This is a genomic window from Marinomonas epiphytica (assembly GCF_054780655.1).
In genome coordinates this window covers 57,297-114,967 of record NZ_BAAGVX010000026.1, presented here as the reverse complement: position 1 = coordinate 114,967, position 57,671 = coordinate 57,297, and the positions used below count along the sequence as shown (strand labels likewise).

At 42.9% G+C, this 57,671-nt stretch carries 51 protein-coding genes and 1 tRNA gene (2 of these 52 cut by a window edge); 27 read left to right on the top strand and 25 right to left on the bottom strand.

What is annotated here, in order from left to right:
* The 3 genes in view from paaH to paaF are tightly spaced (at most 26 nt apart) and all read right to left on the bottom strand, a layout consistent with a single transcriptional unit that may run on beyond the window.
* Positions 1–296 carry the start of a 3-hydroxyacyl-CoA dehydrogenase PaaH gene (paaH, locus tag ACYVGZ_RS05680; RefSeq protein WP_460752438.1) on the bottom strand. Its footprint begins 1,246 nt before the window's first position, so the window shows 296 of its 1,542 coding nt (coding positions 1–296); the start codon lies at positions 294–296; its stop codon lies beyond the left edge, outside the window.
* A gap of 2 nt (positions 297–298) precedes the next feature.
* Positions 299–1,090, bottom strand: a complete 792-nt coding sequence (gene paaG, locus ACYVGZ_RS05675; RefSeq protein WP_460752436.1) for a 2-(1,2-epoxy-1,2-dihydrophenyl)acetyl-CoA isomerase PaaG — start codon at positions 1,088–1,090, stop codon at positions 299–301.
* Between the two features lie 26 nt (positions 1,091–1,116).
* Complete coding sequence (gene paaF / locus ACYVGZ_RS05670; protein WP_460752433.1) at positions 1,117–1,902, bottom strand: 2,3-dehydroadipyl-CoA hydratase PaaF; 786 nt, start codon at positions 1,900–1,902, stop codon at positions 1,117–1,119.
* A gap of 345 nt (positions 1,903–2,247) precedes the next feature.
* Between paaF and ACYVGZ_RS05665 the strand changes: the two genes are divergently transcribed.
* Together ACYVGZ_RS05665 and paaX are read left to right on the top strand one after the other, a co-directional pair.
* On the top strand, positions 2,248–2,835 hold the full coding sequence (locus ACYVGZ_RS05665) for a phenylacetic acid degradation protein PaaY (RefSeq protein ID WP_460752430.1): 588 nt from the start codon (positions 2,248–2,250) through the stop codon (positions 2,833–2,835).
* Between the two features lie 112 nt (positions 2,836–2,947).
* Positions 2,948–3,871 (top strand): phenylacetic acid degradation operon negative regulatory protein PaaX, encoded by a 924-nt coding sequence (gene paaX / locus ACYVGZ_RS05660; protein WP_460752427.1) that lies wholly within the window; start codon positions 2,948–2,950, stop codon positions 3,869–3,871.
* 87 nt (positions 3,872–3,958) lie between these two features.
* Here the strand turns inward: paaX and ACYVGZ_RS05655 are convergent, their stop codons facing one another.
* On the bottom strand, positions 3,959–5,209 hold the full coding sequence (locus tag ACYVGZ_RS05655) for a dihydrolipoamide acetyltransferase family protein (RefSeq protein ID WP_460752424.1): 1,251 nt from the start codon (positions 5,207–5,209) through the stop codon (positions 3,959–3,961).
* 10 nt (positions 5,210–5,219) lie between these two features.
* Positions 5,220–7,322 carry an alpha-ketoacid dehydrogenase subunit alpha/beta gene (locus ACYVGZ_RS05650; RefSeq protein WP_460752421.1) on the bottom strand — a complete coding sequence of 701 codons (2,103 nt, stop codon included), beginning with the start codon at positions 7,320–7,322 and terminating at the stop codon, positions 5,220–5,222.
* Between the two features lie 75 nt (positions 7,323–7,397).
* Between ACYVGZ_RS05650 and ACYVGZ_RS05645 the strand changes: the two genes are divergently transcribed.
* The gene (locus ACYVGZ_RS05645) at positions 7,398–7,958 is read left to right on the top strand and encodes an Lrp/AsnC family transcriptional regulator (RefSeq protein ID WP_460752418.1); all 561 of its coding nucleotides are present in this window, start codon (positions 7,398–7,400) and stop codon (positions 7,956–7,958) included.
* A 38-nt stretch (positions 7,959–7,996) separates the two neighbouring features.
* On the opposite strand, the gene ACYVGZ_RS05640 is transcribed toward ACYVGZ_RS05645, so the two are convergent.
* Positions 7,997–8,073 (bottom strand) — tRNA-Ile (locus ACYVGZ_RS05640).
* A gap of 71 nt (positions 8,074–8,144) precedes the next feature.
* Positions 8,145–9,002 carry a helix-turn-helix domain-containing protein gene (locus ACYVGZ_RS05635; RefSeq protein ID WP_460752416.1) on the bottom strand — a complete coding sequence of 286 codons (858 nt, stop codon included), beginning with the start codon at positions 9,000–9,002 and terminating at the stop codon, positions 8,145–8,147.
* A gap of 99 nt (positions 9,003–9,101) precedes the next feature.
* On the opposite strand from ACYVGZ_RS05635, the gene ACYVGZ_RS05630 reads away from it, so the two are divergent.
* A complete protein-coding gene (locus ACYVGZ_RS05630) occupies positions 9,102–9,632 on the top strand; it encodes a peroxiredoxin-like family protein (RefSeq protein WP_460752413.1) in 531 nt (176 codons plus the stop codon).
* A 2-nt stretch (positions 9,633–9,634) separates the two neighbouring features.
* Here the strand turns inward: ACYVGZ_RS05630 and ACYVGZ_RS05625 are convergent, their stop codons facing one another.
* Positions 9,635–9,961, bottom strand: coding sequence for a DHCW motif cupin fold protein (locus tag ACYVGZ_RS05625; protein WP_460752410.1), 327 nt, complete (start codon positions 9,959–9,961; stop codon positions 9,635–9,637).
* 348 nt (positions 9,962–10,309) lie between these two features.
* Positions 10,310–10,732 carry a MauE/DoxX family redox-associated membrane protein gene (locus tag ACYVGZ_RS05620; protein ID WP_460752407.1) on the bottom strand — a complete coding sequence of 141 codons (423 nt, stop codon included), beginning with the start codon at positions 10,730–10,732 and terminating at the stop codon, positions 10,310–10,312.
* A gap of 295 nt (positions 10,733–11,027) precedes the next feature.
* On the opposite strand from ACYVGZ_RS05620, the gene ACYVGZ_RS05615 reads away from it, so the two are divergent.
* The gene (locus tag ACYVGZ_RS05615; RefSeq protein WP_460752404.1) at positions 11,028–12,119 is read left to right on the top strand and encodes an MBL fold metallo-hydrolase; all 1,092 of its coding nucleotides are present in this window, start codon (positions 11,028–11,030) and stop codon (positions 12,117–12,119) included.
* A gap of 21 nt (positions 12,120–12,140) precedes the next feature.
* Here the strand turns inward: ACYVGZ_RS05615 and ACYVGZ_RS05610 are convergent, their stop codons facing one another.
* The gene (locus ACYVGZ_RS05610; protein ID WP_460752401.1) at positions 12,141–12,857 is read right to left on the bottom strand and encodes a FadR/GntR family transcriptional regulator; all 717 of its coding nucleotides are present in this window, start codon (positions 12,855–12,857) and stop codon (positions 12,141–12,143) included.
* A gap of 368 nt (positions 12,858–13,225) precedes the next feature.
* Here ACYVGZ_RS05610 and ACYVGZ_RS05605 point away from each other — a divergent pair, with 368 nt between their 5' ends.
* The 5 genes from ACYVGZ_RS05605 to ACYVGZ_RS05585 all read left to right on the top strand — a co-directional run bounded on the left by ACYVGZ_RS05605 (position 13,226) and on the right by ACYVGZ_RS05585 (position 18,695).
* Positions 13,226–13,954, top strand: coding sequence for a ribonuclease activity regulator RraA (locus tag ACYVGZ_RS05605; protein ID WP_460752398.1), 729 nt, complete (start codon positions 13,226–13,228; stop codon positions 13,952–13,954).
* An 86-nt stretch (positions 13,955–14,040) separates the two neighbouring features.
* Positions 14,041–15,006 carry a Bug family tripartite tricarboxylate transporter substrate binding protein gene (locus tag ACYVGZ_RS05600; protein ID WP_460752395.1) on the top strand — a complete coding sequence of 322 codons (966 nt, stop codon included), beginning with the start codon at positions 14,041–14,043 and terminating at the stop codon, positions 15,004–15,006.
* A 51-nt stretch (positions 15,007–15,057) separates the two neighbouring features.
* Complete coding sequence (locus tag ACYVGZ_RS05595; RefSeq protein ID WP_460752392.1) at positions 15,058–15,534, top strand: tripartite tricarboxylate transporter TctB family protein; 477 nt, start codon at positions 15,058–15,060, stop codon at positions 15,532–15,534.
* Between the two features lie 6 nt (positions 15,535–15,540).
* The gene (locus ACYVGZ_RS05590) at positions 15,541–17,076 is read left to right on the top strand and encodes a tripartite tricarboxylate transporter permease (RefSeq protein WP_460752389.1); all 1,536 of its coding nucleotides are present in this window, start codon (positions 15,541–15,543) and stop codon (positions 17,074–17,076) included.
* Between the two features lie 44 nt (positions 17,077–17,120).
* Positions 17,121–18,695, top strand: coding sequence for an aldehyde dehydrogenase (NADP(+)) (locus ACYVGZ_RS05585; RefSeq protein WP_460752387.1), 1,575 nt, complete (start codon positions 17,121–17,123; stop codon positions 18,693–18,695).
* Positions 18,696–18,706: 11 nt separating this feature from the next.
* Here the strand turns inward: ACYVGZ_RS05585 and ACYVGZ_RS05580 are convergent, their stop codons facing one another.
* Positions 18,707–19,153: a GyrI-like domain-containing protein gene (locus ACYVGZ_RS05580; protein ID WP_460752384.1), complete on the bottom strand. Its 447-nt coding sequence runs from the start codon at positions 19,151–19,153 to the stop codon at positions 18,707–18,709.
* 45 nt (positions 19,154–19,198) lie between these two features.
* Positions 19,199–20,095, bottom strand: coding sequence for a LysR family transcriptional regulator (locus tag ACYVGZ_RS05575; protein ID WP_460752381.1), 897 nt, complete (start codon positions 20,093–20,095; stop codon positions 19,199–19,201).
* Between the two features lie 170 nt (positions 20,096–20,265).
* Here ACYVGZ_RS05575 and ACYVGZ_RS05570 point away from each other — a divergent pair, with 170 nt between their 5' ends.
* Positions 20,266–22,239 (top strand): ligand-gated channel protein, encoded by a 1,974-nt coding sequence (locus tag ACYVGZ_RS05570; protein WP_460752378.1) that lies wholly within the window; start codon positions 20,266–20,268, stop codon positions 22,237–22,239.
* 87 nt (positions 22,240–22,326) lie between these two features.
* Here ACYVGZ_RS05570 and ACYVGZ_RS05565 read toward each other — a convergent pair whose 3' ends face one another.
* Entirely contained in the window at positions 22,327–23,298 is a 972-nt protein-coding gene (locus ACYVGZ_RS05565) for a transposase (RefSeq protein ID WP_460752375.1), read from the bottom strand.
* A gap of 239 nt (positions 23,299–23,537) precedes the next feature.
* A complete protein-coding gene (locus ACYVGZ_RS05560) occupies positions 23,538–24,914 on the bottom strand; it encodes a glycine--tRNA ligase (RefSeq protein WP_460752371.1) in 1,377 nt (458 codons plus the stop codon).
* 222 nt (positions 24,915–25,136) lie between these two features.
* Between ACYVGZ_RS05560 and ACYVGZ_RS05555 the strand changes: the two genes are divergently transcribed.
* Positions 25,137–25,841, top strand: coding sequence for an SDR family NAD(P)-dependent oxidoreductase (locus ACYVGZ_RS05555; RefSeq protein ID WP_460752368.1), 705 nt, complete (start codon positions 25,137–25,139; stop codon positions 25,839–25,841).
* A 52-nt stretch (positions 25,842–25,893) separates the two neighbouring features.
* Here ACYVGZ_RS05555 and ACYVGZ_RS05550 read toward each other — a convergent pair whose 3' ends face one another.
* Positions 25,894–26,364: a hypothetical protein gene (locus ACYVGZ_RS05550; protein WP_460752365.1), complete on the bottom strand. Its 471-nt coding sequence runs from the start codon at positions 26,362–26,364 to the stop codon at positions 25,894–25,896.
* 23 nt (positions 26,365–26,387) lie between these two features.
* Complete coding sequence (locus ACYVGZ_RS05545; protein WP_460752362.1) at positions 26,388–26,648, bottom strand: DUF5062 family protein; 261 nt, start codon at positions 26,646–26,648, stop codon at positions 26,388–26,390.
* Positions 26,649–26,818: 170 nt separating this feature from the next.
* Between ACYVGZ_RS05545 and ACYVGZ_RS05540 the strand changes: the two genes are divergently transcribed.
* The 4 genes from ACYVGZ_RS05540 to ACYVGZ_RS05525 all read left to right on the top strand — a co-directional run bounded on the left by ACYVGZ_RS05540 (position 26,819) and on the right by ACYVGZ_RS05525 (position 32,707).
* Positions 26,819–29,032, top strand: coding sequence for a tRNA(Met) cytidine acetyltransferase TmcA domain-containing protein (locus ACYVGZ_RS05540; RefSeq protein ID WP_460752360.1), 2,214 nt, complete (start codon positions 26,819–26,821; stop codon positions 29,030–29,032).
* Between the two features lie 239 nt (positions 29,033–29,271).
* Positions 29,272–30,264 carry a TRAP transporter substrate-binding protein gene (locus tag ACYVGZ_RS05535; RefSeq protein WP_460752357.1) on the top strand — a complete coding sequence of 331 codons (993 nt, stop codon included), beginning with the start codon at positions 29,272–29,274 and terminating at the stop codon, positions 30,262–30,264.
* A gap of 133 nt (positions 30,265–30,397) precedes the next feature.
* Positions 30,398–31,078, top strand: coding sequence for a TRAP transporter small permease (locus ACYVGZ_RS05530; protein WP_460752355.1), 681 nt, complete (start codon positions 30,398–30,400; stop codon positions 31,076–31,078).
* 15 nt (positions 31,079–31,093) lie between these two features.
* Positions 31,094–32,707, top strand: a complete 1,614-nt coding sequence (locus ACYVGZ_RS05525; protein ID WP_460752352.1) for a TRAP transporter large permease — start codon at positions 31,094–31,096, stop codon at positions 32,705–32,707.
* A gap of 67 nt (positions 32,708–32,774) precedes the next feature.
* On the opposite strand, the gene kduD is transcribed toward ACYVGZ_RS05525, so the two are convergent.
* The 3 genes from kduD to ACYVGZ_RS05510 all read right to left on the bottom strand — a co-directional run bounded on the left by kduD (position 32,775) and on the right by ACYVGZ_RS05510 (position 35,548).
* On the bottom strand, positions 32,775–33,533 hold the full coding sequence (gene kduD, locus ACYVGZ_RS05520) for a 2-dehydro-3-deoxy-D-gluconate 5-dehydrogenase KduD (RefSeq protein ID WP_460752349.1): 759 nt from the start codon (positions 33,531–33,533) through the stop codon (positions 32,775–32,777).
* A 158-nt stretch (positions 33,534–33,691) separates the two neighbouring features.
* Complete coding sequence (locus ACYVGZ_RS05515) at positions 33,692–34,474, bottom strand: FCD domain-containing protein (protein WP_460752346.1); 783 nt, start codon at positions 34,472–34,474, stop codon at positions 33,692–33,694.
* Positions 34,475–34,561: 87 nt separating this feature from the next.
* Complete coding sequence (locus ACYVGZ_RS05510; protein ID WP_460752344.1) at positions 34,562–35,548, bottom strand: TRAP transporter substrate-binding protein; 987 nt, start codon at positions 35,546–35,548, stop codon at positions 34,562–34,564.
* Between the two features lie 192 nt (positions 35,549–35,740).
* On the opposite strand from ACYVGZ_RS05510, the gene ACYVGZ_RS05505 reads away from it, so the two are divergent.
* Genes ACYVGZ_RS05505 through uxuA form a run of 6 tightly spaced genes read left to right on the top strand, consistent with a single transcriptional unit; the run spans position 35,741 to position 44,105 of the window.
* Positions 35,741–36,214 (top strand): TRAP transporter small permease, encoded by a 474-nt coding sequence (locus ACYVGZ_RS05505; RefSeq protein WP_460752341.1) that lies wholly within the window; start codon positions 35,741–35,743, stop codon positions 36,212–36,214.
* A 48-nt stretch (positions 36,215–36,262) separates the two neighbouring features.
* Positions 36,263–37,567 carry a TRAP transporter large permease gene (locus tag ACYVGZ_RS05500; protein WP_460752338.1) on the top strand — a complete coding sequence of 435 codons (1,305 nt, stop codon included), beginning with the start codon at positions 36,263–36,265 and terminating at the stop codon, positions 37,565–37,567.
* Positions 37,568–37,600: 33 nt separating this feature from the next.
* Positions 37,601–39,985: a glycoside hydrolase family 31 protein gene (locus tag ACYVGZ_RS05495; RefSeq protein ID WP_460752335.1), complete on the top strand. Its 2,385-nt coding sequence runs from the start codon at positions 37,601–37,603 to the stop codon at positions 39,983–39,985.
* Between the two features lie 37 nt (positions 39,986–40,022).
* Positions 40,023–41,435: a glucuronate isomerase gene (gene uxaC / locus ACYVGZ_RS05490; RefSeq protein WP_460752332.1), complete on the top strand. Its 1,413-nt coding sequence runs from the start codon at positions 40,023–40,025 to the stop codon at positions 41,433–41,435.
* A gap of 19 nt (positions 41,436–41,454) precedes the next feature.
* Positions 41,455–42,921, top strand: coding sequence for a mannitol dehydrogenase family protein (locus ACYVGZ_RS05485; RefSeq protein ID WP_460752330.1), 1,467 nt, complete (start codon positions 41,455–41,457; stop codon positions 42,919–42,921).
* Between the two features lie 2 nt (positions 42,922–42,923).
* On the top strand, positions 42,924–44,105 hold the full coding sequence (uxuA, locus tag ACYVGZ_RS05480) for a mannonate dehydratase (RefSeq protein ID WP_460752326.1): 1,182 nt from the start codon (positions 42,924–42,926) through the stop codon (positions 44,103–44,105).
* 127 nt (positions 44,106–44,232) lie between these two features.
* On the opposite strand, the gene ACYVGZ_RS05475 is transcribed toward uxuA, so the two are convergent.
* The 3 genes from ACYVGZ_RS05475 to ACYVGZ_RS05465 form a co-directional block, all read right to left on the bottom strand.
* Positions 44,233–45,039 carry a GGDEF domain-containing protein gene (locus ACYVGZ_RS05475; RefSeq protein ID WP_460752324.1) on the bottom strand — a complete coding sequence of 269 codons (807 nt, stop codon included), beginning with the start codon at positions 45,037–45,039 and terminating at the stop codon, positions 44,233–44,235.
* Between the two features lie 186 nt (positions 45,040–45,225).
* Complete coding sequence (locus ACYVGZ_RS05470) at positions 45,226–46,581, bottom strand: sigma-54-dependent transcriptional regulator (RefSeq protein ID WP_460752321.1); 1,356 nt, start codon at positions 46,579–46,581, stop codon at positions 45,226–45,228.
* Entirely contained in the window at positions 46,582–48,870 is a 2,289-nt protein-coding gene (locus ACYVGZ_RS05465; RefSeq protein WP_460752318.1) for an ATP-binding protein, read from the bottom strand.
* A 126-nt stretch (positions 48,871–48,996) separates the two neighbouring features.
* Here ACYVGZ_RS05465 and ACYVGZ_RS05460 point away from each other — a divergent pair, with 126 nt between their 5' ends.
* Complete coding sequence (locus tag ACYVGZ_RS05460) at positions 48,997–51,528, top strand: bifunctional diguanylate cyclase/phosphodiesterase (RefSeq protein ID WP_460752316.1); 2,532 nt, start codon at positions 48,997–48,999, stop codon at positions 51,526–51,528.
* Here the strand turns inward: ACYVGZ_RS05460 and epmA are convergent.
* Complete coding sequence (gene epmA / locus ACYVGZ_RS05455) at positions 51,525–52,502, bottom strand: EF-P lysine aminoacylase EpmA (protein WP_460752313.1); 978 nt, start codon at positions 52,500–52,502, stop codon at positions 51,525–51,527. The genes ACYVGZ_RS05460 and epmA overlap by 4 nt on opposite strands.
* A 78-nt stretch (positions 52,503–52,580) precedes the next feature.
* Complete coding sequence (locus ACYVGZ_RS05450; RefSeq protein ID WP_460752310.1) at positions 52,581–53,465, bottom strand: EamA family transporter; 885 nt, start codon at positions 53,463–53,465, stop codon at positions 52,581–52,583.
* 124 nt (positions 53,466–53,589) lie between these two features.
* Here ACYVGZ_RS05450 and ACYVGZ_RS05445 point away from each other — a divergent pair, with 124 nt between their 5' ends.
* The 4 genes from ACYVGZ_RS05445 to ACYVGZ_RS05430 all read left to right on the top strand — a co-directional run bounded on the left by ACYVGZ_RS05445 (position 53,590) and on the right by ACYVGZ_RS05430 (position 57,162).
* On the top strand, positions 53,590–55,026 hold the full coding sequence (locus ACYVGZ_RS05445) for an aminotransferase-like domain-containing protein (RefSeq protein ID WP_460752307.1): 1,437 nt from the start codon (positions 53,590–53,592) through the stop codon (positions 55,024–55,026).
* Between the two features lie 81 nt (positions 55,027–55,107).
* Complete coding sequence (locus ACYVGZ_RS05440; protein ID WP_460752305.1) at positions 55,108–56,463, top strand: CobW family GTP-binding protein; 1,356 nt, start codon at positions 55,108–55,110, stop codon at positions 56,461–56,463.
* A gap of 77 nt (positions 56,464–56,540) precedes the next feature.
* Positions 56,541–56,981 carry a hypothetical protein gene (locus ACYVGZ_RS05435; RefSeq protein WP_460752302.1) on the top strand — a complete coding sequence of 147 codons (441 nt, stop codon included), beginning with the start codon at positions 56,541–56,543 and terminating at the stop codon, positions 56,979–56,981.
* A gap of 4 nt (positions 56,982–56,985) precedes the next feature.
* Positions 56,986–57,162, top strand: a complete 177-nt coding sequence (locus ACYVGZ_RS05430; RefSeq protein WP_460752299.1) for a DUF1289 domain-containing protein — start codon at positions 56,986–56,988, stop codon at positions 57,160–57,162.
* Positions 57,163–57,258: 96 nt separating this feature from the next.
* Here ACYVGZ_RS05430 and ACYVGZ_RS05425 read toward each other — a convergent pair whose 3' ends face one another.
* Positions 57,259–57,671, bottom strand: partial view of a TRAP transporter large permease gene (locus tag ACYVGZ_RS05425; RefSeq protein WP_460752296.1) — the 3' end only. It continues 865 nt past the right edge of the window; the window shows 413 of its 1,278 coding nt (coding positions 866–1,278); its start codon lies off the right edge, out of view; its stop codon occupies positions 57,259–57,261.

The window sequence follows — 57,671 nt, the reverse complement described above, 5'->3', positions numbered from 1 at the left end:
TCAACATTCTCAACAACCGCTTCAACGACCAAATCAGCATTCGCTAGGTCTTCTAAATGACTGACGGCCTCCAACCTATCGAGCACAGCTTCTCTCTGTTCGGCTGTAAACTTTTTTCGTTCTACTAGCACACTTAGCTGTTTAGCCATTTTTTCAATAGCAGATTGAGCAGCGCCATCACGATTATCATAAAGCTTAACTAGGTGACCTGCTTGGGCAGCAACTTGAGCAATACCGGCTCCCATGGCGCCGGCACCAACCACACCCACCAGGGCACTTTCTGGTAACGCAGCCATAATCATTCCCCCTTGAACTCAGGTGTACGCTTTTCCATAAAAGCCTTTACGCCTTCACGATAATCCTGTGTTTGTCCTGCTAGGCGCTGCAGGTCTCGCTCTAGCTCTAGCTGATCGTTAAAGCCATAATCAAAACTCTGATTGAGTGCACGCTTAATATACGCCAAGCCTTTAGTGGGTTGCGTTGCTAAATTGCGAGCTAAAGAGAGCGCTTCTTCGCGCACCTTATCATCGTCTACCACACTATAAATTAGCCCCCAATCCAATGCTTTCTCAGCACTTAGAGGCTCACCCAACAGTGCTAACTGCTTTGCTCTCGCCACCCCCACTAGACGAGGCAAGAACCAAGTACCGCCTGAGTCAGGAATAAGGCCAATCTTGCAAAACGCCTGAATAAACTTTGCAGATCGAGCTGCGACGACTAAATCACACGCTAAAGGAATGTTTGCTCCCGCCCCTGCGGCAACGCCATTGACTGCACAAATTACAGGCATAGGGTAGTTTTGAAGTTGCTTAATCAAGGGGTTATAAAATCGTTCAATGGAGAGACCTAGGTCTGGAGATTCCGCATCAGGATCGACATTTCGGTCAGATAAATCTTGCCCAGCACAAAAACCACGCCCTTCTCCAGTTATTACCAGCGCCCTAACGTCAGGATCTTTTAATGCCAGTTTCAACGCCTTTTGTACATCTAGGTGCATCGCTTCATTAAAACTATTAAGTGCTTTAGGGCGGTTTAAACTAAGTAACGCAACACCAGAATCAACCGAATATAAAATATTCTCAAAGCTCATGTCATTTGCCTTTTATTAGATTAAATTTATTGGCCTGTAAATTTTGCTTTACGCTTTTCTTTAAATGCCGCAATTCCCTCTTCACGGTCCGCGGTTCCAGCAAGAATCGTAAATGCTTGGCGCTCGAAGCGAAGACCGGTTGCTAAGTCTGTATCCATTCCTTTCAAAATAGATTCTTTCGCTAGTCGAACCGCAAGCTGCCCTTTACTGGCAATAATTTCGGCTAGAGACAACGCCCTACTAACGGTTAACTCTGGTTGCGTAAGGTCACTTATAAGACCTGCGTTTTTGGCTTGTTGGGCATCAATAGGTAACCCCGTGAGGACCATTTGCATGGTAAGAGATTTGCCGACAGCGCGAAGTAAACGTTGCGTTCCTCCTGCTCCAGGCATAATGCCTAAATTAATTTCAGGCTGTCCAAACTTGGCATCTTTGCCAGCAATCAGAATATCTGCATGCATGGCTAGCTCGCAGCCACCGCCCAGGCAGTAGCCATTTACTGCGGCAATAACAGGTTTACTAAAACGAGTAATGCGTTGCCAATATTGCTGACGCGGATCATTCATAATTCCAACTAGATCACGCTCAGACATTTCATTGATATCCGCCCCTGCGGCAAACGCTTTGTCATTACCCGTTAACACCAACACACAGATGTCATCTGACATTTCGGCTACATCCATGACAGACGACAGCTCAGCCAATAATTCGGTGGTCAATGCATTCAAAGCCTCAGGGCGGTTCAACTGGACCATCTGAACCCCATTTTTAGCTTTATGCACAACTAACGTATTGTAATTTTTATTCGTCATTTTCAGGCACTCAACCATTTATCATTTCTTAGACCGTAACTTTCATGCCAGCGCCATCAACACAATGACACCTTATTTAAGATGAACCATAATTAGATACAAAACAAGTTAATTTTTAGATTTTTCTGTATTGCTTTAATCCAAAACAACTAAAACAACCAATAAACAACAAAAAAGTCCATAAAAATCAATAAACTATAAATGCAAAATGGTTAAAAAAATAAGATCATATGCCTTAAAAAAAGATCAAACAAGCTAATGAAGCCCAACAAAACCTATTTTTAATACAAAATTTATGAAATATTTAAAATTTTATGTAACACTTAAGGAAAAAGGAAAAGCGCCATGCCCTACTACAAAATAGATAACGTTACACCAGTCGTTCACCCTGAGGCCTACGTACATCCAACAGCCATTTTGATAGGCGATGTCATTATTGGAAAAGATTGCTATGTTGGCCCAGGGGCCAGTTTGAGGGGAGACTTTGGCCGCATTACTATGGAAGAAGGCTCAAACCTGCAAGATAACTGTGTAATTCATGGTTTTGCTGATAGCCACACAATTATTCGTAAACATGGCCATGTTGGTCATGGCGCAGTATTACATGGCTGCATCATAGGAGAAGACGCTCTTATTGGAATGAATAGTGTCATTATGGACTATTCTGAGATCGGTAGTGGCTCTATTGTCGCTGCTGCCTCTTTTGTTAAAAATAAGTTTACCTGCCCTGATCGTAGCCTTGTCATGGGATCTCCTGGTAAAGTCGTAAGATCTGTTACTGACGATGAGCTAAAATGGAAGCAAGCAGGCACTCAAGAATACATTGAACTCTCTAAAAGGTGCTTAGCCTCCATGGTTGAATGCATTCCTCTTAATGACATTGAGCCGAATAGAAAAACACTACCAACCAGCCAGCATCAACCTAAAAAATAAAAGCTAGCGGGCTTACATTTTATTCTAGCCCTTCAAGCTATTTCACTTTACTAACACAAGCAGGTCTAAGAAAATAAATGATCAGCTTAATTTACTGGATCACCGGTTACGAATGAACAAAATTAATACCTTAGCTCCATTAATCACTCGGTTTCAGCAACAAAAACCTATTCGTTCTTCATCGCTAGTTATTACATTATACGGTGATTCCATAGAACCTCATGGTGGAACCGTTTGGTTGGGTAGCCTAATTAAATTACTTGCCCCAATGGGCATTAACGAAAGGCTGATGAGAACGACTATCTTTCGTTTAACTCAAGACAGCTGGCTCACTAGTAATAAAGTAGGACGAAAGAGCTACTACAGTTTAACAGGGTCAGGCCGCCGTAAGTTTGAACAAGCATTTCGCCGTGTATATAACAAAAGCTCATTAGCTTGGGACGGCTCATGGTGCTTAATCATGACACAACACTTAACTGCGGATGAGAGGAAGCAACTACTGGATGACTTGAGCTGGCAGGGGTTTGGCACTCTTACAGGGCAATTAATTGGCAGCCCTAAGAGTAATTTAAGTGATGTTAATACCGTCTTAGCGTCATCTGGTTTACAAGACAAAGTCATTGTATTTAAGACTCATAGACAAGAAGAGCTAGCAGGAAAACAAGTCAGAATATTAGTTAGAGAATGCTGGGAGCTAGACAAATTAGGCGAACATTATCAAGAGTTTATCAATGTGTTTCGCCCTGTTTGGCAGGAGCTAGATGACAAAAAGCATCTCGACCCAGAGTCCAGTTTTCTTACCCGAACCTTGCTCATTCATGAATACAGAAAGCTCTTACTACGTGACCCCCAGTTGCCCGAGGAGCTATTACCAGGAGATTGGAAAGGCAGATCAGCAAGACAACTTTGTCGCAATATATACCGCAAGGTAACACCTGCTGCCGAGCAGTGGCTCGCTAGCATTCTGGAATCTGCAGACGGCCCTCTTCCAAGTGCTTCTCAATCATTTTATGAGAGGTTTGGCGGCTTAAAATAAAAGCCCAAAACATTCGATAATATAAACTCATAAAGGGTACCTCCTTTCGAAGACCTCCTTTATGAGTAGGGTTTTATATTAGCCGTTCTACTCTCCCCAATGCTCAATAGCGTGCACAAAGTGACTCAAAAATAGATTTGTCTGGTAAGCATCTAAAGCTCTGTGATCAATACTTAAAGAAACATAACATTTAGGTCGAATCACGACGGTATCTTCACCGTTTACTTCTTCTACCACCGCCCTTTTTTCTAATTTCCCAATCCCCAAAATGGCGACTTGCGGCTGATTAATAATAATTGGTGTCGCAAAAAGGCTACCGCTCACACCATGATTTGAAATAGTAAATGTGCCATCTTTCATATCTGCTGCTGTCAACTTACCTTGCCTCGCTTTTTCAGTTTGTGACTGCAGGGCACTAGCGACATTAAACAGACTCATCTCCTGAACCTGTTTGACAACTGGAACAATGACGCCATCATTACCGAGCGCCGTGCCAATCCCAATATTAACATCTTCGAATATCTCTAAATGGTCATCATAGAAGCGAGAATTAATATCAGGAACTTCCTTCATGGCCTTTGCACTGGCCACTAGAAAATAGGCTGTGAATGTTAATTTAGCGCCGGCTTCTTCAAACCCAATTTTGCACATATTCCTATGTTCAATAATACGGCTCATGTCCATTTCAAAAACACTGGTCACATGAGGAGAAGTATGAAGCAAACTCTCTACCATGTGGCTAGCAATTTTTTTACGCATAGCCGTATGAGGCACCTGTTTACTTCTCAGACCATCGGACGCCTTAGTACACACATCTATATTTTTCGATATTAGATTAGACTCGTTTAGGGGTTGCGATGTGTCTAAGTGAGTTAAAACATCATTTCGTGTTACTCGACCACCTTTTCCTGTACCTGGAATTAGAGTGATATCTAAGTGATGCTCTCTTAACAGCCTTCTGACAGCGGGCCCGACTAGTTCACGTTTAGAACGGCTTTCTTGTACCGCCTTTGCCTGCTCGTTAAATGGCTCCAATTCTGGATCAGCTGATAATGTTTTAGATGTACTTGCAGCACCCAATACACTTGTTTGAGCACCACAATCCAAATACCCAAAAACAGTCTCGGCATTCACGTTGTCACCCGACTGGGCGAGAAGTTTTCCCACCACCCCATCAGTTTCTGCACAAACTTCCATGGTAACTTTATCCGTTTCCAGCTCTAACAAGGGAGCATCTTTTTGTACTTTTTCACCCTCAGCAACCAACCAGGTAGAAAGCGTTGCCGCTGTGCCTTCTAGCGTTCCTTCAGGAAGCAAAATTTCCATTACATTATTCATATCTTCCCCCTTATATCTCTATTAAATCTGTCATAGCTTGAGCAATTCGCTGTTCACTAGGCACAGCTTTATCGAGCAAAATGAAGTTATGAGGATTAGGAATATCCGGCATAGTTAAGCGCTGAACAGGGGCATCCAAACTAAAAAATAGCTCGTCTGCAAGGGTCGCTGCGATCTCAGCCCCAAAGCCCGCTGTTTTATTATCTTCATGTACTATTAAGCAGCGTGATGTTTTTTCAACTGAGGCTAAAACGGCTTCTTTATCCCAAGGCTGAAGGGTTCTTAAGTCGATCACTTCGATACTGAGATCCAAACTATTAGCCGCTTTTTCACAACGCTCGACCATTGCCCCCCAGCAAACTACGGTTAACTTGTTACCTTCAATAAGGTTTTTTGCTTTACCAAAAGGAATGACATAACCATCACCGGGATAGGGCCTTCTCGACCAGCTATTATCCAATAAAGACCGGTGTTCAAAGAAAATAGTTGGGTTGTTATCTCTCAAGGCGTAGCGCAAAAGGCCTACTGCATCTTCAGCATTTGATGGCATCACCACTTGCCAACCCACTTTATGAGCCCACTCCACCTCATCACTCATTGAGTGCCAAGGGTCTCCTCGTTTGGCATAACCTCCGGGAATACGAACTACCATTGGCGCGGCAAATTGATTATTCGTACGCCAACGCATGATTCCTGTATCAGATAATTGCTCAGCGGCAGGCTCAGCGTATTTTCGAAACTGAATCTCAGGAACAGGCATTAAACCATTTAAAGCCATTCCCACTGAACGCCCAATGATCCCTTCTTCCGACAAGCTGGTATCAAATACTCGGGCTTCTCCAAACTTTTCGCTTAACCCTAAGGTTGCACCGTGCACTCCCCCTTTGGGCCCCACGTCTTCACCAAAGACAATCACTTTCTCATTTGTCTCTAGTTCATAATCTAATGTTTTCCGAATAGCCGTTAACATGTTAAGCCGAGCACCTTCAGGAATTGGCTGCTCCGTAGAGGCAGGAAAAACGTGACCATTTGCCGCTAAGCCACCTCGAAGTTGCGGGTTATTTTCTTCAGCAAAAACAAAACGTGTTAGGTTTTCGGGGTCTGGCTCATCTCGTCGCTTCATTTGATCCACCGTTGAACGGATTTCTTGACGACATGCTTCTTCGAGCTCTTGCCATTCACTCTCTGAAAGAAGGTTATTCACTTGTAAATATTCTTTCAATTTAGGTAACGGGTCTCTTGCTTGCTCACTGGCAATAAATTCTGGGCTTTTGTAGGTCTGCGTGTCTTGGAAAGTATGACCACACAAACGTGGAACCTTAAGCCGTAACAAACAAGTCCCCGACCCTGAGCGAACATAATCTACAGCCTCTTTGATCAGTTGAGGTGTCAACTCTGGATCTGTGCCATCACCGTCGATAATTTTTAAATTTTTATAAGAGGCGAGGTTCGCTACTTGATCGCCGCCTGGTGTTTGAACTTCTTGAGGTACCGAAATGCCGTAACCATTGTCTTCGATATAAAAAAGATGAGGTAAATTATTAGTCGTTGAAATATTCAGTGACGCCCAGAAACCGCTGGTAGACATAGAAGAATCGCCCCCCATAGAAACTGCGACCGCGCCTTTATAACTTGGGTCTTTCAACTCTTCTTGATGGTACACAATAGACTGAGCCCAGCCAGCTATCGGCGAATATTGAGCACCTACTCCCCCACACATAGGAAAGAGCATCGCCCCTTTGCGATCTACATTTGGATAGTTACAAACCACCCCAATATCTCGACCGTCACTATACCCGCCCGCTTTTGCCATTGGTGAAGCAACCACCTCATCTAAGCTAATTCCAAGGCTCATAACAAAAGGCCGCGAACGGTAATAACCCGTTGCAGCATCATGTTGATGTGTTAATAGTGAACCTAAAAGAATCTGGGCAAAATCATGCCCTCTTGCAGAAAACTGGTTAAACACCAATTTCTCAGGAACCAGCTCTTGTTCCTCAATATCGTCCAATGCACGAGACAAGAGCATTAACCTAGTGACTTGAAACCAATCAAAGACTGGCGCATTATTCGCTTCACTTGCGATGTTATTTTTTACTGGCAATTGTTTCATAAAAGACACCATCCATTAGTTGCTTTTCAGCTTTATTGTTTTAGGTAGGATGCTTTTAATCTTAATTAAAGCGGTATGAAATTATCTTTCTTAATTGCCGGCATCAAAAGGAATTTAGCAATATCTTTGCTCAAAAAAACAAAAAAAAGAAACATTATTATGATTGATAAATTCGATATAAGTATACTTTCTGCCCTTCAAAAAGACGGGCGTTTAAGCAATAGGGATTTAGCTGAGAAAATTGGCTTATCGACCGCACCATGCTGGAGAAGATTAAAGCGGCTGGAAGAAGAAGGCTTTATTAAAGGCTATACCTCAAATTTAGACGCAGAAAAAATCAACTTAAATGTCATTGCTTTTGCTCAAGTCTTGATGGACAACCACCACCAAGACACCCTAGCTCCCTTTTTAGCAATGATTGAAGACTGTGAAGAGATACAAGAATGTCACTTTGTCAGTGGCGGTTGCGATTTTTTATTAAAAATCACAACAAGAGACCTTAAACGCTACAATGAGCTCTTGAGCCAAACTATCTTGCAGGTCGAGGGAGTAAGATCCGTTAATAGTATGTTTTCTATGAAACAGCCCAAAATGACCAGAGACTTACCTTTGAACGAACTCTCTTTCGGGAATTAAAAAAGCCCTAGCAGGTACCTGCTAGGGCTTTTTTTATATGGTGGGCCTGCCCCGACTTGAACGGGGGACCTGCCGATTATGAGTCGGATGCTCTAACCAACTGAGCTACAGGCCCTAAAAGCGAAACGCATTATATAGGTAAGCTTGCTAATTGCCAAGAATAGCGAGTTATTTTTCTGTATTTATTTATATGGCTACCTGTTTTTGTTGAGCGTGCTTTGCCATTTCACCGGGGGTTACTCCCATTATTTTCTTAAAGCTGCGTCGAAATGCGGCCTCGCTTTGATAGCCAAGCTCTTGGCTGAGTATGGCAAGGTTTCTCTCCCCTTTGATTAATCGTTGGCTGGCGATACGCATGCGCCATATTGCAAGGTAATGCATAGGCGGCATGTTCATCGCCTGCTTAAATCGGGCGCTAAATGCCGCTCGTGACATGCCCGCCTGATCAGCAAGCGATGCTACTTGCCAAGGTGTTTGGGGGTTGTCATGTATTGCTACGAGCGCACGTCCAATTTTCTGATCACTCAGGCCTGCCAATACCCCGACTTCAATACCTTGATGCTGTAAAAAACTGCGAAACAGCTGCACTAAATAGGCTTCAGCCAGTCTTTCTAACATAACTTTTGAGCCACAGCGCGGCTTTAAGCTCTCTTGCAACAGAAGCTGAGTCATAGGTTTTAGCTGGTCGGCTGAGGGGTAATGCTCTGGCAATATAAGCCAGTCTTTATTTAGCTCTAGCAAGGGATTAAGTGTTTTGTTCGCATATACGCTGCCAAATTGATAATCGCACTGTAACAATTGAACAGTACCTTGGTGCGGCTCAAGTGTGATGCACTCTCCCGCACTTAGCCAAAGGCCATCCCCTTGGGCTAAGGTGATTTTCCCTAATGTTGCGCCAATTAGCTGAACTTCGCCAGTAACAATATAAAACCAGTAGCAAGACTCCCCACTTAACATCAATTTTTGCTCGCTTAGGTATTCTAGGCAAGTAATAGAGCTCGCTTGAGCACGAAAATGCTGTAATACGGATGACAGTCTATCCAAAACACACCTATACGATCTGCAATAAATTTAAGATTATTTATCACCAATCGTACAATAAAATCCCCTATTATGGCGACATACTTTTTAAAGGAGCCAAATATGATTGTTTTAAAACCTCGTCAAGCAACACCAGAATTAGCTTTCAATACATTAAACGGTGCTTGGTCCTTAGCAGATCAAAAGCCTGAAAACTTCACCATGATAGTGGTATACCGTGGTTTGCATTGCCCTCTTTGCCGAGTTTACCTTCAAGAGTTAAGTCGTTTGCAAGGCGACTTTAAAGCCTTGGGTGTGAATACTGTCGCAGTAAGTACGGATACGGAAGAAAGAGCGAAACAAGCCTTTGAAGAATGGAGCATTGACAACATTACACTAGGCTATGGTTTAACGGTTGAGCAGTCTCAAGCTTGGGGTCTACACCGCAGTGCTGGCAGAGGAAAAACCAGTATTGGTATTGAAGAGCCCACTGAGTTTACTGAACCAGGTCTGTTTTTTGTGCGTCCAGATGGCACACTTTACTGGAGCAGCATTAGCACAATGCCGTTTGTTAGACCTAGCTTTAAAGAGTTGTTGGGAGCCATTAACAAGGTATTGGAAATGGACTACCCAGCTCGCGGCGAACTCGTATAAAACTAGTCCACCATGAAGAGTGTGGCCCCTTCAACGCTTGAGAAGCGGTAGGGGTCACCATCAGGAAGTTGCTGGCTCATGCCAGATGAGATGGTTATTTCACGGCCATCTTTCAATAATGTTTGAATTTCGCCGTTTACACAGAAAGCAATATGACCGCTAGTGGACCATTGTTCAGAGAAGTAGCCAGCAGAATACGTCACCATATGCACACTCACGTCCCCTAGCTTTTTAGTGCGCCAATAGGCAAAGCCCGACTCCCCTTTCAGTGTTTGTTTTTCCACCCCTTGCCAATCGATTGTACCAAAAGGCATGTTTTTTATTTCCATCTAATTACCTTAAACCGTTTTATCTATTGTTTCACTGCTATTTAATACAGCGCTTCTTTTGTGTCTTAATCATTTCAGTAACGGCATAATCTAGCAAGGAAATAAGTCACTTTTATGACAGCAGACCAACTATGGAAAATTTCTAGAAATGTCAGCAGCGCTCCAGAAGGAGTGCTCTCCTATTTGGAACAAGGTATTTAAAATATTCTCATAAATAAAAAAAAGTGGCACTCCAACGGAACACCACTAAATTGGGGGAAAATTGAGAATGAATCTTTCAACTTACTTGTTAAAGAATCATGAATACCTGAGACAGGCAATTTATCCGCTCAATACAGATAAATACGGTTATTCTGCTTTACCAAGCGACCACTTAGTGTCGTACTCCCGCAACAAATACAAAGCAAGCGTTGCAGCCAACATTGGCCAAGCAGCAAAAAATAGTAAATTTGATCCGCCCCACGGGTCTAAATAACGCCCGAAGGAAACGAGGGTTGAGCTTAAATGCATCGCTAAAATGATCAAAGTAGCCCAACGCTTTTGAAATCCAACCAGAAAGCTAACAATTAATGCCAGCTGTACCGCACCTAGTAGATAAGCCAAGCTATTGCTCAACTCGGGCACGGAATAGAAGACTTTCATTACAACGGCAGCATGTTCGGGGTTAATAAATTTATCCAGCGTCCACATAAAGAAAACGACAAAAACACCCAAACGCAAACCTAATAAACTCCACGCGAGTTTCTCGCGGGAAACAGCAACTGTAGACATAAAACCTCTTTTATCTTAAGCAAATTTTTTTCTGCATAACGACCTGAGTTAACCCTTAACTCGTCCCTATGTTGTATTAATGCTCCAAGGTCTACAGAAACCTTAATAACGAGGCTCATTTTAAAAGAAGAGCGCCTGAAAACAAGCGTTGACGAGGGTTATGCACATTGTTATCTCTATCTCCTATTTGTGAATAAAATAATGATAGGGCAAGGAAATTAAGCATTTAATGGAACTAATCTGTAAACTTACAAAATAGGATTCTCTATCATATTTTATGAACAGGTAGGCCTTCATGATTAAATGGTTTGTTATTGTTACCGCGCTTCTCCTTATTGCTGGATATTTCATCAATGCCAGTGTTCGGGCGAAGCTTCCTCCTTCACAAAGCTTGTCTTCCGATCATTATCGAGGTGGACAGTTTCACAACGCGAAACCTAAAGATCCATTAGGCTTTAGAAAATCCGTTGAGCTTTGGTGGCGTTTCTTCACGGAAAAAAAAGTAGCGCCAGCTCCAGAGCAGCCTCTCCCCATTAAAAGCGTCACTAAACAGGAACTTAACAACCTAGACGATAAAAGCGTTCACTTGGTTAAGCTAGGACACTCCACAATACTGCTTAAAATAATGGGAGAATATTGGCTAATTGACCCTGTATTTGGCGAGCGAGCTTCACCTTTTAGTTTTCTAGGACCAAAGCGCTTCCACCAGCCCCCTATTAATATTACTGACCTTCCAGCTATTAGCCGCGTTCTGATCTCTCACAATCATTACGACCATTTAGATAAGTCCAGTATTAAGCAATTAGCCGACAAGGTCGGTGCGTTCTCTGTACCTCTCGGCGTAGAGGCAGACTTGATGGCATGGGGCGTTGACCCTTCCCGTATTACCAGCTTTGATTGGTGGCAAGAAGAGCAAATCCGCACCACTAAGATTGCTTTCACACCCACTCAGCACTTTTCAGGCAGAGGAATTGGCGATGCTAACAAAACCCTCTGGGGATCTTGGGTGATTGATTCAGAACATGGCAAGGTTTTCTTCAGCGGCGATTCTGGCTATTTCCCTGGCTTTAAGGAGATTGGAGAGAGATACGGGCCATTCGATTTAACTTTAATAGAAACAGGGGCTTACGACAAAGATTGGCCAGACATTCACATGAAGCCTGAACAAAGTGTACAAGCTCACATGGATTTACAAGGTAAGGTAATGGTGCCCATTCATAATGGCACCTTCGACCTCGCTTTTCACACCTGGTTCGACCCATTTGAAAGAGTCAGTGCAGCAGCCCAACAACAATCAGTACAGCTTAGCACCCCCACTTTTGGGCAGTTTTTTACAGCGAAAAGCACTGCAAGTGAAGAAAAGTGGTGGCAGAGACTGATGAACTAGAAACCTAGCCCTGACTCAAAATTAATTTGGCGCCCCTTCAAACATACGGTTTCGGGCGCTGATTAAATGGCTCTTCATTGCATGACGCGCCCTTTCGGAATCACCGTCTTTAATTGCTTCAACTATTTCTAAATGCTCACTTTGCACAAGCTGAAGGCGTGATTCAGGATGTAATAATGAAAGGTTGCGCGTAATATTGATACCTTCTTTGATGCTAGCTCGTAGCAAACTTAGCACTGTACTGTAAAAGTGGTTATTAGCCGCATTTGTTATTGCAAAGTGAAAATCAAAGTCTTCATCCGTCGCTAGCTTATTTGAAGCATTAGCCACGTTCATTTGCTCGTATGCTTTTATGATACTTTCTAACTGTGCGGCAGTTCTTCTCTGTGCTGCAAGTGCCGCTGCATCAGCCTCAAGATTACAGCGAAATTCAAAGCATCGCTGTATATCTGCAATACTTGAAAGGGGTGAAAACTGAAGTACCGAGTTGTCCGGCTTTTTGATAACAAAGCTGCCAGATCCTCTTCTCGAGGTAATAAGTTCATCTTCCCTTAGCCTAGCCAGTGCCTCTCTTAATACTGGTCGGGACACATTAAAGGTTTTACATAATTGCGCTTCTGGAGGAAGTTTTGTATTTAGAGCGTAGCTCCCATCCATAATCAAGGCTAAGATTTGCTCATAGACAATCGCACCTAACGACTGCTGGGACGAGCTTGCGCGAGTAGATTCATTCCCCATACATACCAACTTTATAATTATTCAATTCGCGATTTATTTTTATAAATCAAATAGATATACACCATAGTGGTGTTGCTTTTGACCCTAATACAGGGCTTATCTTAGGTCAACGCATTTTATCACTCAATAACAATATCGATACAAGCTTGCCTAACATAAAAAAACAGTTTAGCAAAAAAGACTAATATTTACATGTATGGAAACTAAAACACCACACCCCCTCTAAATCGCCAAAAAATAAAAGAAAAATCACCTTTCGAATCAACAAATTAAAAAATATTAGTAATAATTAGTAAATATTAGTTTGATTTAATCATTTTTAGAGCGTATCTTTAATCACGCAACCTCACATAACAAAGGTCTATGACATGAACGACTATAAATATAAAAAAATCGAGGACGCTGTAAAAAAGAAGCTTCAACAGGTTTCCACAGCTACACTCCATACCGCACTATACAAAAAAGGTTTCCGTAACACCTATATCCAAGGGGTATCTAGGGTAAACACTGCCAAAGTAAAAATGGTTGGCCAAGCCTTTACCTTAAGATACATCCCAGCAAGAGAAGATTTAGACACTGTTGCTGCTTTTAAAGATCCCCGCCACCCTCAACGCCTAGCGGTAGAATCCGTTCCAGAAGGCATGATCATGGTCTCGGACTGTCGCCAAGATGCAACCGCAGCAAGTGCCGGAAGCATCCTTTTGGCAAGGCTCTCTGTAAGAAACTGTGCAGGCTTTGTATCGGATGCTGGCATTCGAGATTATGACACGGCAGCCGAGATGGATATGCCAATTTTTTGCGCAAAACCGAGCGCTCCAACAAACTTAACCAAGCATCATGGTGTCGATATACAAGTTCCAATCGGCTGCGGTGGCGTGCCTGTTTACCCAGGTGATGTGCTAGTGGGCGATGGCGATGGAATCATCGTGATTCCATTAGAAATGGTAGACGACATTGCCGATGAAGCTATTGCGATGGAAACCTTTGAAGATTACGTAATAAATAAAGTGCGCTCTGGTAGCACTGTCATTGGTCTCTACCCACCAAATGATGAAGCCCAAAAGGAATATCAGGCGTTCGTTTCACAACAAGCCTAACCTAGGAGGTTAAAAAAATAAAAACCGATCTAATTAGTAAAAATTAAAAGCATAACCATCACTAATAATAAAAAGAGAATAAAGCTATGTTGAATAAAAAACTAAAACACTCACTTCTATGCGCAGTAGGTGCCTGTCTTGTTAGCGCTTCGGTTTCCGTTGCGGCCTTCCCTACGAAAGATATTCGTTTAATCGTACCATGGCCTGCTGGTGGTGGTGCCGATGCTATCTCAAGAAAAATTAGCAATATCGCAGAGCAAGAGCTGTCTAAATCTATTTACGTAGAAAACATTAGCGGTGCAGTTACTGCAACGGGGTTAATGCAAATGACTCGCTCTCGACCAGATGGCCACACAGTCGGCGTATTAACTTATGATAGCGTTATCACTCTGCCTAGAGGCAAAATGGTACCTGGTTATTCGCTAGAGAAAATGACGCCTATCGCCAGAATAACCCGCGAAGCCGATGCAATCGTTGTTTCTAAGCACTCAGGATTCAATACTTTCAAAGAGCTCATTGATGCAGCAAAAGAAAATCCTAATACAGTTCGAGTTGGTGTGGCACCAAAGGGATCAGGTCCTTACCTTGCCGTTAGACGGTTGGAGAAACAAACTGGTGTGAAATTTAATGTTATTACTTACCCAGGTTCCTCTAGTGCCGAAGCAGAAGCTCTGCTTTCAGGTGAGTTAGACGCTGCAATATCTAGCCTAGGTGATTTCAGTGGCATTATAGGGTCAGGAGATGCGAAAGGCGTTGTGGAACTATCGTCACAACAAAACCCTTCATTCACTGACGTACCGCCAATTAGCACCTTTGGCTACCAACTAGAAACAGGAAGTTTCATTCTTCTTGCTGCCCCAAAAAACACACCTAAAGACGCTATTGCTACCCTAGAATCCGCTTTCAAAACTGCTTTTGAAAGCAACGAATTTCAATCATGGGTTAATACCATTGGCGTTACACCAAGCTGGTTAGGCTCGTCGGATGTACAAACATGGATTGATGAGCTTCAAGCTAGCACCTTTAAAGTTATGGACGACTTAAACCTGTAGTCTATTAACACTAACGCCCCGTAATACGGGGCGTATATAAGGTATATAACCATGTTTCTAAATAAAAATTTGTTGTTTTATTATTTCCTAATTGCGCTTTCTTTCGGCTACTTAATTACCGCTATCAGACTTGGTGCGCCTGTCGTTGATAATCGACCTGAGCCCTCCTTTTTCCCCATTATAGTGGGTGCTTTAGCCTGTATTTTCAGTTTGATTTTGATTACTAGAAAATTCCAATCAATCAAACAAGAAATGCCTACTGAAAGCCGCTTAGATAAACAAGTGCAAGAATCATCAGAGAACAAAGCACCATTGCTCATTATGGGCGCAATATTTTTGTACATTATTGCTTTCTCATACATTGGTTACTTTATTTCATCTTATCTTTTTGTTCTGTCTGTCATCCTAATTTTCTCTTCGATGACCAAGGTAATACAAAAAGCAATGATCTCACTTATTATTGTCTTTCTTGGATACTTGATTTTCGAACAGGTATTTGGCGTTAGACTTCCAGCACTTTGGGAGTAAATAGTTATGGACTTTATCACCTTAGTGGCGAATAGCTTTACTATGCTGTTAAGCCCTATGATACTTATTTATGTTGTATGTGGTTTCTTGATTGGTACTGTGTTTGCCGCCATTCCAGGACTAACAGCAACCTTAGCGCTAGCCTTATTACTCCCTCTCACCTATAGCCTAGATGTCACAACGGCGTTAATGGCTTGTGCCAGCATTTACATGGCAGGCATGTGTGGAGGTAGTATCACAGCTACAACCATCAACATTCCTGGTGCACCATCTTCTATGATGACTGCTCTTGATGGCTACCCTCTTCAACAGCAAGGTAAAGGTGCACTTGCACTAGGACACGCAGCGGTCGGCTCGATGGTAGGCGGTGCTGTTGGCGCTATCTTACTTATTGCTGTAGCCCCTTTTGTTGCTGAAGCTTCTTTATTAGTCAAAACGACAGGGAAATTTTCACTGCTCGCATTTGCAATAATCGTCATTGTCATAGCGCAAAGAGGCAATATGATTAAAGCGGGTATGGCGGCCTGTGTTGGCATCATGCTGTCTACTATTGGCTTGGATGCAATGGAGCCAGTCACTCGATTCACCTTCGAACTGAGTGAGCTAACTGCTGGTATCGATTTAATGCCGGTTATCATTGGTACTTTTGCAATCAGTGAAATTCTAGTGCAAGCCAATGGCGCTGGATGCACCCAAAAAGCAGCAGAAGCCTTTAGCAAAGTCAAAATCAAGAGACGAGACTTCCTGCCTCCATTTTCAGAAATTCGCAAAATAGGCATCGCCTGCTACATAAAATCTAGCTTTATTGGTTACTTTGTAGGTACCTTGCCGGGTGCCGGTGGCTCTATGGGTAGTTTCTTGGCTTACGCTGAGACAGTAAGAACATCTTCTGAGCCGGAGAGTTTTGGCAAAGGCAACCCAAAAGGTATTGCGGCTTCAGAGAGTGCAAACAATGCAGTCTGCGGCGGTGCGTTAGTCCCTATGCTTACTTTTGGCATTCCAGGTGACCCCATTACTGCCATTATGTTAGGTGTGTTAGTCATTAATGGCATTCAGCCTGGCCCTCAGCTAATGGCTGGTCAGGCGGATCTCATTGCTCCTATGTTAGCAGCCTTACTATTTAGTGCAGTTATCTTAATTCCACTCACACTATTTTTATTAGGCCCTTACTTCATAAAAATCGTCACTATTCGAAAAGACGTGCTGTACGGGGTCATTGCCCTCTTAGCGGTTGTCGGCAGCTATGTGGCTACCTACTCATTCTTTCAAATGATGATGGCTCTATTTATGGGAATTCTGGCTTTCTATCTAAGAAAAAATGGCTTTCCACTTATTACCTTGTTGCTTGGCTTTATTTTAGGTCCGAATTTAGAAGAGTTTTTAAGAAGGTCCCTTGCCCTATCTAATGGGAACCCAATTACCTTCATCACGAATTTAGACAGCTTATTTTTTATTCTATTAACCTTTATCTTTGTATATTTTTTAGCCATCAAAAAACCAATACAAAGCCCAATAAAACCAGCAAAAGCAGCTAACAACTAACAACTAACAAATAACAACACTAAGAACGAACTTTGGAGATCCACATGCAACTAACAGGTCAACAACTGATTGGGCAAAGTAGCTACACCTCCAGCGGCGCCCCCATATGGGCTACTAACCCCGCCGATGGCGAACAATTACAACCGTGTTATTTGGGAGGAGGTTCAGAAGAAGTAAAACTTGCCTGCGACCTAGCAGAGCTAGCAAGCCGCCCCTTTCGAAATACCTCACTTGAGGTAAGAGCATCTTTTTTAGAAACAATCGCTTCTGAAATAGAGTCCCTAGGAGAGTCTTTGGTCATAAGATGTATGGAGGAAACAGGTCTTCCTCAAGCAAGAATTGAAGGTGAAAGAGCCAGAACTTGTGGGCAATTACGTTTGTTTGCTCAAGTGGTTCGCTCTGGCGAGTGGCTAGGGGTTCGCATCGATCCAGCCCTACCAGAAAGACAGCCTCTACCAAGAGCTGATTTACGCTACCATAAAATCGCCATTGGGCCGGTAGCCGTTTTTGGCGCAAGTAACTTCCCGTTAGCTTTTAGTGTCGCTGGTGGTGATAGTGCTGCCGCTTTAGCGGCAGGCTGCCCTGTTGTTGTGAAAGCACATTCAGCTCATCCAGGAACAGCTGAGCTGGTTGGTAAAGCCATTCAAAACGCAGTGTCTGCATGCAACTTACCTGAAGGTGTGTTCTCGTTGTTATATGGCTCAGGCAACACTCTTGGTCAAGCGCTAGTCACCGACCCTCGAATCAAGGCGGTTGGTTTCACAGGTTCAAGAGCTGGCGGTACGGCATTAATGAAACTGGCTCAAAACAGAGCTGAACCCATCCCAGTTTATGCAGAAATGAGCAGCATTAATCCTGTGTATTTACTCCCAAGTGCCCTAGCCAACCGAAGCAAAGAGTTAGCAGAAAGTTTTATTAGTTCTCTTACTATGGGGGCAGGACAATTCTGTACCAATCCAGGGTTAATCTTAAGCATTAAAGGAGGTGATTTAGATGTTTTCCTTGACTATGCTAAAAAAGCGATTGAGAGCTCTGCAGCGCAGACCATGTTAACCCCTGGCATTTATACTGCCTATCAGAACGGCGTATTATCTTTACGTAATAACGACAAAGTTCGCTGTGTTGGCACTGGTTTAACTGGCACTCAAGAAAATGCTTGCCAAGCTTCTTTGTTTGTTACCAAAGCTGAGCATTTTTTGAAGGACGAAAGGCTGACCGAAGAAGTATTTGGAGCAAGCTCTCTCATAGTGGAATGTGAGGACGTTGCCCAATTAAAGTTACTCACTAGCAAGCTAGAGGGACAGCTGACCGCCACACTACATATGGATACCGACGACAGTGAAACAGCCCGTTCTTTGCTACCTTATCTCGAAGAAAAAGCTGGGAGAATAATGGTAAACAACTGGCCCACTGGCGTAGAAGTTTGCCATGCGATGGTTCATGGAGGGCCGTTCCCTGCGACTTCTGATGTGCGCACTACATCTGTCGGTAGTTCAGCAATTGACCGTTTCCTACGCCCTGTTTGTTATCAGAGTATACCTGAAGAACTGCTTCCTGAAGACCTGAAAACAGGGTCTGATATTAACATACCACAGCTGATTGACGGTAAAAGACAGTAGTACCTAACATTTTACGGCGATGTACACATCGACACTATCAACACCGTTATAGCATTCAAAATCTGTGCTATAGCGGCGTTGATAGTCGGCCTCTGCGTCGCAAAGTAACGCCAAATCTTTTGCCAAACATTAATAACTGTTTGAGGCATTTCCCCTTTGCCAGAGAAAACTAAATACTTACCCGCTTCTAACGTCACAGTTTCTAATGTGGCTTCTGTGGTAAGGCAAGATCGATTACTACCTACCAGTACCGAAAAATCACCTTGATGATCACTCTCATATTGATAATAAACACCGTATAGAGGCTCTCCTTGGCTATAGTCAACCGCGACTTGTTCAGCGAAATTAGCATGTAAGGTGCCAATTTTTGCTGTGTCTGCTTGCATTTCGTTTTGATTATTCGTTCGCACTCTTAAGCCTACGATCGTTTTCGCTTTTTCTATTTTTACGATTTGCATAAAACCTCCATTGTTATTTAGCCTCTATTCAACCTGACTATTTTTCTAGTAAAACATTTTACTCTTATGCTTAAGAAAAGTAATGAAAGTGCCTAGTTTCTTTGGTAGCACGCCAAAAGGATATTGGATATAAACATCCAAAGGGTCTGATTGCCAGCTCGGTAAACATTTTACCAAGCTATCTGGATGCCTAGTTAGAAACCGCTCGACCAAAAAATTTGGCAACACTCCAACGCCATTACCGCGTGCTAGAGCATCTAAATACAAAGCAAACTGATCAAGCGATAAACGCATTGTTCTAACATCCAGTTCAATTGCTCCCTGTATAGGGTGATGCAAAGAAATTGGCACATTATGAGGGCTTCTTTGCATGTTCAACCAGGCTATATTCTTTAAATCCTCAGGATGATTAATTGGGCCCACTTCATTTAAATAGTTTGGGCTAATGTAGATACCCTGTGAAAGTTGTCCTAACGGATCGTACCGTAAACGCTCATCAGCCTTATGCCCAATGCAAATACTGACGCTGTTATCATCAATCGTTTGTTGAATACCGTCTCCGGTTTTAACCTCCATATAAACTCCGGGGTGTTCATCAAGAAAGGCAAACATATGATGGGAAAACCACCCTCTTACTAAGTGGTTATCAACATAGACGGTGATTTTTCCATTCACGCCATCTTTTAATTCTTCGACTGCTTTTTGCCCATCATCTGCTGTTTGCATTAAACGCTTAGCAAAGGGTAAAAACTTCTGCCCTGCTTCGTTGGCGATTAGTCGATTCGCTTGGCGGCGTAATAGTGGCTGTCTTAGTACACTTTCTAAATGCTGAATACGACGACTCAAAGTGGACTTTGAAACACCTAACTCCATAGCACTATCGGTCAGACTTCCTGTCTTCATAACTGAGATGAAGGTTTCAATTTCATTTAGATCATACATTTACATCTTACCTAGTTGTATTTATCCCCTGTTGCAGAATATGAAACAGTGTGTATCGAGACACAGAAATAATTTTATAAGAAAATACAAATAATAAACATTCTCATTACAGTTCAATTCATTTGTTTACATATTTGTTCTCATTTAATACCTCAAGGAAAGTAAAAATAATGACCCACCGTATCACTCTAAAACGTTCTGCCATTGCTAGTTTCGTTAGTTTAACCGTAAGCTTCTCCCTTTGGGCAGAAGAAACAACACTAGATCAGCTGGTTATTTCAGCCTCTGGCCACGAGCAACAGATTACTGATGCTCCGGCTTCAATAACTGTCGTGACCAAAGAAGATCTGGAAAATAAACCTTATAAAGACGTAACAGATGCACTTCAAGATGTACCAGGTGTAATGATCACTGGTGGTGGTTCTTCTCAGGATATTTCTCTACGTGGCCTTGGTGGAAAATACACCCTTATCTTAGTTGATGGAAAGCGCCAAGGCTCACGCGAAACTCGTCCTAATGGTGACGGACCAGGTATTGAACAAGGCTGGACTCCACCACTTTCTGTGATAGAACGTATCGAAGTGATTCGCGGCCCTATGTCTTCTTTGTATGGCTCAGACGCTTTGGGTGGCGTTGTTAACATCATTACCAAAAAAGTTTCAGACTCTTGGGGCGGTGAAGTTTCTTTAAGCACTATCGTACAAGACAACAGCGAATCTGGGGATAGCCAACAAGCAGACGTGCTAATCAATGGGCCAATTATCGAAGACAAGCTTGGTTTACAAGTGTATGGCCAAATTTCCCAAAGAGATGAAGATAACATCTTCAATGGTTATGCAGAGCAAGAAATCCGTAACGGTACCGCCAAGCTAGCTTGGCAAATTGATGAAAAACAAAGCCTAACCTTTGAAGCAGGCAAAGAGAAACAATCTCGCGCGACTCACGTCGGAGCATCTGTTGACCCAAGCGGCCGTAACGCAAGTGATAGTGACACAGAATACACTCGTGATCATTACGCAGTTACCCATAATGCCAACTTTGGCGACGTTAGTACAAATACCTACCTAACACGAGAGTCAATCGACAACCCAACTCGTGATATGTACTACACAGACACTGTCCTGAACAACCAAACCACCATCTTACAAGACAGCCATGTATTAACATTAGGTGGCCAGTATCAGCACCAAGAATTAACAGACGAAGGAAACGAGCTCTCCAACGGAGTTAATCAGCTAACCCGCGGGCAGGCTGCCTTATTCGCAGAAAATGAGTACTTTGCTACCGACGACCTATCTATTACCACAGGACTACGCTACAACGAAGATGAGAACTACGGCAGCAACATCTCGCCGCGCCTTTACTCTAATTGGACAGTCACACCTAATTGGGCGCTAAAAGGCGGAGTTGGCACTGGCTACCGTTCTCCTGATCTTCGACAAGGAACCGATGGCTGGGGGCAAATTACTGGCGGAGGTGGCTCGCCAAGTGCTGTCATATTAGGAAACTCTGACCTTGAGCCAGAAGAAAGTGTTAGTAGTGAAGCTGGTATTTATTGGGACAGTCACAAAGGGTCTCAAATTAGCGCTACTATCTACCGCACTAACTATAAAAACAAAATCACCGAACAACGAATCTGTGACACTGAAGCGGGTGACGCAAGTTGTATTAATGGTGGTGAGAACTATCGCTTTATTAGTGAACGTTACAATGTTGATAAAGTGACGATTCAAGGTATTGAGTTAACTGCAGCTTCTCAAGTTACTGAAAATCTATCCGTTTCTGCTAATTACACTTATACAGATTCAGAACAAAAAACAGGAGACTTTGCAGGAAGCCCGCTAAACAGACTGCCTAAACACCAAGCCAATGCGAGCGCAAACTGGACAGTCACACCTAAGCTAACGTCTTGGATGCGTATTAACTACCATGGAACCTCTAGTGAAGGTTTAGTCAGAACCAGCATTGAGGAAAAAATTCCCTCCTATACTTTTGTAGATGCCGGAATAAACTACAAAGTAGATGAAGACATCACTGTTTTTGCAGGTATCTATAACCTGTTAGATAAAGAAGTTGATTATGATAGCTACGATAAAGTGTTAGACGGTCGCCGCTATCACGCGAAAGTGAATTTTGCCTTTTAAGACAAATACTTAAATTCCCCTTTATCAGTTCCCCCTCTACTTACTTTGTAAGAGAGGGGATTTTTTACGGCAACTTATCTAATAGTATTAGGCTAACGCTTTTAACTTATCTTTGTTTGGCTTACGATGCCAATGGTGCTTTTCACAATAGCTACCAATAGTTGCAGCATGGCCAACTAGCCGGCCAGTCTTTGTTTCAAACTCTGCCGTTATCTGTTGCCAACTTTCGAACGTTATATGGAGCCTTTGTAGTATTGGTTGTAATGATGCATCTACTACCCCCTTTTTACCGTCTCTTAATAGCCTTCCAGTTAGGTCCAGTAATTCAAGGTAAGCCTTAAGCTCAAACTCAATACCATTCGGCATGCTTTCTCTTGAGTTTCCAACAAAAGGATATAACAACTTAGGCTGCACGTTTAGTTTTAGGGCATCTATTCTTCTTTTTACACTTGTAAACTCTGAGTTTTCGGGGCTTGAGCATAGCTTTGATCTAACTGGATTTAAATCAACGTAAGCCATACAAGCAATTAACGCTGCTTCGTCGAGTAAGGCCTGAGACTTAAAGCGCCCCTCCCAAAAGTGCCCAGTGCAGTCGTCTTCTTTATTTGCTAAACGAGCTATAGGCTCATTCAACTCCCTCATAAACCAGCTAATATCTGTCAGCCGACTACGATACAAATTAGAATATTCTTCAGCTAAATCAGCTACATCCTGACTAATATCTTGGCCACTTAAAAACGCCTGAGCAATATTGTTAGCTTTATGCAACTTATGCCAACGATTAAAAACCTCTATTGTAGACCAAGCATTGGCTTTTTCTGAGTCGACCTTTACAACAACATGAATATGATTACTCATCACAGCATAAGCACAAATATCAATGGCAAACACGCTTGATAAGTACAATAAGCGTTTTTCAACCCACTCCCTTCTGTGTTCGTAACTAACGCCGGTTAATGGATCTTCTCCACATAAATATGCCCGCCTTACACAGCGTGAAACACAATGATAGTAAGGCGTATCTTCTAAGCAAATTTGCTGTTTCCTGGGTAATGGCATGGGTAAATTCCTCTTCCATGAGAGATTTCATGATGAGTATAGTCGACCTTTTAAGAAACGGGCAATTCAATGGAGGTTCTATTCGTATGGCTGTCTTGGGTAAAGGTGGTCTTGGGTAAAGGTGGTAGGTAAGTATGGCTGTCTTAGAGATAGGTGGTCTAGGAAAAGTTGGGGCAAAAAAATACCGCGAAGATTTTCTGCGCGGTATTTGATGGTCTTATCTAAAAGTGCCGTAGAGCTTACTCTTGATTAATAAAGTAGTTCACTACGTAACCTGGAAGCTCCGCAGCAGGGACTGTGATTTGCTCCATAGTGTCGCGATCACGAACAGTAACTGGTGCACCTTCTTTTTCAATTGAGTCGAAGTCAACCGTTACACAAATAGGTGTCCCAACTTCATCGTGACGACGGTAGCCTTTACCTACGTTACCTGTGTTTTCATAAAGAATACGACCCAAACCAAGTTTTTGGAGCTTATTTTTTAACTCTTTCGCTAAAGCAACAATCTCAGGTTTGTTCTTCTTAAGAGGAAGAATGGCGACTTTAATTGGAGCAAGGTGTGGTTTGAACTTTAAAACCGTACGGGTAGAGCCATTTTCAAGCTCTTCTTCCGTGTACGCTTCTGTCATAACAGCCAACATACCTCGATCAAGTCCAGCAGACGGCTCAATACAGAATGGCACTTCCCATTTGTTTTCTTGCAGATCACGAACCGCTAGTTTTGCTGTCGAATCATTATTTTTCTTAACTTTAGCTGACAAACCAAATTCTTCTTGTGCTTTAGTATGAGAGCCAAGGTCATAGTCAGTACGGTTAGCCACACCTTCCAGCTCTTCAAAACCATGTGGAAACTTGTATAAGATATCCACAGTAGATTTAGAGTAATGAGCTAGGTCGTCGCCTGTCACGTATTCAAATTGAATGTTTTCTTCTGCAAGACCCTGATCTAGCCACCATTGCTTACGCAGGTTGACCCAGGTTTCATGCCATTTTTCGTCTTCTCCTGGCTTACAGAAGAACTCTAACTCCATTTGTTCAAACTCGCGAACACGGAAGATAAAGTTACGAGGGGTGATTTCGTTTCTGAACGATTTACCGATTTGCGCAATACCAAATGGTAAGCTACGGGATGTTGAATCTACGACGTTTTTGAAGTTAGTAAAGATACCTTGCGCGGTCTCAGGACGAAGATAAGTGTAGGAGTCTTCATCTACCATAGGGCCGACATTAGTTTTAAACATCAAGTTAAAATCACGTGGTTCGGTTACTTTATCTGATCCACAGTTGTCACAGATCTTCACGTCTTTCATGTGATCCGCACGCATGCGAGCTTTGCAGTCATGGCAATCAACCATTGGGTCTGTAAAAGTATCTTCATGGCCTGAGTATTTATACACGCTCTTGTTTTGAATAATCGCAGCGTCTAAACCTTCAACATCGTCACGCTCATAAACCATAGAGCGCCACCAAGCAGCTTTTAGGTTGTTCTTTAACTCAATACCGAGCGGACCGTAATCGTAAGCACCTTGCATACCACCGTAAATCTCACTGCCTTGGAAGATAAATCCACGACGTTTACACAGGGAGACGAGTTCATCCATTGTTTTAGCTGGCATTTCTAAACACACCTTTAAGCAATAATTCGTTAATTAAGCGTAGAAACAAGTAAAAACGACCTGTTTCGTACCATTTATATAGCCATTCATTGTACTCTTTGCTGAGTCTCCTCTCAATGGAGACAGCCATAAGAAATTGTCAGATCGAAACATTCTTAACAAATACATGATCCATATTGTCCAATAAAACGTATCCATAAAAAGAATCATTAAGGATGCATTGTGGTGAATTATCAATTGGTCATCGGAGCAAACAGCCTAATCGCTCAAGCATTAATACAACAATTTTTGACTGATAAAAGTGTGGTAGTCATTGCTATTAGCCGACACCCCATTCCAATAAAACATGACAGGGTTAAGTGGATACCTTGCAATTATCAAGAGCAGGAAATTGAAGCGGTATGTGAAACACTAGAAAGCTATCGGGGACATTTTCATGGGGCCTTTATTTGTAATGGGATACTAGAGCAACCAGAAAAGAAGCTTGAAGATATAAACAGTGATCACTTTATACAGACGATTCAAGCTAACACACTGACCCCTTTAGTCTGGATCAGCAGGCTTATTAAACTGCTAGCGGGTCGAAAAATGTGTTTTTTAGTGGTATTTAGCGCGCGTATAGGTAGTATTTCTGATAATAAACTAGGTGGCTGGTACAGTTATCGAGCCTCAAAAGCAGCACTGAATATGCTATTAAAAACGGCCTCGATAGAGTATGCACGTCGAGCACAGAACGTGAAATTAATCGCGTTTCACCCAGGTACTACAGACACTCCGCTCTCAAAACCTTTTCAAAGCTCCATCCCTAAAAACGCATTATTCAACCCGAGCTTTGTCGCAGAACAATTAATTGCTCTACTTAGAAAAACTAAACTAGACAAGCAAATTTCCTTTTTTGATTGGGAGCATAAAAAGATAAACTGGTAGCCGCGCCTCGCTGTAGACAAACCTCAACACGAGGCTTGTCTACCAGTTAACGTTAAGGGCGACGAGGTGTTTTTGGAGCAGTAGCCTTAATATTTTGATATTCAGCTATAGTCAGTTGCTCTAACGCCATAGCAACCCAACTGCTAACTAACATGTCGTACCATGGCTCTACACCACTACAAGCGACAACAATATTTCCATATACAAAAGAACCATAAAAGAGAACATCGCCCTCACGCAAAGACGAAGGATGCTGAGTTTGGTGAGTCATATTAGGCACTGAGTCCCGCCATGCTTGAGCTGCTTTATTGCGGGCTAGTTCGTCAAAGGGTACAGGCCAATTCTCTGGCGTCCCAAAAGTACACTCGTGCAAGACTGCATCTCCAAAAGAAGCTTCCCAAGGCTTAAGTTGCGGGTTCATAACCACGATATGAAGTTCTTGACGACAGGTTCTTTTAAACAGTTCATCAATTGATGGTTTAACTAGCTTTATGGCCTCGACTACTAACGCTTTGTTATCCATTTTGGTTCCTTTATAAGTTATTTTTATTGCAGTAACGGATCATCCTTAGGCAGTAATTTCTGAATCCAAATGGCTAACTTATGCTTCAATGCAGGTAAATCTTCTTTATCCTCTGGTAACGCCACAACCAATTGGTCCTGTACTAATAAACGATAAATAGCTTCTGTTTTCTCATTTGCAGACATAGTCGATGAAAAGCCAGCATAACCACGTTTGATAGCATAATTTTCACCTACTTGAATGGCTTTTTTACTTAGAGCCGCTTCGTTTTTAATTTTTTTCATGGCCTTCCCTTATACAAAAGTAAATAACAACCATGACTTTAGCACTTTTTCAGTAACTACCTAGAATTTCTTTATTTGTACTACAAATAAAGAAAAACACAATAGGCCCTTGTCACAATTGGCGTTATTTCTCCAACCACGTATCATTGCCTTAACCCTTAGGAGGTAAAATGAGCACGGCACTTTTTCATCGTCACTGTTATCTTGTTACAGGCCCTACTGACTCGATTTTTTATGCTTTTCAGAAACTTAGCCACAACTTTGGCGAGGGCATAATTTATAGCCACGATGAAAAAACCTACGACTCACTTATTTATTCAAAACCGCACTCAAACACATTATTAACAAGCCACAGATTTAAGCAGGTAAAACAAGAGCTGGGCGCCAGTCATGACGCTATTTTAGTAGATTTCACTCAAGGTTTATCTCTGAACGCCCTTGCCGTATTAGCTGGAACAGTAAGAGGAGGAGGTATATTTGTTATCGCCATTCCTGACAATTGGCACCAACATGAAGATTTAGAGCTTGCACGCTACTTACCTTGGCCATTGACCCCTAACCAAGTTTCGCCAACCAGCAAGTTATGGTTCGAAAAGCAACTAAGGAGCTGTTCTTCTCCCTTTAAGCCAATAACCTCTTCGATACCAAGCCACTCCAGACAACCACCCGAAACGTTTCAAAGGCTAACAGATTGCCAAACGAAAGCTAAAAACAGTTTTTTTGGTAATTCCAATGCCAACTATGTACTCATTGCTCCTAGAGGTAGAGGAAAATCCACTTTAATTGGGGAGTGTATGGCTGAACTGGCCTTAGCTGGCGAAGACATCGTCCTCTGCGCTGCCAACCAAGGTGCGATTTGTGCATTAAAGTTACGCTTTCATCAAATCTGCCCAGATTTCCCCCTACCTTTCTATGCCCCAGACGCATTAATTCAAAGCAATAAAAAACCGCGCTATCTATTTATTGATGAAGCCGCCACTATTCCACTACCTATGCTTAAAGCTTTAGCCGAAAAAGCACAATGCTGCCTCTTTAGTACCACAGATTACGGCTATGAAGGGGCAGGTAAAGGGTTTGGACTACGCTTTTGCCATGACTTATCAAATGGCTCTAAAGCGTTATACAAACTGAACCTTTACACCCCAATTCGCTGGGCCCCCAATGACCCATTAGAAGCTTGGGTTAACGAAAACATCCTCCTAAATCCTGTTGAATCAAACACCGACAATGTTGATGGCAACTTAGTTGAAGCTATGCCTGTCCTTGCTAACCAAAGGACTTTAAACATGCCTGTCCTGACTAATCACCTCCTGACTAATCAAAGTAGGAAAAGTATGCCTATCCCACTAAGGAAAAGTATGCCTGTCCTACTAAAGGGGGAGCCGGTTGTAGCTGTTATGAATGGGGCAGATTGGTTGTCTCAGGAGACGAGGTTAAAAGAGTGTTTCCAGTTGTTGTTAAGCGCTCATTACCAAACGTCCCCTGAGAATCTACGCTGGATGCTGGACGACCCAAGTGTTTTCAGCAGTCTTTTGAGTTTTCAGAAAGACCATCAAATCAGGTCTGTTGCTGTGGTATCAAAAGAAGGCCAATTACCTCAAGAGTTAAGCAGAGCCGTTGCTCAAGGCGTTCGTAGACCAAGAGGTCACCTCCTCCCTCAATCTTTACTGGCTCATGAGGGTTATTTAGAAGCAGGAGATTTTTCATACTGGCGAATTAGTCGCATTGCGACTCAGTTTGACCGCCAAGGAACCGGGCTGGCAAGCCTCATACTGCAAAACTTGGAGCAATTAGCAAACAGTGAGCAGATAGACTTTTTGAGTACCAGTTTTGCAGTAACGGCCAAGACTTTGCAGTTCTGGACAAAAAACGGCTTTCAACCTGTTCGGTTGGGTACTACCTGCGACCAAGCCAGCGGCAGCTATTCCATTATGATGGTAAAGCCCTTAACCGAAGGCGCTAGCCAATCTGCACAAAAATGGACGGAATATTATTGGAACAACTTAGCCATTAATCTTAAGCGAGATTACCAAGACTTAGAGAGCGAGGTTAAAAGCCAACTTTATCAGGCTATCCCTACTTTCTATTTCAATAATACATCGTTAACCCAAAAGGACACTCAAGACCTGCAACTTTTTATAGAGCATCACAGACCGTACTTAACAGTCAGAGCTCAACTCACTCGGCTCTTTGTTGCGTCATCGCGCCTAAATCTCATTAATCAAACCGACAAAGCTTTTCAGTTACTTGAGCACCTTACCACTACTCCCTCAAGCAAGACCGATTTCACTCAGTTTGGGTTAATGAGCAAAAAACAAGCGGAATTGTTTCTTAAAAAGACCACCTTAAAATTGCTGAACGGTATAGAACAGAGTAAAAAATAGGCGGAAATCCCCCCATTTAAATTTTCGTAATGTGTGTGAATCCACCAAAGACAAGTCTCTCCCCTCAAAGAAAAAACAAAAAATCTTTTAAATTCAAGCATATAAAATGAAAGAAAGGTTTGGCATGAAGACTGCTATAAAGAGTGGATAGCTTAGCTTGGTAGGCTATGGGCTCTCGTTAGAGCCAGCAAAAATCAAGCACATAATAACAACTACTCATTTATTGGAGTTTTATAAAAATGAAAAAAATCAGCCTAGCTCTTACTTCTGTTGCCCTAGCATTTTCTGCAGGAACGGCTTTCGCCAACTGTGATCCGGGTGAACGTGTTGTTAAATTTAGCCATGTAACTGGCGGTACAACCCACCCTAAAGTGGTTGCTGCAAACAGTTTAGCTGAGCGCGTTAATACTGAAATGAACGGCAAATTATGTGTTGAGGTTTACCCTAACTCCACGCTTTTCGGCGACTCCAAAGAATTAGAAGCCCTTCTACTTGGAGATGTACAACTACTCGCTCCTTCTTTATCTAAATTCGGTTCTTACACGGAAAAATATGGTGTATTTGACCTACCATTCATCTTTAAAGACATGGATCATGCCATCCGTTTCACTAATTCAGCAGCAGGTAAAGGTTTGTTGAATGAAATGGAAGACTACGCAGGCTTTGTGGGTTTAGGTTACTGGATGTCTGGTATGAAATATTTCTCGGCCAACAAGCCACTTATGGTGCCGAGTGATGCCGAAGGCTTGAAATTCCGTGTACAGACTTCAGATGTTGCTAAAGCGATGATCTCAGCAATGGATGCTTCGCCTCAAGCGATGGCATTTTCTGAAGTTTACGGCGCGCTTCAAACCGGCGTAGTAGACGGTCAAGAAAACACTTGGTCTAACATCTACACCAAAAAGTTCTTTGAAGTACAAGACAGTGTTACAGAAACCAACCACCAGCTTTTAGCCTACTTGTTCATGACTTCTTCAGACTTCCTAAACAGCCTTTCTGACGAAGACCGTGCGCAATTTACTAAAATTGCAGACGAAGTAACACAAGCTGCAAACCAGTCTGTTAAGGCAAAAGAAGCAGCTAACCGTGAAAATATCCTAAAAGCAGGCGGTAAGATTAACTCCCTATCTCCAGAGCAGCGCCAACAGTGGGTAGACACTATGGCACCGGTATGGACTAAGTTTGAAAAAGCCATTGGCAAAGACTTAATTCAATCAGCAGCTGGCGCTTAAGCCAGGCTTCAATGCAAAATGGGTGGAGCTCCGCCCATTTTGCCATCGCCTTCATTTCACTGTGAGACTCTCGAAATACTTGCCGTAATCTAAGCGATTCATAGCGATAAAAATATTTGTTTAGGAGACCCCCATGGCATATTGGCCACATCTCTATTTACTGTTCTTTATTCTGGTACTTTGGGTACTGGAAAAGCGTTTTCCCAAGGTCATGGAACGGGCGGAAGAAAACCTTCTTATTATTGTTATCTCATCCATTATGTTGGTGTCCTTCGGGCAAGTTATTGCTCGTTATGGGTTCAACACCGGCTGGGATGCCGCGTTAGAATTTAATACGGTCGCCTTTTCATGGTTGATTCTTCTCGGCATGAGCTATGGCATAAAAACACGCCTGCATCTCGGTGTTGATATTGTGCTAAACGCTGTACCGGCACCTATTACCAAAGCACTTTCTTTGTTTGGCGCAGCCGCCGCTATGTTGTACGGTCTGATCCTACTAGATTCAACTTGGCTTGCCATGCTAGGTGTCGATGTCCGTGGTGGTGCTATTGAGTATTGGTCAAAAATGTACAAAATTGGCATCGGCTCTGAAGAACTCCGTTATCCAGAGTTTGTACAAGAAATGTTCGGTTTGCGCCCGCGTGTTCATCGCTGGTTAGTATTAGTCATTCTTCCTATCAGTCTTGCTATGTTGGCCTACCGCTCTTTACAAGCCTTTATCGATATTGCTACGAACAAGCGCAGCATGTTGATCAGCGGCCATGAAGCACAAGATCTGGTTGAAGAAAACAAAAACGCCTTAAAAGACGACTAGCAGCGGAGTAACATTGTGGAATCCTTAATCTTATTTTCCTTAGTACTGGTGTTGCTCTTTATTGGCTTACCAGTAGGCATCAGTTTGGGCTTGTCCTCCATTCTGTTTATCACTTTTTTCTCACACGACTCGTTATCATCCGTAGCTATTTCCCTGTTTGGGGCGGGGCAACACTATACGTTACTAGCCATTCCGTTCTTCATTTTAGCTTCGTCCTTCATGTCGACTGGGGGCGTTGCTAAGCGTCTCATTAATTTTGCTATTGCGAGTGTGGGGCACTTCCGTGGCGGTCTTGCCATGGCTTCAGTTTTGGCTTGTATGATGTTCGCCGCATTATCAGGCTCTTCCCCAGCAACCGTGGTAGCCATAGGGACTATTGCGATTGCCGGAATGAGGCAAGTGGGTTATTCAAAAGAGTTTGCCTCAGGCATTATTGCTAACGCAGGCACTTTAGGCATCTTAATTCCACCTTCCATTGTTATGGTGGTATACGCAGCCTCCGTTGATGTGTCTGTGGGCCGCATGTTTCTAGCTGGTGTCATACCCGGTTTAATGGCCGGTGGTATGTTGATGCTCGCCATTTATGTGGTTGCTCGTATCAAAAACTTACCAGCCGAGGAATGGAAAGGTTTTGGCAATTTAGTCCGCGGTGGTAAAGAAGCGGGCTGGGGCTTGTTCCTTGTGGTCATCATCATGGGCGGAATCTATGGTGGTGTATTCACCCCTACAGAAGCAGCGGTTGTTGCCGCTGTATATTCGATCTTTATCGCTCTCTTTGTTTACCGAGATATGGGACCATTAAAGGGTCAAACTTGGACCAACGAAACGGACGCAGACCACGCTAGAGTTGGCTTTAATGGCACGGTATATGGTGTTTCATTCTTTTTAGTCTGGGAAATTATGTCCTTCTTCGCCTTTGCCGACAGCGAAACAGTCACTGGCGGTGACCGAGCTATTTGGGGGCTGATCATGTCCTTAGCACTGAGCGTTTTTTATGTATATAAGCGTGCAGCTCACCTTGAGCAGTCGCTCTTCAATTGCATACTTGCAGGACTACCCATTTGGGGACGTAACTTATCGCTAATGGCACGAGGTTTCTTCCCAGCCTTATTCAGTGAAGATTCACGTAAGGTGATGCTTGAAGGCACCAAAACAACGGTCATGCTTATGTTCATTATTGCGAATGCGCTACTTTTCGCTCATACCCTATCTGCTGAGCGTATTCCCCAAATGATTACAGAGTGGATGCTAGGTGTTGGCTTTAACTGGTTCACCTTCTTGATCGCTGTGAATATTTTATTATTGATCGGTGGTCAGTTTATGGAACCTTCTGGCCTACTTGTCATTGTGGCCCCAGTTGTTTTCCCAATCGCTATGGAACTCGGTGTAGATCCTATTCACCTAGGTATCATCATGGTAGTGAACATGGAAATAGGTATGATCACACCACCAATTGGGCTTAACCTCTTTGTTACTTCAGGGATCACCGGCATGAGCTTAGCGAAAGTGGTAAAAGCGGCCATGCCGTTCGTATTAGTTCTTATGGTATTCCTAGTGCTTGTGACCTATATTCCAGCTCTATCTACTGCGCTACCGTACAGTATTATGGGACCGGAGATCATTCAGTAGGACATTCAAAACACAAAAAAAGCGCCGCGAGGCGCTTTTTTTGTCACTTGAAATCACATTAACCAGTTTAACGAGCTAACCACCCACCATCTACTGCCATAGTATAACCGTGCATATAACGAGATGCGTCTGAGGCCAAGAATACCACTGGCCCTGCCATGTCTTCTGATAACCCCCAACGCCCAGCTGGAATGCGGCCTAGGATCTCTTTTGATCTTTGCTCGTCTTCTTGTAATGCTTTTGTATTGTCAGTGGCCATATAGCCCGGTGCAATAGCGTTTACATTGATTCCGTGTTGCGCCCACTCATTCGCCAATAAACGAGTAATCCCCATTACGCCACTTTTTGAAGCTGTGTATGAAGGAACACGTATCCCACCCTGATAAGACAACATAGAAGCAATATTAATAATGTTGGCTGGCGTGCCTTGCTTGAGCACTTGCTTTGCGAAACCTTGCGCCATAAAGAAAAGAGACTTGATGTTCACATCCATCACGTCATCCCAATCTTGTTCGGTAAAATCAATTGCATCATTACGGCGGATAATACCGGCATTATTCACTAAAATATCGACTTTACCAAAAACTTGTATTGCCTCACTCATCACATAATCCACAGAAGAGATCTTACTCATATCCGCAATCACACTATGAAACTTTCTGCCTAGCTGCACAGCCTCACGCTCTGTTTCTACAGGTTCTCTGCGATTAACGCCGACAATATCTGCGCCAGCTTTTGCCAAAGCCAGTGCCATACCTTGCCCTAATCCGGCATTACAACCAGTGACAATAGCCACCTTACCTGTTAAATCAAACATCTCTTGCATATGAACTCCTTGTTGTGATTATTGTTGAGTTAATTGCACCAAAGTAAGTGCCTTTAGGTGAAACTAAATTCATAATACAAATAAGAAAAGTGGGAGTAAATAAGACAGGGTAAAAAGCCCAAAAGAGACTTCTAGCTCGCAAAAATTATATCGCCTAGTTAGTTACTAGGTGTTTCAATTTTCACTGGGTTAGAACTGAATAAGTAGCCGTCAAAATTAGGATCTTGATGCTCAGATAAACACATCAAAGTGTCTTTAACATTTTCAAGGTGACGCCACATAGCGACTCTTGCGGCATCTGGCTTTTTAAGCTGAATAGCTTGTAGTATATTTTCATGATCTACTAACCACTGTTTACGATAAGCTTGGTCAGTAATATGAGAATGTAGCTGCTTCCACATGGAGCTCTGTTCACGACGCTGCCATAAGTTCTCAACCAAATCGACCAACACACTATTTTGCGTCGCTTCTGCAATGGCAAGGTGGAAAACCTTATCCGCTGCATGATCATTATTAGGATCGTCGATGTGTTTTTTCTCTTCTTCAAGGGCATTACGCAGCTTTAAGATGTCTTTTTTCGTAGCTTGTGATGCAGCAAACTCCGCCACATGGCTTTCTAGTAGCTGTCTGGCCTGCATCATCTCAAATGGCCCCACATCGTCTTTATCTAGATCTGCGGCAAATTGATCTGGTGAGCCGTTTGAGTCGGGCTTGGCTATAAGGTAAACACCACTCCCCTTACGGACTTCAACTAACCCCATAAGCTCTAACATAATAATGGCTTCACGCACTACGGCACGACTAACAGATAATCGTTCTGCAATATCACGCTCTGGGGGTAAACGATCACCAATATCAAGCTGACTATCTTGCAGTTCGCGATATAGTTTTAGGCCTACTTCTTGGTATAGACGCTTAGCTTGAACAATAGGATTAATCATTATTATGGTACGCCGTGTGGCTCAGTCGCTTATGATTCATTATAGTTAAGCGGCGCCGAGTAACATACTCAGCACCACTTAAAAACATTATAATGCTTTGATAGCCTTAACATAAGTCGCAATGTCATTATTTTGCATTGCTTCATCATGCATTGGCTCTACAGCTTTAATAAAGGCATCTTTGTCTACTTCTAGCACTTCAACCCCCATTTTAGCGGCTTTTTCTAGTTCTTTTTCTGTATATTCAGACCAAAGTTGCTTCATAAACTGTGTTGACGCTTTACCCGCTTTAACAATAGCTGCTTGGTTTTCTGAAGACAGTGACTCCCAAGTTTTACTGCTGATCACCAACACGTCAGGAATCATGGTATGACCATCAAGGCTAAAGTATTTCGCAACTTCACCATGTCGGTAAGTCGTAACAGCACCAATATTATTCTCTGCACCATCTACTACACCTTGCTGTAGAGCGGTATACAGCTCACCAAATGATAGAGGGGTCGGTGAAGCGCCCATAAGTTCCATCATTTTAATTGCGCTAGGGCTAGGCTGTACGCGGATTTTCATACCTTTTAGGTCACTAGGTGTTCTAACAGGCTTAGTCGTATAGAAGTTACGAGCACCACCATCATAATATGCAACACCTACGAAGCCATATTTCTCTGAAGAACGGAGGATTTGCTGACCAACTTCTTCACTTTCAAGAGCTTGATAGTAGTGGTCACGGCTCTTAAAAATGTAAGGGATATTAAAAGCACCGTAGGCTGGGTCAAACGACTCAAGTTCGCTGGCATTAGATTTTGCCATATCTAAAGCACCTGTTTGCAGAAGCTCTAGAGATTCCCTTTGAGTACCTAGCTGGGCATTTGGATAAACTCGAACACGTAGATCGCCATCTGAGTTTGCTTTTACTTCATCTGCAAAATACTTTAATGCCTTGTGAATCGGCGATTTTGTATCGCCATTGTGGCTTAACTTAAGTGTTTCAGCCATAGAGTGGGAAGAAAGGCCAAAGGAAGCGCCCAATACTAATGCGGAAGCCAAGCAAGCTTTGGCATTTTTCATTTTAATCATTTTGTCATTCTCCATATCGTATTTTTATAATTTTGGATTGGCAGGTGCATATTATTGCTTGGGCATCATTGCATGACGAAGTTTTTTGGTCAACCAATTATCTCAATCCTATTGACCAAAATAAATATTTCCGTCACCATTAACAAATAAACAACAAAAACAAACTCTTTTTCCGCTTCTCGGAGGCAAAAAGTGAAAGCCATCATAAAACTGGTTGACCAAACTCTATCGAAAGCCTGCGTGGCACTTACTATCGCACTTGTTCTATGTGTTGTTTGGCAAGTTTTCTCACGCTATGTTCTTAGCGCGCCAAGTACCGCAACAGACGAACTCGCTAGATTCCTTTTCATTTGGGTAGGTTTGCTAGGAGCAGCCTTTACTCTAGGTCAAAAAAAGCATTTAGCCATGGACTTTCTGCTTTTAAGTTTGGAAGGTAAGCGTAAACAACTCCTGCAAGTTTTCATTAACCTAGTCGGTATGATTTTCGCCCTCATCATCATGGTTTATGGTGGCGGTTCTCTCGTACTTAAAACCTTAAGTGTCGGTCAAGTTTCCCCCGTTCTGGGCTGGCAAATGGGCTGGGTATACTTTGCTATTCCGCTTAGCGGCTTCTGTATGATTCTTTATCTAACTCAAGACTTATTCCTAAACAAATCAACCGACTAAGTTCTTTTTGAACCGTCTAAGTATAACGATAAAAACAAGGATAACACTGTGGAATGGCTAGTTGCTCTCGTACTCTTTGGTAGTTTTTTCACCCTACTGGTTTTAGGCGTCCCAATTTCATTTTCAATTGCCGTGGCAGCGCTACTTTCAATCATGGTGTCTTTGCCTTTTGATGCTGCTATTTCAGTGGTCTCGCAAAAGCTCGCATCAGGTTTAGACAGCTTTACATTATTGGCCATCCCATTTTTTATTCTAGCTGGCAACATTATGAACCGGGGCGGTTTAGCGCTTCGCTTAATTGATTTTTCTAAACTAATTGCAGGCCGTTTACCTGGCTCGTTAGGGCACGTGAACGTCATTGCCAATATGCTCTTTGGCTCTATTTCAGGATCGGCTGTCGCTGCCGCCGCCGCGGTAGGTGGCACCATGGCACCTTTGCAAAAGAAAAGCGGTTATGACCCTGTGTTCTCAACCGCGGTAAACATTACCTCCAGCCCTGCAGGCTTATTGATTCCCCCTAGTAATGCGTTGATTGTTTACTCCTTAATTTCCGGCGGCACTTCCATAAGCGCACTATTTTTAGCTGGCTATTTACCCGGCCTCTTAATGGGATTGTGTGTCATGTTGGCCATTGCTGTAGTAGCAAAGAAAAACAATTACCCTGTCTCTGAAAAAGTGTCTCTGCCCGAAGCTGGACGAGTAACTTTACGCGCATTACCAAGCCTTGGCCTCATTGTTGTGATAATGGGAGGAATCATTGGCGGTGTCTTTACTGCAACTGAAGCATCGGCTATTGCCGTTATCTACTCATTGATTTTATCCCTTGCTTATCGAGAGATTGGCCTTAAAGACCTGCCTAGTATTATTCTAGGCTCCGTCATGACGGCTTCTATGATCATGCTGCTGATAGGCGCATCTATGGCAATGGCATGGGCCATGGCGAATGGTGACATTCCTTACGCTGTAAGCGACGCTCTATTAGCCTTGTCAGACAACCCTATTGTGATTTTGCTGATCATTAACTTAATCTTGCTGATCGTCGGCATTTTCATGGATATGACACCGGCGTTGCTTATTTTCACGCCTATCTTTTTACCTATCGCTTTAGAGTTAGGCATTGACCCTGTTCACTTTGGCATTATTTTAACCTTCAACTTATGTATTGGTATTTGTACACCTCCGGTTGGCAGTGCTCTTTTCGTTGGCTGTTCAGTCAGTGGTGTAAAAATTGATAAGGTTATCAAACCATTAATCCCTATTTTTGCCTTGATGCTGTTAGCACTTATGGCTGTCACATTTATTCCATCCATCAGTTTATTTTTACCAAGCAGTATTCTGGGCTACTACCCATAACAGCTGATTGATTTTGTACTGGAGTACACTTATATGAAACCCATTAAACATTGGCAATTACAGGGCGCAGAAGGCAACCGAGTAGACATCTTATGTGATGATCGCCACTTACTACATATTTTTGTATTAGAGCAAAACATCATCCGAGTACTGCTAAAAAAAGACGGCCAGTTACAACTAGCAAACAGTTGGTGTGTATCTCCCAACGATACAGATACTGCAATAGAAGGTCGTGACCGAATGAGCAGCGAGGGTTTCTCATGCCCGTCCTTCGAATGCACTGAAATAGAAGGCAAACTGAGCATTGCCACTGAGGAGCTAAAAGTAACCTTAAGCAGGCCGCTGCATTTATCTTGGTCAAACAAAGACAGTGACGGAAACTGGCAGCCGCTCGCATCAGACCGCCCAAGTAATGCTTACATGCTGGGAACCAAAAGCCAAGACGTTCACCACTATATGTCTAGAGAGCTTTCTGACCGTTACTATGGTTTAGGTGAAAAAACTGGAGATTTAAACCGTCATGGCGCCCGTTATGAAATGCGTAATATCGATGCTATGGGGTACAACGCAAAGACAACAGACCCTCTTTACAAGCACATCCCTTTTTACATTACCAAAACAGAGCAAGCCAGCTTCGGGATTTTCTATGACAATCTCTCCACTAGTTGGTTTGACTTAGGTAATGAGTTAGACAACTACCATGGTTACTATCGAAGCTATCATGCAGCAGAAGGTGATTTGGACTTTTATTTTATCTCTGCTCAGCACATAGCAGACGTTACTAAGAGTTATGTTAATTTAACAGGAAGAACAATATTTGGGCCAAAATGGAGTTTGGGATACAGTGGCTCCACTATGTTGTACACAGACGCAGATAACGCCCAAGAGCAACTGGGCGAATTCATCACTCAATGTGAACAACATAGTATTCCATGTGACTCTTTTCAATTGTCTTCAGGCTATACTTCCATTGGTAATAAACGCTACGTATTTAATTGGAACAGCAGTAAAGTCCCCACTCCCAAAAAAATGAGCGACGACTTCCACCAAGCTGGATTAAAACTTGCCGCCAACATTAAACCCTGCTTACTGCAAGATCATCCAAGGTTTGATGAAGTCTGGCAAAAGCGTTTATTTGTTCTGGACTCTGAATACGATCAACCTGAATCTTCCCAGTTCTGGGATGACTCCGGCTCTCACCTGGACTTCACCAACCCCGACACCATTCAGTGGTGGAAAGATAATGTAAAACAGCAATTGCTTGAAAAGGGAATCGATTCCACTTGGAACGATAATAACGAATATGAAATTTGGGACGGCAACGCCCGTTGCGCAGGTTTTGGAACCCCTACTCCAATCAAGCTAATCCGCCCTTTACAGCCATTTTTGATGATGCGTGCATCTTATGAAGCACAAACCGAACACAGCCCAGAGCTTCGTCCTTATTTGATCTCGCGTTCAGGCTGCCCGGGTATGCAACGCTATGTTCAAACTTGGAGTGGCGACAACCGTACTAACTGGCAAACTTTGCGTTATAACGTTCGCATGGGGCTTGGCATGAGCTTGTCCGGCCTTTATAACATTGGCCACGATGTAGGAGGCTTCTCCGGTGACCGCCCAGATCCTGAGCTTTTTGTACGTTGGGTACAAAATGGTGTCATGCACCCACGCTTTACTATCCACTCTTGGAATGACGATAAAACCGTTAACGAACCATGGATGTTCCCTGAAGTCACTCCAATCATTCGTGAAACAATGGCATTGCGTTACCGTCTAATGCCCTACTTGTACGATTTGCTGTGGAAAGCACACAAAGAACACGAACCCATGTTGAGACCCACCTTCTTGGACCATGAACATGACACCAACACCTTCAATGAGTGTGATGACTTTTTACTGGGTAAAAATCTTTTAGTGGCCTCTGTCGTAGAAGCCGGGCAACGCGAGCGAGAGGTTTACTTACCCGCTAACAGTGCAGGTTGGTACGATTTTCACCGTCAAACATGGTATGCCGGTGGGCAAACTGTCACTCTCAGCGCCCAATTGGAAGAGCTTCCACTTCTAGCCCGTGCAGGTAGCGTTATACCTACCAGTAATCGTATTGCCCACGCTGATGCTCAACTAGATGACAGCAGAAATCTATTAGTCTTTCCTTACAAGGGTAAGGGACGAGAGCAAACCAACATTTTTGATGACGACGGCTTAACCAACCAATATCAAGAAGGTCAGTTTTGTGAACTGGTGGTGGATTTAAACTGCCAACTAGAACGCATCGACATCAACATTCAAAAACACGGGCAATGGCAGCCTAGTTATAAAGAACTAAAACTAATACTTCCCAATAACGAGCAAAGAAGTGTGTTCGTAAATGGGCAGGCATTGTCTGCTAGTAAAACTGTTGCCATAGCGGATCTTTGATCCCTATGCCGTTATCCCTATTAGGAAGGATGGTAAAATGAAAAGTTTCTTAAACGACGATTTCTTACTGAATACAGAAACCGCGAAGTATTTGTATCATAACCATGCGGCTGAACAGCCAATTTATGATTACCACTGCCATTTAAGCCCAAAGGAAATAGCGGAAAACAGACAGTTTTCTAACCTAGGTGAAATTTGGTTAGAAGGCGATCATTATAAATGGCGTGCGATGCGTTCAGCTGGGGTCGATGAAAGGTTGGTAACGGGTGACGCGAGCTTTGAAGAAAAATACCAAGCATGGGCCGAAACAGTACCAAAGTGCATTGGTAACCCTGTCTATCATTGGACACATCTTGAGCTAAAACGACCTTTTGGTATCAAGGACACGGTCTTCTCTCCAAGTACCGCTACAGATATCTGGCATCAGTGTAATGATATGCTCAAGCAGGAGGCGTTTTCTGCTCGCGGCATTATGAAGAGCATGAAGGTTCGTATGGTAGGCACCACCGATGATCCTGCCGACGACTTACGCTACCACAAGAGTATTGCACAAGACCCAAGCATAGACATTGAGGTAGCCCCAAGCTGGCGACCTGATCGCTCTTTTAAAATCGACCATGAGCTTTTCTGCGACTACCTAACTAAACTTGGAAAAGCTGCCGACATTGAGATTAATCGTTTCCAAGACCTTATAGATGCCTTGTCAAAACGTTTAGAAATCTTCGATGCCCATGGCTGTGTTAGCGCTGACCATGGCCTCGACATGATGCGCTTTACCGACGTCCCTAGCATCGCCACGTTAGATACCATTTTGGCTAAACGCTTAAGTCAACAAAGTTTGTCTGAGCTGGAAATTGAACAGTTCTATTCTGCGGTTCTTTTATGGCTAGGAAGAGAGTACGCCAAACGCAATTGGGTCATGCAGCTACACCTAGGTGCGCGCCGCAATAACTCGACTCGCATGTATAAATTGCTGGGTGCCGATGTCGGTTTTGACTCTATGGACGACCGCCCTTACGCTGAACCCTTGGCTAAGTTTTTAGATACCTTAGATCAAACAGATGAACTACCTAAAACCATTCTATATTGCCTAAATCCAATGCATAACGACATGTTAGCAACCATGATTGGCAATTTTCAGGGTGGTGGTGTGGCCGGAAAAATTCAGTTTGGTTCTGGGTGGTGGTTTAACGATCAACTAGACGGCATGCAAAAGCAACTAATCAGCTTGGCGCAAATGGGGTTATTAAGCCAATTTGTTGGCATGTTGACGGATTCTCGAAGCTTCTTATCCTATACCCGACATGAGTATTTCCGCCGTTTGCTGTGCGACATATTAGGCAACTGGGTAGAAAAAGGTGAAGTGCCTGCTGACTTACCTTTACTAGGCAAGATGGTAGAAGACATTTGCGCTGGCAATGCCAAACAATATTTTGGCTTACAAGGTTAACTCGACCATAGGATTCGACATGAAGATTCAGACCACTCGCTCCAATTATAATAAAGACGATGTGAAAGTCGGTATCGTACACATTGGCTTGGGCGCTTTTCATCGTGCTCACCAAGCCATGTATGTAGAGAAAAACTTAAATCGCCACCAAGGTGGTGACTGGGGCATATGCTCAGTCAACATACGCTCTAACTTCACCTTAGTAGATCAACTTAACGAGCAAAATGGCCGCTACTTCATTGCCGAATACGAAAGCAAAGAAAGCGCTCATTTACGTGAAATTAACGCCATTAAACAGGCTCTGTTCGCTAAGCATGATAAGGCGGCACTGTTTTCTCAATTGACTTGCGAAGAGGTCAAAATCGTTACGTTAACGGTGACTGAAAAAGGCTACTATTTATCCCCTTCTGATATGAAGCTTTTGTCAGACGACGAGCAAATTCAACACGACATCCAGCACCCTAGCTCTCCCAATACGGCTCCAGGAATCATAGTTGAAGCATTACATCGTCGCCGTGAGCTTGGTTTAGCCCCTTTTGCTGTGTTGTCTTGTGACAATATCCCAAATAACGGCCAACTGACTCGTTCAGCAGTTTGTGAGCTTGCTGCGTTTCGTTCAATTGAATTTGCCCAATGGATTCAAGCAAACGTGGCCTTCCCAAGTTCCATGGTTGACCGTATTGTGCCAGCCATGACAGACAAATCGCTACAGCGCATCAAACAAGACCTTAACTGTAACGACCCAAATGCTGTTATGTGTGAAAGCTTTAGTCAGTGGGTGGTTGAAGACAATTTCCCCCAAGGCCGCCCAGATTGGGAGCTAGATGGTGTACAAATGGTGGCAGACGTACACCCATTTGAAACTATGAAACTACGTTTACTGAATGGCAGCCATTCATTGCTTGCCTATGTGGGTCTTGCCCATAAGTATGAAACTGTAGCCCAGGCGATTGTCGAACCGAGTATTGCTCAGCTGTTGCGTCACTACATGCATTTTGAAGCTAGCCCGACTTTGTCGTTGCCTGCGGGCATTAATGTTGGCAATTATATCGACACCCTAATTAAGCGTTTTTCCAATGACAGTTTACAGCATCGTCTAGAACAAATTGCCATGGACGGTTCTCAGAAAATGCCTCAGCGCTGGTTAGCAGGGGCTATTACGCAACTGTCGGACGACGAAACCGTACCCATGATTGCTCTTGGCATTGCAGCTTGGTTTGTGTACCTCAAGGATGCAAACCAAGTGGGTCATTACAGGGTTAATGACCCTCTGGCCGAGACCTTTAACACTTATTTTGAGCAAGCTACTGTTGTATCAGATCTAATTCCCTTGCTGCTCAGTAACGAGAAAGTATTCCCTTTAGAAATTCGCTCAAATGAGCAACTAAAAACGGCTGTAATCGAGGCATACCTTGCCATTACAGAAAATACAATGAACGAATATTTGGCACAAACCAATTATTCTGCAACCCAAATTGGAGGATAACGATGGAACATACTTGGCGATGGTTTGGCCCAAAAGATGAAACCACTCTAACCGATATTAGACAAACAGGCGCGACTGGTGTTGTGACGGCTCTGCATGAAATTCCTAATGGGGAAGTATGGACGGTAGAGGCGATTCAAGCACGCAAAGAGCTGATCGAATCCCATGACTTAACCTGGTCGGTTGTAGAAAGTGTGCCAGTTCACGAAGACATTAAAAAACGCACTGGGCATTTTCAAACCTATATCGACAATTACAAGCAGACCTTATTAAATTTATCCGCTTGCGGCATTAAAACGGTCTGCTATAACTTCATGCCGGTTTTAGACTGGACTCGTACTGATTTGGATTACGAACTAGCAGATGGCTCCCGAGCATTACGCTTTGATCAGACAGCTTTCGCCGCTTTTGAACTCTTTATTCTGGCAAGACCAGGCGCGCAAGATGAATACAACGATGATGAAAAAGCGCAAGCTCAAAAGTTCTTAGATAATGCGACGGAAGAAGAAAAAAACCGCCTTGTAGCCAATATTATTGCAGGCCTTCCAGGTTCTGAAGAAAGCTATACTCTCGATCAGTTCCGCGCTCAATTAGCTGAATACGACCACATTGATAAAGAGCTTCTAAGAAAGCATTTGCAACTATTTTTGCAGGAAATCACTCCGGCAGCAGAGCAAGGTGGCTTACGACTGGCTATTCACCCAGATGATCCACCGCGCCCTATCCTTGGTCTACCAAGAGTCGTTTCGGTAAAAGACGATATTGAATGGTTGTTTGATGCGGTTCCTAGCGAAGCGAGTGGTATTACCCTATGCACAGGCTCTTACGGCGTACGTGCCGATAATGACTTAGTGGATATGGTGAATTCATTTGGCCCTAAAATCTACTTTACGCACTTAAGGTCAACTCAGCGTGAAGAAACACCCGGGAGTTTCCACGAAGCTTCACATTTAACAGGTGATGTGGATATGGTAGGCGTTGTTAAAGCTCTGCTACTTGAAGAAAAAAGAAGGCAAGGTAGCGCGCAAGAGTTACCTCCATTGATTCCAATGCGACCAGACCACGGCCACCAAATCCTTAATGACTTGGCCATTAACGCCAAACCTGGTTACTCAAAACTAGGGCGTATGAAAGGATTAGCGGAAGTACGCGGGCTTGAGCTTGGGCTCAAAAGTTTGATCTAAATATAGTCGCTGGTCGCCCTTTATCAACGAGGGCGGCTGGCATAATTTATCAAGCACTCAGTTCTCCGCCAGCTAAACTGATCAACACTTATAAGAAAATAAACCAGAGCAAATAAATGAGCGGTGTTTAAAAAAGCTGATGTACGTTAGGGTGTCCTGTTACCCCATATACCACAAAGTTATCACGACCTTTCTCTTTAGCTTCATACATAGCCATGTCCGCTTCGCGGAACGCATTATCTAAAGTAGTATGTGGACTTTTTACATCAAGCGAAATACCGATACTTACAGTGAAGGTAACCTTTTGGTCTTTGTAAGTTATTTGCGTCTCGCGCGCTGAGTGAATGATCTCAGATGCGAGCTCTTCGGCTTCAATGTGTCTCGCATTAGGCATCAGGACTGCAAACTCTTCTCCGCCTAAACGCCCTACCATATTAGGACGCTGTACTTTATCTAATAGAATACGGCCAAACTCGACTAATACTTTGTCACCGCACTCGTGTCCATATTGGTCATTAATACTTTTAAAATAATCCAAGTCTATGACTAAAAGAGCAAAGCTCGATATACCAGAAATATCTGTAATACTATCTTCCGATAAAATTTTTGCCCCCTCTTGGTAAAAATAACTGCGATTATAGGTACCTGTTAAGTCATCTGACATTGCCATGTAAGACATTTTAAGTTCCAGTTGATCAACCTTTAAAAATAAACCAACGAGATACCAAGACAATACGGGGGTTACAATAAAAGTAATGATAATAGCCAAAGAAATGATTAGCCATAAATCTTCTTTAAAGGGGTGATACCAAGTGAAACCGTAAATAAGTAAAAAGTCTAAGGTACAAGCAAGGGTAGTGGCAGATAATGTCAGCAAAATAACAAATGGGACTCGTCCAAGCCCTCTTAGTCTTGTTCTAATGTATGAAGCCATTTTATCTTATTTCACCTTAAACTAAGGAACAGCCGAACTTAATAGAAATGTAGCTTACAAAAAATACTGAACTTATTTTTGGGATACTATCAAAAAATCATATTAATAAGAATCATTAAAATGTTAAAGAAAGTAAGACAATAGCTTTTCTTTGTTTTAAATCAAAATTCTCAGATTTAAAAAAGTTTATTTGAAAAAATCCTTATCTAAATCATATTTCTGCATTTTGTCATACAGTGTTTTCCTGGGTAACCCAAGCGCATCCATCGTGCCTTTTATAGAGCCTTTATTACGCATCAACTCTTGCTCAATCAGAGTTTTCTCAAAACGCTCTACTTGTTCAGGCAATGTCATCACGCCAGGGTTATTTTCGTTCGTGATTATTTGGTCAAACTCAAAGGAACCTGCTTCCCCCATAAGTACATAGCGCTCTGCTAGATTGCGCAGTTCCCGTACATTACCAGGCCAATCATAACTTAATAAGCTCAACATGCGAGATGACGACAAAGGCTCAGACTCACGTTTATACTGAGCGGTAGCGACAAGACAAAAGTGATGCCATAACAATGAAATGTCATCCTTTCTTTCACGTAACGGTGGAATATCTACACGGACGACATTTAATCGATAATACAAGTCTTCGCGAAAGACGCCACTTTCACTTAGCCGTTTAAGGTCCACCTTTGTGGCCGCTAATATTCGTAAATCCAAATCAATGGCATTGTTTGAGCCAAGCCGCTCTAGCTTGCGCTCCTCTAACACCCTTAACAAGCGAATTTGCATGGACATAGGCATACTCTCAATTTCATCTAAGAATAAAGTGCCGCCGTTTGCATGCTCAATTTTGCCGATCCGTTGTGCTTTCGCGTCAGTAAAAGCACCTTTTTCATGGCCAAAAAGTTCTGACTCCATTATAGCCTCAGGAACAGCACCACAGTTTATTGCAACAAAGCTGTGGTCGCGCCGACTTGAATGCTCATGAATATACCTGGCTACTAATTCTTTACCTGTCCCAGTTTCACCCTGAATTAAAATATCTGCACCCGTATCCGCCACATGCAACAGAGCCTGCCGTAATTTGTGAATGCCGGCATTATTACCGACTATACGAGGCCCGGGGGCATTTTGTGCTTGTAGCTCTAATCTTAGATTACGGTTTTCTAAAGTCAGCTTACGCTTCTCTCCTGCTCTTTTGACGACTTCAATAAAATCCTCGTTAGAAAAGGGCTTTTCGATAAAGTCGTATGCACCCTCACGAATAGAATTAACCGCCATGCCAATGTCGCCATGCCCAGTAATTAAAATAAATGGTATTTGCGCGTCCACTTTTTTAACTTCTTCAAATAATGCTAAGCCACTTTTGCCAGGTAAATTAATATCACTGACTATAATACCGGGCCAATCTAATGAGATGGCTTCTAATAAACCATTCCCACTTGCCAATTCTGTAACATCAAAATCCTCTAATTGCAGGGTTTGCGAAATAGCCATTCGTACGGAAGGCTCATCATCAATTAAAATGACTGGATTCAAATCAGACATTTACTCTCCCAGTTGGATACCGCTAAGGCGTTCAGACGGTGATTTAAAATAAGGTAAAGACACACAAAACTCAGCACCTCCAGTCTCTAGGTTCCGAGCATAAATATGGCCTTCCATAGCATCAATAATACGTTGACTAATGGACAAACCAAGGCCAAGACCTGCACCCGAAAGTTTTGAGGTATAGAAAGGCTCAAACAAGTGCTCAAGGGCCTCTTGACTTAACCCTTGGCCAGAGTCTTGCACCACTATAATGACCTGGCTGCCTTCTAAATATTGTTTTACTCTCACTTGCTTAGCTGTTTGCCCTGCTTCTTCAATCGCATCCGCCGCGTTGGCTAACAAATTAACGAGTACCTGCTCTAAAAAGACCATATCACCTTTCACGAAAAAGCTATCGCTTTTCTCTAAAATTAGTTCAATACCAACTTGCTTATAACGGGGCGAAATGATTCTTAATGCCCCACTAATGGCCTGCTGAACAGAGATGGCACCTTGTTGTACATCTCCTTTACGAGCAAAAACCTTAAAGCGTGCAATTATATCGCCCATATGGTGCCCAAGCTGGCTGATATGTTCCAGATTCGCTTTCGTTTGCCCGTAGTTTTTTCTTTCTAAAAACTTTAAGGCATTATCTGCAAAAGAACGAATTGCTGTAAGTGGTTGATTAAGTTCGTGATTTAAACCTGCACTGAGCTGTCCTAGCACTGCCAACTTAGCGGTCTGAATCAGCTCTCGTTGAGTTCCCATGTGCTTGTCAATTTCTTGTCGTAATAAAGCATTGGTTTTTTCTAATTCAGAGGTTCGTGCCAAAACTCTTGCCTCTAACTCGTTCCTTGCTTGAGTTATCTCGTGTTCATACAGTTTTCGTTCAGTGACATCATGAAAGGTCACTAGATAATGACGTAGATCGGGTAACTCTAGTTCACTCAAAGTCATTTCTACCGGAACCTGAGTCTCTTCTCCATATACGAGCTCGCCTTCTAACGTCACGGCGCCTGTATTTGATAATGACTGTACAGGGTTGTGTCCATAGGCACTTTGCTCTTTATCTCCCGTCAGGCGAAATAAAGACTCAAGTGGCTGACCGACCAAGGGGGCTAGAGAGCAACCTAATAATTTTTCTACCGCGGGGTTAAAAGACTCAATCTTCTTATTCTGATCTAGGGTAACAAGACCCGCTTGGGTATTCTGTATCACTTCACGAATGTAAGCTTGATTATGTCGCGCCATTTCATTGGCATCGAACCGTTCGCGTAGCATTCGACCTCTAAGAATCGCCATAGCAAACAGCAAGCCGGTTATGGTAGCACCACCTGCAAAAATCGCTCGCCATAATGCAATTTCTTCATCAATGGTTGCTAAGGGGGAAAGCATCGAGATTTTAAAACCTAACAACTGTATTGGTCGCGTCATTTGTAAGTAGGCATCTCGTTGAAAAAGTTCTCCTTTTTCGTCTTCTTGAACCTCTAGAAACTCAACAATATCGGACTCTTGGTCAAAAGCAGCTTGATACACTACAGAAAGCTTTCCTATGGAACGGTCACGGTACCTTTTGCTGTCTAAAATACGTTGCATTTCTTCATTGGTTAACACTCCTTGCACCTGATATAACCATTCTGGCCGTGAACTACCAAACACAATGCCATCTGGGTCTAGCAGTAGGAATTCATAGCCCTGATTAGTAAAACGCTTTTCGAACTGCATTAAATCTACTTTCACTACAGCGACACCATTAATGCTGTCACCTTCGTAGACTGGATAAGAAAAGTAATAGCCCCGGCGGTTAGACATGGTCCCCAAGGCATAATAGCGCCCAGGGCGGCCCTTAATTGCTTGCTGAAAATAAGGGCGAAATGCAAAATTTTGTCCGACAAAGCTCATTTTTTGACGGTAGTTAGAAGACGCTATGGTTAAACCGTCACGATCAATAATGTAGCTATCTGAAGCTTCTGTGATTCGATTAATTTGTTCTAGTTCACGGTTTAATTGCTGTATATCCGATTCTAGTCCGTCTCTTAGAGCCTTACGAACCCGATCATTGGAAGCTAACAAAGTTGGCATATGTTGATACTTTGCGATCGCGCTTTCTAGTACGTTAGCCAACTGATCCAATTGCTCTTGTGAATCTATTTTTAAGTCTTCAATCTGTTCTCGACGTAGAGCTTCTCCTCCTTTCCATAAAGAAAGCAATGCTACAAGTACAATTAAAGTGTACACAACCATTAAGCGTAGCTTATTCTGGTTAGCTAGTACTTTGACCGATTTCGTATTTGTCGTTTCTATCAAGGTTAGTATCCCAGTGGTGTATACTTGTTATAAATCAGCCCCTTGCATTAGATAATTGTTTCAGGCATGTTAGCTAGAGTAAATGCTGAACCACAATTATTTATCTTTCTAGACAATAGGTTAACAATGCATTCTACCAGCTTCTATTGTTCGAATATTGACGACTTTCGCCAGCAAACCTCTGGTCTAGACACGCCGTCACTCATCCAAATTTATGGCCACATACCCATAGCTGAAGCGCAGGTATGGGCAGATGAATTATCCAATAGTTTTGCTAATGCCTGCCGCATAGGAATGGCCAGTGAACGACACCTATGTAACGGAAAAATATGTCGTACTGGCGTCACTGTTATATTTTCTTATTTCCAGCAGTCACTAATACAACATCATGGCGCACCTTACTTAGCAGCACAAGCAAAACAAAGTGGCCAGCAACTCCTTACTCCATTTGTTGCCAATGATCGCCTTAGAATTGCAGATTCTGCAATGATCGTTCTACTGGAAACTGAACACACCATTTGTGACGACTTCTTCGATGTTACTCAAGAGTACAATCTATCTATCGCAGGTGGGCGTGCGGGGTATTCAGATCACAAAAATAGTTGGGTCCTCTATCAGGATAAGGTTCACCAAGAATATAGCGTCTGTGTTGCCATTGGTAATAATGATAAGCCCCAATTACGAGATGCGTTTGTCGACAGCGTTACCATTGGGCGTCGCATGTTAGTCACTTCCAGTGAAGGGAACCGTCTTAATACAATAGATAATTTGCCCGCTCTTCAGATATACAAGAAGTACCTAGCCAATGGAGGAGACATTTCATCAGAGGTAATTAAACGCTTCGCTCTTAAGTCTTTCGAAAATGGCATAGAGATTAATGCGATACCTTTAGAGTGTTACTCTGATCAGAGTATTCAAATGAGCGATCAGTTAAGGCAAGGAAGCTATGTTAAGTTTATCTATTTCCATCCAGCTCAATCTTTACATAAAGTCATCCCACATATTAAACAATTAAATGACACATCACCCGAGAGTATTTTGGTGTTTAACTGTTTAGGTCGAGAACAGTTTGAGTTAGAAAACCCGCAAGACAAGTTAGCACTATTAAACCAGGTCAGCCCTATTAGTGGTCCCTATTGCTTTGGAGAATTTTTTACAAACGAATACGGCACTCAGGTTTTACAATACGCTCTTACTTATGTTGCCTTGGCTGAGCAGTGCTCTAGTAACAACCGACTCCCTAAGACATTACAGCTCCCTAGTGAAAGCCTATCGTTAACACCTTTGTTTAATCTATTGAACAACTCTTTTCGAGATATGGACCAGGAAGCAGACCAGCTTCCATTGGGTTATGAAAACAAAGCAAAAAGCGATTGGCTACACGACTTACAAACAGGTTTGTTAAATCGTTTTTCTTTACTCAGACAACTACACGGCCCAGACAAAGTAGCTCATTTAGCCGTCATTCGTATTCGAAACTTTCGCCTAATTAATGAGCAATATGGCTACAGCGCTGCAGATAACCTACTCGTTCAAATGGCTAATTATTTAGATGGCTTTTTAACTACAAACTCCATTGGTATTGAGTTTACCTGCTACCGTTTATCAGCCAATGAAGTGGCTATATCCATCAATTCAAATATTGCTCCGCGAAAAGTTGTGCGCTTATTTCGAGATATCTGTGAAGATATAGAAAGCCAAGAGTTTCAAGCCTCGAATCGTGTTGAAGACTTACTGGTTGTGAGTTTATCTGTGGGGATTGCTTCCACTTTTGGCCAGAAAGGGGAGTCAATCTGCAAACATAAGCACTTATTAATAAAGGCCAGCGAAGCCAGACGTTACGGACAAATAAATAATCACTCTATTTATTGGAATGGCGACCTACCTCCGAAAGATAACCTAGATCAAAACCTAGGCTGGATCAAAACCGTACGCCAAGCCCTCGAACTTAAACAGGTAGTGCCCTATTTTCAGCCCTGTTATGACAGCCAAACAGGAAAAGAAATTGGGGCAGAAGCACTAATGCGGGTCTGTATTGATGATAAAGTAATAACGCCATTCCACTTTTTAGACCTAATTAAACAAACTCAGCTTTACCCTAAAATCACCCAAGCAATCTTGGCCCACTGTGAGCAAATTTTACAGAGCTACCCAAATGCTCGCATCGCCATCAACTTATCGGTTCTTGATTTTAAACACTATGCCACTATGCGGGTCTTAAGAAAATTCTTTCGATACAATCAAGTAAAAGATAGATTGACCTTAGAGATTACCGAAACAGAGTCCATCCAAGATTACGAATGGATCAGCCCCATTTTACAAGAGTTTCGTGACGCTGGAGCCCTGTTGGCCATCGATGATTTTGGTGCCGGCTATTCCAACTTAGAAAAACTTATTGCCTTACAGCCTGATATCCTGAAGTTAGATGGCAGTATTATTAAGACCATTGATCAAGACGAAAAGCTCCACAAACTTGTACACAATATTAATAACCTAGCTCACTCTCTTGGCATCAAAACCCAAGCGGAATTTGTCCACAACAAAGCCGTAATGGACATTCTTGTGGATATGAAAGTGGATTATCTACAGGGTTATTATTTGTCTGAGCCTATTTCAGCTCAAGACTGGCGTCAAAGCCTCAGCACTCAATCGAATTAAGCTCTTTGATGGGCAAAAGGTAATACTTTTTCTATGTGCGTGTGTTTACTTAACAGCATAAGTAAACGATCCACCCCTAAAGCAACACCAGCGCATTCAGGCATACCACTTTTGAGCGCGCTGACCAACCTTTCGTCTTGTGGTCGAGATTCTCGCCCCATTGCTGCACGGGCCTGTTGATCTTGTAAAAAGCGAGCCTGCTGCTCTTCAGGGTCTGTTAATTCAAAATAGCCATTAGCCAGTTCCATACCCTGCCAATACAATTCAAACCGAGCCGCTATATGTTGACCATTTTCATCCAAACTCGTTTTCGCTAAAGCCGCTTGTGAAGCAGGGTAACTGTGTACAAAACAAGGTTGCAGCTGACCAATTTTTTGCTCAACCACACTGGCAAAAATTAACTCAAGCAAGGTGTCGCGGTCAGTTTCATCAAGGCCGTATTCAGTATGTTGATGAGCACATTCTTGCAATTCTTTTAAGGAACTAAGAAAAGGGTCCAAACCCACCGTTTGCATAAAGGCTTGCTGATAACTGATACGCTGACAAACTAAGGTTGGAGTGTCACAAATGGCTTGTAAAAGGTGTTCTATCTCTGTCATTAATTGCCAATGATCAAAGCCCACTCGATACCACTCTAACATGGTAAATTCGATACTGTGTCGGCGGCCAATTTCTTCCGCCCTAAACACCTTCCCAAGCTGATAAATGGACCCGCTACCTGCACAAAGAAGGCGTTTCATTGCGAACTCTGGTGAGGTTTGCAAATAGTAGGTTATTTCCTGACCTTGATGGCATACCTGACTAGTCAGAACTTCAATATGAGGATCGCTGATGCTAGCTAAAGACAAGCATTGGGTATCGACTTCTAACACATCATGACGCTCAAAGAAGTCTCGTATTGTTTTGAACACTTGAGCGCGTAATTTCAAACTGCCTAGCTCGGCAGTTGGTTGCCATTGATCAGCTTGGTACATAAAGGTTACTCAGAAAAAGCGCCATCATACCAGAGCTAAGCCATAAGAGGAGCTTAAATTGCTCCTCTTATGGCAAGATCACTGTGTTCGATGCATCAAGGCACGAAAAAACGACACGTTCATTTGCCCAATCATTAAACCGAGTAAGATCAGTAAGGCCGCGCCCACTTCCACTAGACCAATTGCTTCTTGATAGAACCAATGACCACCTAATAAGCCGAACACTGGCACTAATAAAGTCATTGGGGCTACGGGTGAAAGGCCATATTTCATGATCATTTTATTCCATAACCAATATCCTAAAAGGGTAGTTGGATAGGCTTGGAAAAGCGCTGAAAATAAAGCAAATTGATTAAAATTTTGCGGCAATTCAGTCAACACACTAAGACCCTGAGTCGCAACTGCCAACACCAATAAAGGGATAGGCGCAAACAACATTCCCCATACATTAAACGCAAATATTGCTTTGGTATTAGCACGTTTCACAATTAAGCCGTTAAAGCTCCAACATACCGAGGCAATTAACACTAGCGCCAAGCCTTTGGTTGTCACCGTACCACCGTCAGCGTACATAATCAAAGCCAAACCGAGTAAGGCCAACCCAGCGCCAAATAATTTAATGCCTGTAATTTTCTCATTAAGGCATAGCCAGCCAACCAACAGCCCGCTCACAACACTCATATCCAGTAATAAAGACGCCATACCAGCCGACAATCCAGCACCTATTGATAAGGTTGTCATGCCCCATACTCCTACGCCGAACGACAGCCCATAAAGGATCAAGTAGCGCCACGGCACATCCGGCTTTTTCACAAAGAAAATAAATGGAAACACCGCAAAGCTAAATCTCAATGCCGTCAACACCAAAGGGTGAACTTGATTCACTCCTAGCTTAATAACACTAAAGTTCAGCCCCCATAATGCCATTAAGGCAACTAATAATACTAAGTCCCGTGTTTTCATAAGCCCTGCTCCCAATCGTTTGATATGACAATAGTATTGAGGAAAAACCATTAAGAGTGCAGATTCAATTTTTGGTAAAAAATAGAGTACAATTTAACAAATGCAGCAAAGCAGGAAAAAACAAATGACACTTTATGAAAGCCTTGCCCACCAGTTTATCGACGACATAAAGTCCCATAAGCTGGCGGTCGGCACTCGCTTACCGGCTTTGCGAACACTGGCAAAACAGCACCAGGTGAGCCTGACGACAGCGACCAAAACCTATGATTATTTACAGCAAACAGGCTGGATCTACGCTCAACCACAGTCGGGCTACTTTGTCTCTTCTGATGCGTCCACTCACACTAGCCCAACGCCAAATACTCATATTGCACTACACCGAATAGAACAACGAGACCCTAAAGAATTCGCGCCAGAAAAAGGCTACAACCCTAGTTCAGGCTTGTTTACCCCTTTAGGTACATCCATGATTGCACCACAACTGCAACCTACTGAAGAACTCCAAAGAGCCATTAAAAGAGCGACTCGTCGTGCTGGCAAACAACTATTTAGTTACCCAGAACCGGAAGGGGAAAACTCATTAAGACATGCCCTAGCTCAGCATTTTCAAAAAGACAGATTCGCTTTTTTAGCCAAGGAACTTGTGATCACAAATGGATGCATTGACGCCGTACGCATTGCCATTCAAGCACTGACTAAAGAAGGGGACACGATAGCAATTGCCTCTCCTTGTTTTAGCGGGCTATTAGACTTGTTAGTTGGCATGTCTCGTAACGTTATTGAGATTCCAGTACAACCGACTGGCATAGACTTAGACTATTTCGAGTCGGTGTTGCAACAGAAAGCAGTGAGCGCTTCTTTATTTAGTACTTCCAACATTAATCCGATTGGTAATAGCTTGCCTGTTCAGCAAAAACAGGCACTTGCTCATTTATCCGCTAAGTATAAAGTGCCCATGATCGAAGACGATATCTATTTCGAGTTAAGTCACCATCAGCAAGCTACCCTGCCCGCCAAGCATTGGGACACACAAGGCTATGTTGTTTGGTGTGGGTCTGTGTCGAAAACCCTTGCTGCTGGATTGCGTTTAGGTTGGTGCTTACCAGGGCGCTTTTATAATGCTTACTTGCATCAACAACTTGCCACAGGATTTGGCGTAAACCCATTAATTCAAAGCGCCTTAGCCGAGTTTATTAATACCGGGGAGTATCGCCGCCATGTTAATAAAATGCGCCTCAAGCTCACTCAACAAGTACATGAATATCGCCAGTTTATGTTTCAACACCTGCCCGCCAATAGCAAAATTAGCTTACCTCAAGGTGGGATGGTACTTTGGATTCAAGTGCCACATTTAGACTCCACACAGTTAGAAAAACAAGCTCTGGTGAAAAACATAGAGATCCGTAGTGGCGCATGCTTTAGCACTCACACTTTTTATCATGATTGCTTTCGTATTAACTGCGGCTGGCCGTTACAAGTTCAAGGGGATACAAGCCAAGTACAACAACAACTTCTTGCTCTATGCGACATGGTAAAAGCGCTCATCAAAAACGAAGTCTAAGCTACGTAAGGCATGCATACAGAGCTACTCTCTCATTTAGAAATGTTATATCATAACAATAATATTTTTTAGGAGAGAAACATGGCGAACAAAATACCTGTTACCGTATTAACTGGGTTCCTTGGCAGTGGTAAAACCACGCTACTTAATCGAATCCTATCTGAAGAACATGGCTTAAGAATCGCGGTTATTGAAAATGAGTTCGGTGAAATTGGTATCGATCAAGATTTAGTCATTAACGCGGATGAAGAAATCTTTGAAATGAATAATGGGTGTATTTGCTGCACCATTCGTGGAGACCTTGTGCGCATTTTATGCGACCTCGCTGAACGCAAAGACAAATTTGATCGGGTCATTCTGGAAACAACGGGTATGGCAAACCCTGGCCCTGTCGCGCAAACCTTTTTTGTCGACCCTGATGTAGGTCGCCAGTTCGAACTCGATGGCATTATTACTCTTGTAGACAGTAAACACGTTGATCAACACCTTGATGAAGAGACCGATGAGGTTATGACTCAGGTGGCCTTCGCTGATCGCATTATTATGAACAAAGCGGATCTAGTTTCTCAAAGTGATTTGCAAAAGCTATCTTCACGATTACAAAAAATCAACCAGATGGCGGGGTTATATCAAACAACCCTAGCTGATGCACCTATACCAGAGTTGCTGGACATTGGCGGTTTTAATCTACAGCGGGCATTGGAAATGAAAGCCAACTTTTTGGAACCAGAATACCCATTTGAATGGGGCGGAACATGGTTGCTTAAAGCCGGTGACTTTCGTTTGCAGCTAGAAAATGGTCCAGACCCAGATATGAAGCTACTTGTACACGAACTTGATGACAGCTCCCCAAGAAACTTACTAGAGCTTGCCGAGTCCGTTTATGTTGCCTTTTCAAATCAGGGTCAGTCACTGTCTCATAGTGAGGCGATCACCGAATACGGCTCTTGCTATCGCCTGCAGCTTGAAGGGCAAACATCTTATTCATTTGACTTAAAGAACGACCAAAGCAAAACCATCGCTATTTTTTCTCAGCACACTCCCGAAGAGTTTAATATGTCCTTGTTAGATGCTAGTGGCACAGCGCTAACCTGCTTAGGCCAACACTATTTCAACCCTGATCACCATCACCATGACGCCGTCACGTCCGTAGCAATTGAGCTACCTGGATCGTTCGATGTCTCTAGGATTAACGCATGGATTGAAATGTTCATCATGGAAAAAGGGGAAGACATTTATCGAATGAAAGGCGTTTTTGCAGTGCATGGAGAAAAACATCGCATTCTTTTTCAAGGTGTACACATGATGTTTGGCGGTATTCCAGGTAAACCTTGGGGAGATGAGCCACCTTGTAGTAAAATGGTTTTCATTGGTAAAAACCTCGATGAAAACTATTTACGCAATGCCCTCAATGCTTGTTTATACACAGAGCAATAAGGCACCATTGTTAACCCCCGTATGGAGTCGTGTTTTTGAGAACTCGGCTCCAGCCAACATAAGATATCGCCGCCATAATGAAAGATGTTAAGAACGTATTCCGTAACCTGGAAAAAATGTTGAGAAACGCCAGTTGGTTTAACGATGATTGGGAAATTTACAATAGAGGCCCCTACTTACAACTCTACAAAAGTAGCTGGTATAACCATAATCAAGGTGGCGTCCACTTTGAAACTTTTATTGAGGCACCTCAGATAAAGCAAAAAGCCTTCCCTATTTGTTTGCACGCAGAGGAAGACTGCCCGAACCAAAATCAATTCATTGACGAATTACTCGCGTTAGAAGGTCAACGCATTAACTCTTGGAAAGGCTACCAAACCATAGGATCTGGCTACCATGTTTGCGAGCGAAGCCTGCCTTTGAATTTTAAAAACCTTGAACAGCGCATTTATGAAGAGCTAAACCGTTTACGTCAGCTCGAAGGCAGCATTGAACAAGTTTTAGAAGAGCTACAATAGCCCCATGAAAAAGCAAAAGAGCCCTTGTATCAACCTATGTGAATTTTCTGGCCCCAAAGGTTGGTGCATTGGCTGCGCCCGCACTCGCCAAGAATGCCAACAATGGAAAAACATGAAACCTTATGATCGAAGTAAGGTAGAAAAAGAGCTTCGTAAGCGACTTTCTCATATGAAAAATTGATATAAAAAAAAGCCCAAAGAGCTGTATATACAGATCTTTGGGCTAAAACCCTACTTCTCTCTTTTCTGTACGACTAAATTCTCTACTCATCCACCTCTAATAATATAGAACCGCTGGCAACCACATTGATAACTGTGGCACATAGGTCAGTAATAACAACACTGCCACCAGAGGGATCATAAAAGGAGCTGTTGCTTTTACACAGCGTTCAAATGGCACGTCAGACACCTTCGCCAGCACATACAACACAATTCCTACTGGAGGTGTCAGTACACCTAGCATTAAATTGAGTATCAAAATAATGCCGAAATGAACTGGGTCAACACCGATTCCAATCGCCATAGGTAACAATACGGGGACTAATATTGTGATAGCGGCTAGGGTTTCCATAAAGCAACCAATCAACAAAATAATCAAATTCATGATTAACAATAGCGCCAGTGGGTTATCTGTCACTCCTTGTAGCAACACAGCAAACTCTTGAGCAACTTGGTTGGCCGTCAATATCC

Excerpts from the sequence above, each read along its gene's own strand:
- paaG (WP_460752436.1), bottom strand. The coding sequence starts at position 1,090 with ATGAGCTTTGAGAATATTTTATATTCGGTTGATTCTGGTGTTGCGTTA.
- paaF (WP_460752433.1), bottom strand. The coding sequence starts at position 1,902 with ATGACGAATAAAAATTACAATACGTTAGTTGTGCATAAAGCTAAAAAT.
- ACYVGZ_RS05665 (WP_460752430.1), top strand. The coding sequence starts at position 2,248 with ATGCCCTACTACAAAATAGATAACGTTACACCAGTCGTTCACCCTGAG.
- paaX (WP_460752427.1), top strand. The coding sequence starts at position 2,948 with ATGAACAAAATTAATACCTTAGCTCCATTAATCACTCGGTTTCAGCAA.
- ACYVGZ_RS05655 (WP_460752424.1), bottom strand. The coding sequence starts at position 5,209 with ATGAATAATGTAATGGAAATTTTGCTTCCTGAAGGAACGCTAGAAGGC.
- ACYVGZ_RS05650 (WP_460752421.1), bottom strand. The coding sequence starts at position 7,322 with ATGAAACAATTGCCAGTAAAAAATAACATCGCAAGTGAAGCGAATAAT.
- ACYVGZ_RS05645 (WP_460752418.1), top strand. The coding sequence starts at position 7,398 with ATGAAATTATCTTTCTTAATTGCCGGCATCAAAAGGAATTTAGCAATA.
- ACYVGZ_RS05630 (WP_460752413.1), top strand. The coding sequence starts at position 9,102 with ATGATTGTTTTAAAACCTCGTCAAGCAACACCAGAATTAGCTTTCAAT.
- ACYVGZ_RS05625 (WP_460752410.1), bottom strand. The coding sequence starts at position 9,961 with ATGGAAATAAAAAACATGCCTTTTGGTACAATCGATTGGCAAGGGGTG.
- ACYVGZ_RS05620 (WP_460752407.1), bottom strand. The coding sequence starts at position 10,732 with ATGTCTACAGTTGCTGTTTCCCGCGAGAAACTCGCGTGGAGTTTATTA.
- ACYVGZ_RS05615 (WP_460752404.1), top strand. The coding sequence starts at position 11,028 with ATGATTAAATGGTTTGTTATTGTTACCGCGCTTCTCCTTATTGCTGGA.
- ACYVGZ_RS05610 (WP_460752401.1), bottom strand. The coding sequence starts at position 12,857 with ATGGGGAATGAATCTACTCGCGCAAGCTCGTCCCAGCAGTCGTTAGGT.
- ACYVGZ_RS05605 (WP_460752398.1), top strand. The coding sequence starts at position 13,226 with ATGAACGACTATAAATATAAAAAAATCGAGGACGCTGTAAAAAAGAAG.
- ACYVGZ_RS05600 (WP_460752395.1), top strand. The coding sequence starts at position 14,041 with ATGTTGAATAAAAAACTAAAACACTCACTTCTATGCGCAGTAGGTGCC.
- ACYVGZ_RS05595 (WP_460752392.1), top strand. The coding sequence starts at position 15,058 with ATGTTTCTAAATAAAAATTTGTTGTTTTATTATTTCCTAATTGCGCTT.
- ACYVGZ_RS05590 (WP_460752389.1), top strand. The coding sequence starts at position 15,541 with ATGGACTTTATCACCTTAGTGGCGAATAGCTTTACTATGCTGTTAAGC.
- ACYVGZ_RS05585 (WP_460752387.1), top strand. The coding sequence starts at position 17,121 with ATGCAACTAACAGGTCAACAACTGATTGGGCAAAGTAGCTACACCTCC.
- ACYVGZ_RS05580 (WP_460752384.1), bottom strand. The coding sequence starts at position 19,153 with ATGCAAATCGTAAAAATAGAAAAAGCGAAAACGATCGTAGGCTTAAGA.
- ACYVGZ_RS05575 (WP_460752381.1), bottom strand. The coding sequence starts at position 20,095 with ATGTATGATCTAAATGAAATTGAAACCTTCATCTCAGTTATGAAGACA.
- ACYVGZ_RS05570 (WP_460752378.1), top strand. The coding sequence starts at position 20,266 with ATGACCCACCGTATCACTCTAAAACGTTCTGCCATTGCTAGTTTCGTT.
- ACYVGZ_RS05565 (WP_460752375.1), bottom strand. The coding sequence starts at position 23,298 with ATGCCATTACCCAGGAAACAGCAAATTTGCTTAGAAGATACGCCTTAC.
- ACYVGZ_RS05560 (WP_460752371.1), bottom strand. The coding sequence starts at position 24,914 with ATGCCAGCTAAAACAATGGATGAACTCGTCTCCCTGTGTAAACGTCGT.
- ACYVGZ_RS05550 (WP_460752365.1), bottom strand. The coding sequence starts at position 26,364 with ATGGATAACAAAGCGTTAGTAGTCGAGGCCATAAAGCTAGTTAAACCA.
- ACYVGZ_RS05545 (WP_460752362.1), bottom strand. The coding sequence starts at position 26,648 with ATGAAAAAAATTAAAAACGAAGCGGCTCTAAGTAAAAAAGCCATTCAA.
- ACYVGZ_RS05540 (WP_460752360.1), top strand. The coding sequence starts at position 26,819 with ATGAGCACGGCACTTTTTCATCGTCACTGTTATCTTGTTACAGGCCCT.
- ACYVGZ_RS05535 (WP_460752357.1), top strand. The coding sequence starts at position 29,272 with ATGAAAAAAATCAGCCTAGCTCTTACTTCTGTTGCCCTAGCATTTTCT.
- ACYVGZ_RS05530 (WP_460752355.1), top strand. The coding sequence starts at position 30,398 with ATGGCATATTGGCCACATCTCTATTTACTGTTCTTTATTCTGGTACTT.
- kduD (WP_460752349.1), bottom strand. The coding sequence starts at position 33,533 with ATGCAAGAGATGTTTGATTTAACAGGTAAGGTGGCTATTGTCACTGGT.
- ACYVGZ_RS05515 (WP_460752346.1), bottom strand. The coding sequence starts at position 34,474 with ATGATTAATCCTATTGTTCAAGCTAAGCGTCTATACCAAGAAGTAGGC.
- ACYVGZ_RS05510 (WP_460752344.1), bottom strand. The coding sequence starts at position 35,548 with ATGATTAAAATGAAAAATGCCAAAGCTTGCTTGGCTTCCGCATTAGTA.
- ACYVGZ_RS05495 (WP_460752335.1), top strand. The coding sequence starts at position 37,601 with ATGAAACCCATTAAACATTGGCAATTACAGGGCGCAGAAGGCAACCGA.
- uxaC (WP_460752332.1), top strand. The coding sequence starts at position 40,023 with ATGAAAAGTTTCTTAAACGACGATTTCTTACTGAATACAGAAACCGCG.
- ACYVGZ_RS05485 (WP_460752330.1), top strand. The coding sequence starts at position 41,455 with ATGAAGATTCAGACCACTCGCTCCAATTATAATAAAGACGATGTGAAA.
- uxuA (WP_460752326.1), top strand. The coding sequence starts at position 42,924 with ATGGAACATACTTGGCGATGGTTTGGCCCAAAAGATGAAACCACTCTA.
- ACYVGZ_RS05475 (WP_460752324.1), bottom strand. The coding sequence starts at position 45,039 with ATGGCTTCATACATTAGAACAAGACTAAGAGGGCTTGGACGAGTCCCA.
- ACYVGZ_RS05470 (WP_460752321.1), bottom strand. The coding sequence starts at position 46,581 with ATGTCTGATTTGAATCCAGTCATTTTAATTGATGATGAGCCTTCCGTA.
- ACYVGZ_RS05460 (WP_460752316.1), top strand. The coding sequence starts at position 48,997 with ATGCATTCTACCAGCTTCTATTGTTCGAATATTGACGACTTTCGCCAG.
- epmA (WP_460752313.1), bottom strand. The coding sequence starts at position 52,502 with ATGTACCAAGCTGATCAATGGCAACCAACTGCCGAGCTAGGCAGTTTG.
- ACYVGZ_RS05450 (WP_460752310.1), bottom strand. The coding sequence starts at position 53,465 with ATGAAAACACGGGACTTAGTATTATTAGTTGCCTTAATGGCATTATGG.
- ACYVGZ_RS05445 (WP_460752307.1), top strand. The coding sequence starts at position 53,590 with ATGACACTTTATGAAAGCCTTGCCCACCAGTTTATCGACGACATAAAG.
- ACYVGZ_RS05440 (WP_460752305.1), top strand. The coding sequence starts at position 55,108 with ATGGCGAACAAAATACCTGTTACCGTATTAACTGGGTTCCTTGGCAGT.
- ACYVGZ_RS05435 (WP_460752302.1), top strand. The coding sequence starts at position 56,541 with ATGAAAGATGTTAAGAACGTATTCCGTAACCTGGAAAAAATGTTGAGA.
- ACYVGZ_RS05430 (WP_460752299.1), top strand. The coding sequence starts at position 56,986 with ATGAAAAAGCAAAAGAGCCCTTGTATCAACCTATGTGAATTTTCTGGC.